Origin of the sequence: Prevotella amnii DSM 23384 = JCM 14753 (genome assembly GCF_000378745.1) — a bacterium.
GTDB classification, from domain to species: domain Bacteria; phylum Bacteroidota; class Bacteroidia; order Bacteroidales; family Bacteroidaceae; genus Prevotella; species Prevotella amnii.
In genome coordinates this window covers 57,672-115,342 of record NZ_KB905269.1, presented here as the reverse complement: position 1 = coordinate 115,342, position 57,671 = coordinate 57,672, and the positions used below count along the sequence as shown (strand labels likewise).

The following is a 57,671-nucleotide window of genomic DNA, read 5'->3' as shown; positions in this document are numbered from 1 at the left end:
TAAAGGTGTCCCACCAATCCATTTATAATATCATTCATAATGATACGGGAACTTGCCAAACACACAAGGCATAAGATGAAATATAGGCATCGTCCCAAGGTGTGGACATCTTCCAATTAAAGACAGGTTGAGTATCCATGAAAGAAGTAAGGAAGTTGACGGGAAGATATTCAGAGATTTTGAGATGGACTTAATCGTAGACCCTGACCAACATGCTATACTCACACTGGTAGAGAAATCCACCAATATGCTGCTTATGCAGAAACTGCCATTTGGGAAGCAGTCAAAGCCTCTGGCAAAGGCGGTCAGGAAACTGTTGCTGCCATACAAGGACATTTTGAAGACCATTACAACAGACAACGGACCTGGATTTGCGGCACATAAGGACATTACCAAGTTCTTAGGCGTGCCCGTATACTTCGCCGATCCATATTGCTCATGGCAAAAGGGAGCTATTGAGAATTATTACTGTCCGCTAAACTTTTGGGTAAGATACAAATTCAGGGCTGACACTTCTCACGAGGTATCAGCCCTTTTTGTTATCTTTGCTTTTGTTCCCAAACTTAGATAACATGGGCTAAAGTACACATTTCTTCGGACAGTAATGCTTTTTTTAGCATATAAAAAAATAGCAAGCCTCTAAAGAGACCTGCTATAATGAATTTTAAACAGTAACTAAGTATATATCCCCTACTTATGGAAGGCTAATAGCCTCACTTGGGCAAACACTAGCGCATGTGCCACACTCTGTGCAAGCATCAGCGTCTATTACATACTTCTCACCTTCAGAAATTGCCTCTACTGGGCACTCATCAATACATGTACCACATGCAATACAATCGTCACCAATAACGTAAGCCATAATTAATTTATTTAAATTGTTTTATATTCATATCTCGAATAGGTCTGTTATACCTACTTTTGATGATGCAAAGATACGAATAAAAAACTAAATACCTAAAAATGATGATTAAATTAAATGAATTTAGACACCATAAAAATAAAGCTCTATCATAAAAGAGTGCATAAAAAAGGCTTAAACTCTAATCTTTTCTTACATATACTCATGTTAATCACTCTCAAAAAGTATATTAAGATTAAAGTTTAAGCCTTAAATATTTAACTTCAATAACTACTTATTAGCCTTTTTCATATCTACCTCTATTCTTCCTATATATATACCCGACTTTCCGTTTTGGTCAGCACCTACCATCTTGCCGCTAAGGTCCTTAACATATTCCATTTTCTTAAGAAAAGTATGCGAATGACCTCCCAAGACAATGTCAATACCTTTTGTTGCCCCTATCAACTTCATTTCATTATCTCCTTCTATATTCCAGCCTAAATGAGATAAACAGATAATAAGGTCGCATTTCTTTGCTTTAAGCTCATCTATAGCTTTTTGTGCAGCCTTAACAGGATCTATATATTTAAGTGTACCATAATTTTTTTCTGATATAAGACCTTCCATCTTCGGACTTAACCCAAACACTCCTATCTTTAAGCCCTTCCGTTTTATTATAACATATGGCTTAACTATCTTTTCGAGCTCTGTACCTGTAAAATCGTAATTAGCACAAACAAAGGGGAATTTAGCTTTCTTAAATAGTCGGATCATGTTGTCCATACCGAAATCGAACTCGTGATTACCTATCACAGCTGCATCATAACGCATGAGATTCATTAGTCCTATCTCAACATCTCCTTTAAACATTGTGTAATAAGACGAACCTTGTGAGAAATCTCCACTATCAAACAATAGTAAATCTGGATTTTTCATACGCTCTTCCTTTACTAAATTAACACGACGTACAAAGCCTCCGCGACCAGCACGCAGAGTATCTGACATGTTAGGATTAAATGGATAAATCTGACTATGTGTGTCGTTAGTATGAAGTATTACCAACTTCTTATTCTGTCCAAAAGCAAAAGCTGCCACAAATAGCATGCTAAGCAATAATATTCTACCTTTCATTATAATCTCAATTTATTATTTACAACACCTATCAAACCTCTATACCTTTATAAAGAAGTCTGTATAGACCTTATTATATAACGATCTTTTAAAAAAATACTTTCCGTTTTATTCCACTATGATTCTACCCTCCAGCTTAGCATCTACTATCTTATGCTGAGCTGTAGCAGCCTTAAAATAATCCATTATAATAAAGCGAGTATTATTACTTACTGCCGAAGGTGCATTAACATTAGTTTTAGCCTTAAATGCCTCTAATTTGTCATTACCTTCTGCAAGATAATCTAAAGTTGCTATACGATAAGAAGCCTTAGGATCTATTGCCTTACCATGCAGCATAGCACTCTTCAACTTGTGATCTTTTGTGAAAACCAATTCTACCCCACGACTAACAGCTTCACCTCCAGTATGAGCCATCTCACGAAAAAGCTGTAACACCTTTTCTCCCGTCAAGGTTAAAAAGCATATCTTATTCTCAAAAGGAGCAATATCCAGAACATCTCCATAAGTAACCTTACCGCGTATTAACGCCGCACGAATGCCACCCATGTTGTAAACTCCAAAGTCTACCTTTTCATTATATTTCTGTGCGCCCCATACCATAATATCAGCAAGCAAGTTAGACAAATCGCTCTCTGGACGATGAGCAGTCATGTCGTGAGCTACCTCGCCTACTACAGGCCCCATGATGCTATCTACCTGATGCTTATACTTTGCCATAAAGAGCTGTGCCCCTTTATCAGGATTAACATCATAACGACTATCTACAAGAAGCCTTGTCCTTTTAAGACCTGCCAGCTCGTAATGAGTACTAACACAACCAGTACCTATAAACAGTACTGATAACGCTAAAAAACAGCTATGCTTTAACTTATTCATATTATTTATTTTAGTTATACTGCAAAGATAACAAATTTAAGTAAAAACTAACAATCCCTACCATTATAATTAACAGCACACAGCATAAAAAAGGAATAAGACTTGTAAGGTCCAAAAAAAAGCTATAACTTTGCAACGATTTTAACGTAACCGCTGATTATGGACGAGTCATGTATTATGTTGCGTTATACAACAAACGATTAAACATTCAATAAAAATGGATTTAATTAAAGTTGCTGAAGAAGCATTTGCTACTGGCAAACAGTTTCCTGAGTTTAAGAGCGGTGACACTATCACTGTAGCTTACAAAATCATTGAGGGTAACAAACAACGTATTCAGCTTTATAGAGGCGTTGTAATAAAGATTTCCGGGCATGGTGAAAAGAAGCGTTTCACTGTCCGCAAAATGTCTGGAACTGTAGGTGTAGAACGTATCTTCCCTATAGAATCGCCTAATATCGATTCTATCGAGGTAAACAAACGTGGTAAGGTACGTCGTGCTAAGCTTTACTACCTTCGTAAGCTTACAGGTAAAGCTGCTCGTATCAAGGAAAAGAGAACTGTTACAACAGAGTAATCCTTCTATACTAAAAAAAATAAAAAGGCTGGAAAATTTACATTCCCAGCCTTTTTTATATTTCTAATATAACTAATCGTTATAATTCAAATCGCCATCATTATCACCATGCAAGGCTTTTTTGAGATCGGTCCAGCTTTGGAAACCTGCTAACAAAGCAAGCCTATCAAGAGTTTTTGCAGAAGGACGCTCTAATATAAAGCTCTTATCCCATATCCTACGAAGCGACTTTATACTTAAATTTATACCCAACTTATCAAACTTAGCTGAAAGCTCATTAAGCTCACGCCTCATATGCAAACTATGCGAAGCAAACTTTTCTATCCTATTTGTAATAGCTCGAAAACCTTTTTTCATATTTTTTACTTAGCAAAACAATATTATTGATAAGCACAAAGATAAACAAAACCAATAAAGATAAGCTTTTCTTAATACATATTTACCTCTTTTTAAAGTATTTGCCTCCTATCTTACAGCTATACATTCTACCTCTACCATAGCATTTTTAGGCAAGGTCTTAACTGCTATTGCCGACCGTGCGGGAAACGGCTCTTTAAAGAACTGTGCATATACCTCATTCATATCAGCAAAATAGCTCATGTCTGAAAGATAAACGGTAGTCTTAACTACTTTAGATAAATCTAACCCTGCTGCACACAACACAGCTTTTGCATTAGTTATCGACTGACAGGTCTGCTCTTTTATGCCACCTTCCACAAAAACTCCTGTGGCTGGATCAATAGGCAACTGACCACTACAAAAAACCAATCCATTTGCTTCAATAGCCTGACTGTAAGGCCCCACTGCTGCAGGAGCCTCATCTGTATGTAATACTTTCATATTAAAAAAAATAACAATTTATACTAAAGCAAAGTTACAAAACATTTTTTAATATACACAATATTCTATTTCCTTTAATGAGAAATAAGATAATTAATTAGAAAAATAGTAACTTTGTAAGCAGTTATAAACATATTCCATACATAAGCGATATGAAAGAATTAGCACTCAAATACGGATGCAATCCTAATCAGAAGCCTTCACGTATATATATTGAGGAAGGCAATCTCCCTATTGAAGTTCTTAATGGCAAGCCTGGCTATATCAATTTGCTTGATGCGCTTAACAGCTGGCAGCTGGTAAAAGAACTAAAAGCCGCGACAGGAATGCCGGCAGCAGCATCATTCAAACATGTTAGTCCTGCAGGAGCTGCTATAGGAATGCCTCTTAGCGATATTCTTAAAAAGATTTATTTCGTTAATGATATCGACTTTGAGCTTACTCCTTTAGCAAATGCCTATGCACGAGCACGTGGAGCAGACAGAATGTGCTCTTATGGCGATTTCTGTGCACTTAGCGACACCTGTGATGAAGCTACAGCATTGCTCATAAAAAGAGAAGTAAGCGATGGAGTTATTGCTCCAGGCTACACACCTGAAGCATTAAAGATACTTAAAAACAAACGTAAAGGCACCTATAATATTATAAAAATAGACCCAAGTTACAAGCCTGCACCCATCGAACACAAACAAGTTTTTGGCATTACTTTCGAGCAAGGTAGGAACGAAATAAGGTTAGACGACCCTACTCTATTTGAAAAAATACCTACTAAAGCAAAACATTTCACACCCGAAGCTATCAGAGATCTTACCATAGCACTAATAACACTTAAATATACACAAAGCAACTCTGTATGTTATGTTAAGGACGGGCAAGCTATAGGTATAGGAGCAGGGCAACAAAGTCGTATACACTGCACACGATTAGCTGGTAACAAAGCCGATGAATGGTGGCTAAGACAATGTCAAAAGGTTTTAAACCTACCTTTTAAAGATAATATTCGCAGAGCCGATCGCGACAACACTATCAATGTATATATATCTGATGAATATGAAGACATACTACAAGAAGGTGTTTGGCAAAAATTCTTCACAAAGAAGCCAGAGCCTTTAACTCGTGAAGAGCGTAAGGAATGGATAGCCAAAAACACAGGAGTATCACTCGGATCAGACGCTTTCTTCCCATTTGGAGACAATATAGAACGAGCACATAAAAGTGGAGTAGAATTTATTGCACAAGCAGGAGGAAGCGTGCGCGATGACAACGTTATTGATACTTGTGATAAATATGGTATCACAATGGCATTTACAGGAGTAAGGTTATTTCATCATTAATAAAAAAACACTTTAATTGCAACAAATGGAAGATATAGATAAGATAATAGAAGGAGGTATTACCTTTAAAAAAACTTATAAAAACAAGCAAGATGACAATAAAATAAAGACAAAAGCAAAGAAAAAGAAATATATTACAGGGGCACATGGCTCTGGTAGTGCTAAACAAAAAGCAAAATATCGGCAAGCAAGAGCCAATAGACACAAATAAGAAAACACACTTATTTTTCTGCTACAACTTAATTAAAGAAGTAGGCTTTTCAGATAAAAACCCTACTTCTTTAATATAATACCGGTATAAATCGTGCCGAAATTTTCTTTTATACGTCTTGCCGAAAAATAATCTTCATAGTTATCATAAGTACATATTCCCGACTGGAATATATTATTAGGTTTCACCCCCAAGGAAAGAAGCTCATACTCATTAGCTAAAGGCAGGTTAATATGCCACTTTTCATAAAACTTACTAACCTTATCCATATCGAAATTAGCCTCAGCAAACTGGTTATACACTTCCTGACCAACCTCAAAATTCTTTAAAGATATACATGGTCCAATAACAGCCTTTAAGTATTTAGGGGCAGTATTATAAACATTCATCATAGAGTAGATAGTCTTCCTTACTATATGCTTTACTGTTCCTCGCCAACCTGCATGTATAGCAGCAGCTGCATGATGAACAGTATCATATAACAACACAGGTACACAATCGGCAGTATGCACACCTATACAAACACCTTGTACATCAGTTAGCAAAGCATCTGATCCTTCAAGAATCTGCTTTTTTACCTCTGTAGGCAATAAGAAAAACTCTTCTGCTATCATTCTGCTATCGGTACCATGCACCTGATGCTGACGAATAATTCTTTCTTTAGGCACATTTACCTCTTTGGCAACAGCCTCTAAATTAGCCTCTACAGCTATTGGGTCGTCTCCACGATAAGCATTTATATTAAGAGTGCCAAAGGTTCCTTTACTTTTTCCGCCATGCCGTGTAGTGGAAAAAGCAACAACTTCCGAAGATATATTATAATAATGTAATAAAGGTTTACTCATCTGTATACTCAAAATCGTCTAACTCGTCTATTTCTTCAGTATCTTCTCTATCTTCCGTTTCATCAAAATCGGCTCCTTCTGCCTGTAACTCTTCAACAAAACACATCATGTCTTTATCACGATGCACAAGAGTATCTTCTGAAGTAATCTCACGCAACTTATTACTTTCAGAGTTTAATTCTTTCCATAGAATATCTTTTAATTCTTCTATTCCTTGTCCTGTTACAGCTGAAATAAACACTACAGGAAGATCTTTTGGCAACGTTTCTTGAAGCATTTCGATAAGCTCTTCATCTAACAAGTCGCTCTTTGTTATCGCAAGAACTCTATGCTTATCTATCATTTCCGGATTAAACTGCTTTAACTCATTAAGTAAAACCTCATACTCTTTTTTTATATCATCAGTATCACCAGGTACCATAAAAAGCAAAAGAGAATTACGTTCTATATGCCGGAGGAAACGAAGACCTAAGCCACGCCCTTCACTTGCCCCCTCTATAATTCCAGGTATATCTGCCATTACAAAACTATGATGATCTCGATAGCTAACAATTCCTAATGAAGGCTCCATGGTTGTAAATGGATAATTAGCTATCTTTGGCTTAGCAGAAGACAGAGAAGACAGTAATGTCGATTTCCCTGCGTTAGGAAAACCCACCAAACCAACATCAGCTAAGAGCTTCAATTCCATTATAACCGTCATCTCCTGCATAGGTTCTCCTGGCTGAGCGTAACGCGGAGCTTGATTAGTAGAAGTGCGAAACTGGAAATTACCTAATCCTCCACGACCACCTTTTAATAACAATACTGTTTGCCCATCGTATGTAACATCACAAACAAACTTACCCGTTTCGGCGTCATATACTACTGTGCCACATGGCACATCAATATATACATCTTTACCATCTGTGCCATGACACTTATCCCTGCCACCATTACCTCCATGCTCAGCATAGATATGACGCTGAAACTTTAAATGAAGCAAGGTCCAATAATTATGATTACCACGTAGGTAAACACTGCCACCTTTACCACCATCGCCACCATCAGGGCCGCCATTGGGATTATACTTCACATGACGCAAATGCATCGAACCTCTACCACCCTTGCCAGAACGACAATATATTTTAACGTAATCTACAAAGTTTGAGTCCGCCATAAAAAAGGAAATAAAAAAAGAATAAATAAAAAATATATTCTTATATAATAAAAAAAAATGAGAGGATAGAGCGTTCTGGAATATAATCCTTTACTCTCACCTCTCAATATCTATCCAGTATTATTTTTATAGTGAGTCTATAACTGCTTTAACTCTTTCGAAAATATCATCAATAGAACCTAACCCTTCTACATGATGATGAATATTTTCACCTTCATACCAATCTATAAGAGGAGATGTTTGTGTGTTATAAACTTTTAAACGCTTCTTTATAGTTTCTTCATTATCATCAGAACGACCACTCTGCTCGCCACGAAGTAATAAACGCTTCATAAGCTCCTCCTCGGGAACAAATAGCTCTATCATTGCAGCTATCTTATGACCACGCTCTGCAAGCATTGCTTTTAACGACTCTGCCTGTGATATAGTACGTGGGAAACCATCAAAGATGACACCCTTATGATCTTTGCCAAATGTATCATAAACACTTGCAAGAATGTCTACCATAAGCTCATCAGGTATTAACTGGCCGTTATCTATATACCCTTTAGCCGTCTTGCCTAATTCTGTACCTTTCTTAATCTCACTACGAAGCACATCTCCTGTAGAGATATGACCAAACCCATACTCCTCAATCATCTTGTCGCTCTGAGTACCTTTACCAGCACCGGGAGCACCAAAAATTACAATATTTTTCATTATTCTTGTACTAATGTATATATATCTCTTAAATTCCTACCTTGCTGATCATAATCCAAACCATACCCCACTATAAAGTCGTTAGGTATTTCCATAGCAACATACTCCACATTCAATGGCACTGACAGCTTACCGGGCTTAAGAAGCAATGTACAGATATGCAAACTACGAGGATTACGTGTGCCCAACGTTTCTAACATACGCTTCATTGTAGAGCCTGTGTCTACAATATCTTCCACTATAATAACATCACGGCCACTAATATCTTCGTTCAAACCTATCACTTCCTTTATCTTTCCTGTAGAAACAGTCCCTTCATAAGATGCTAACTTCACGAAAGAAATCTCACTCGGTATGGTTATGAAGCGAAATAAATCAGCTGCAAACACAAACGAACCGTTTAACACTGCAAGAAAAAGCGGATTTTTGCCATTCATATCTTTATTTATCTGTTCCGCAACACGCTTTACCTGTTTTAAAATCTCTGCTTCTGGAATAGATATATCAAATGTTTTATCTAAAATAGTTACTCGGCTCATTCTACTTAAATATTTATTTTTTGCAAAATTACGAAAATAATGACAAACTATCCTATTAGAAAACATTATTTTAGTAATTTTGCGATTATATGAAGATATTTACAAGTACTCAAATACATCAGTTAGATAGATATACCATAGAAAGGGAAAATATCAAATCTATAAATCTTATGGAGCGCGCTGCTAAAGCTGTTACTAACACCATTACAGAGCGTTGGAGTAATATAACACCTATAGTAGTCTTTGCAGGCCCTGGAAATAATGGCGGAGATGCCTTAGCCGTGGCTCGTATGCTTGCTACACTTGGATATAAGGTTAATACCTTTCTCTTCAATATTAGCGAAAAGCTTTCAGAAGACTGTCAAGCTAACAAGCTACAACTACTTAATAGCAAGGCGGCTAAAGACTTTGTAGAAGTAACAACGCAGTTCGACCCTCCCGAACTGACTGAAAACACTTTAGTAATAGATGGCTTGTTTGGTATAGGACTTAACAAACCTTTAGCTGGAGGCTTTGCTTCTTTAATAAAATATATCAACCAAAGTCCTGCAAAAATTGTAAGTATCGACATACCCTCAGGCTTATTGGCTGAAGACAACTCATATAGTGTGAGAGCTAATATTATCCATGCACACCTCACATTAACCTTTCATCAGCCTAAACTATCATTCTTATTTGGTGATAATCAAACTTTTTTAGGAGAAGTAAAGATACTTGATATACGTCTTAATAAGGATTTTATCAAAACAAAAGATGCAAGATTTTCCATTATAGAAGAAAATGAGATTAGGCCACTATTACTTTCGCGAGACGATTTTGCCCATAAAGGCACTATGGGCAATGCCCTTATAATAGCAGGAAGCTATGGTATGGCAGGAGCAGCTATCCTTGCATCACGTGCTTGCCTAAGAGCAGGCGTGGGTAAAGCCACGGTACATTCGCCAAAAGCTAACTATGCTATAATGCAAACAGCAGTGCCAGAGGCCATTGTACACCTTGACCACGAGGAAACTGTCTTCTCAGAACCTATCGATACTGATGGTTTTGATGCTTTAGCTATAGGTCCTGGAATAGGAGTTTTAGAAAACACTGCCATTGCCTTAATATCTCAAATAAGAAAAGCACAATGTCCGATTATTGTTGATGCTGATGCTCTAAACTTATTAGCAAACCACCGTACATGGATGCAGCAACTTCCAAAAGGCATTATCATGACTCCTCACCCAAAAGAGTTCGACCGCCTATCAGGAGTACCTACTAACAACGACTATGAACGGTTAATGCGAGCATCCGATCTTGCTAAATCTCTTCAGGGATACATCATATTAAAGGGCCATCACAGTGCGTTATGCTTACCTAATGGTAAGGTAATATTTAATAGTACTGGTAATAGCGGTATGGCTACAGCAGGCAGTGGAGATGTATTAACAGGTATCATCACAGCCCTCTTAGCACGCGGATATTCTCAAAAGAGCGCATCTTTGGTAGGTATGTACTTGCACGGATTAGCAGGCGACTTAGCAGCTAAAGAGATAGGGAAAGAAAGCCTTATAGCAAGCGATATTATTAATTACCTGCCTAAGGCTTTTAAACGTTTAGAAGAGTAAGAATACTAAGCTATGTAGTAGCTTCCTCTTAGGTGTAATATACCATTATCCCTATATAACACATATATAGGGAACACTATCTATTCAAATATACCTGTTACACCATTTTTTATCTTATTAAAGAAGTCTGTCCACGACTTACTTGCTCCTTCTTTCGAAGAACTTTTCATTGTTTCTTGCTGCTGATACCGTCTAAACGCCTTGTTTTTATTATAGCTTACAGCAGCCTTCCGTGATAAGCCTTTAGTATTCACCTTACGCTCCACCTCTTCAGGCTTATCGTCTTTAGCCTTTTCCCATTCTGGAATAAACTCATAACATACTCCTGCTAAGCCATATTCCACCTCTGGCACCTCTATAGTCTTATCTATATCCGGACTTGGATAAGGTATCTCTGTCTTATTTCGCATCACCTCGATACGCACATATCCTACACCACTCGATATTATACCCAAAGCCCGAGCTGCTGCATAAGAAAGATCTATTATACGCCCACGCACAAAAGGACCACGGTCGGCAACACGCACAGTAATGGTTTTACCACTTCTGGGATTTGTTACCTTTAAACGAGTACCAAAAGGGAGCGTTCTATGAGCACAAGTAAAATCATTCTTATTATAAACCTGCCCATTACTCATCCTTCTGCCATGAAGGTTATTACTATAATAAGAGGCTTTACCACTTGTTTGCCCTTTGCAATGGGTAGAAGTGATAAAGCCTATAAATAACATTATTAATATTAAGAGAGATCTGATTTTTTTCATAACATATTATTTCCCATTCTCTCCTTAAATAAATGCCCCCTCATACTTTTAAGAGAGGGGGACAGGAGAGAACTTTTTATATAACACCTTGCTCAAGCATTGCCTCAGCCACCTTCATAAAGCCTGCTATATTAGCACCCTTTACATAGTCTACAGTACCATCAGGCTGTGTACCAAACCTAACACACTGCTCATGAATGCTCTCCATTATCCAGTGTAGCTTAGCATCTACCTCTGCAGGAGCCCAGTTTAAATGAGCTGCATTCTGTGTCATTTCAAGGCCAGAAGTGGCTACTCCACCTGCATTTACTGCTTTACCGGGAGCAAATAGCACACCATTCTTTTGGAAGAAATGAATGGCACCAGGCTGACAGCCCATGTTAGAAACCTCGCAGCAGCACCAGCAACCATTTGCTTTAAGCTCCTTTGCATCGTCTTCACTTAACTCATTTTGGAAAGCACATGGCAAAGCAATATCACAAGGCACGCTCCAAGACTTCTTACCTGCAGTAAACTTAACCTTGTCTGGGAACTTAGTAGCCATATCCTCTACCTTATTACGATTAGAAGCACGCATTTCAAGCATATAGTCTATCATCTCTGTTGTAATACCCTCTGGGAATTCGCAAACACCATCAGGACCAGAAATAGCTACAACCTTACCACCTAACTCCAAAGTCTTTAAAGCAGCACCCCATGCTACATTACCAAAACCAGAAAGAGCAATCTTCTTTCCCTTTATCTCCTTACCAGCTTTCTTTAACATGTGCTGAGCAAAATAAAGAGCACCGTAACCAGTAGCCTCAGGACGGAAGAAAGATCCTCCCCACGTAATACCCTTACCTGTTAATACTCCTGTGTGATATCTACGCGTAAGCTTCTGATACATACCGTTAAGGTAACCTATCTCACGACCACCTACACCAACATCGCCTGCAGGAATATCCTGATCTGGACCTATATTATGGCGCAACTCTAACATGAAGGCTTGGCAAAAACGCATAATTTCTGCATCTGATTTGCCTACAGGATCAAAGTCGGAACCACCCTTACCGCCACCCATTGGTAACGTTGTTAGAGCATTCTTAAAGGTTTGCTCAAAACCTAAGAACTTAAGCATAGAAGGAGTTACTGCCTTATGGAAGCGCAAACCACCCTTATAAGGACCTATCGCACTATTAAACTGAACCCTATAACCAAGATTTGTCTGCACTTTACCTGCATCGTCTATCCATGTTACACGGAATGTAAATATACGATCCGGCTCCACCATTCTCTCTATAATCTTAGCTTTTTCAAACTCTGGGTGCTGGTTATAAACCTCTTCTATCGATTCTAAGACCTCTTGTACTGCTTGTAAGTACTCTGACTCGCCTGGATGCTTTTGTTCCAAGCCTTGCATAATTTTTTTGACTTCCATAGTAGCTTATATTTTTATTGTTTATGTTAGTTATATCACTATGTCAAAATGATGCAACAAATGTATCTAATAAAAATTGAACCACCAAGAATTTTATCAAAAAAAAACATGCCCTTACCTTTACAAAAAACACTTATTAGTATTCATAAAAAAGATAATTATGACGCAAAATAACAAAAAAAATATCACTAATGCAACCTAAGCAGGATAATACAAACCTTTATTTTATATTTTTGTTGAAATTTAAAGAAACTATGACAGATAAGAAAACTATAAGTTTTAACGCTTTTTTCACCTAACCTTGATGCTCTAAAACCTGTTCACTCGTCTTTTACATAAACAAACCATACTAAGCGAAAAGGGAGGGGCTTATATAGAAAACCTTTAAGCTATCAGCAATAGAAATGATTATATACTAAAACAATATTAGCTTATTATGAAGAAAAAATTGCTTATCTTTGCAAGAAAACCTTAAAGGGATATTACAAAACTACAAAGGCAAGATATATGCCGATAAGAAAACAGAAAAGAAAACAAAGCCATAACCTCATTTAGGCTATAAAAATCTTTTAAACTCATTAAAATTATGAACAAAACATTAAATGCTTACTATAAAGAGCAAATACTTAAGCTAAAAGAAAACATAACGAGCTTAAAAGCAAAAAACACCTCTTACATCATTTGCGAGATAACTACATTTATCGGCATAATAGCTTTTATAGTATTATACATATTATATACCAACAGCTTATGGAACTTATTAGGAAGTGGGATATGCTTGGCTCTATATATATTAACACGCTATTATGACGGGAAAAACTCTGAAAATATAGAAAACCTTACCTCTCTAAAAAAGACATATCAGCAAGAAGTGGATTATTTTAACGGAGACTTCTCATGCTTTGACCAAGGTAACAAATATATAGATGCCAACCACCCCTTTACGCTTAACATAGACATCTTTGGAAATCAATCACTCTTCCAACGCATAAACAGATGTATTACTACCACAGGAGCCGATTATTTAGCAGCATGCCTTGCTGAAGAAAACACCGAAAGTAACAAAATATCAAAAATAAAACAAATAAAACAACGAACACTAAGCATAAAAACACTATCTGCCGATGAGCCTCTTATCACACAGTTTAAAGCCATAGGAGCATCAAAAACCATAGATACTAACGCTATAAAGATGATGTTAGAAAAAATAAGCCAGATAAACGTACCACGCCTCTTTTCTTTTACACCCTTTACATGGCTAAGACGCATTAGCTTAGTGGGCTTCTACATCGCTATACTATGCTCATTCATGGGATATTGCTCTTTTTCCATACCTATTACTTGGGCGGTAACTAACTTTTGTGTGTCCTTTTTCGCTTCCTACCGCTATATAAAGCTCGTCAACAACGCCTTACAAGGCATACTAAACAACACAAACAGCTACCTTAGGATAATACGCCTCATAGAAAATGTTAATACAGACAAAGCTGAAGAACTAAAACAAATAAAAACACACCTTATCGGGGCTTTGAAGGCTTTTGAATGTATACAGAGACTTTTACAAAAGATAGATGGTAGAAGTAATGAGTTTGGAGTGGTACTACTAAACACACTAAAGCTAACAGACCTTTCTATATTATGCTCCTTTGCTAACTTACAAGCTAACATTAAGCTAAACACTGAAAGCTGGATAAATGACGTCAGCACCTTTGACGCTTTGATAAGTATGGCAAACTTCAGACTAAATGAAGACAAAGCCACCGATGCCAACATCGTACAGAGCAAAGAAGTAGTGTTTAAAGCTGATAACATATATCACCCTTTCTTAGGAGAAAATGCTGTAAAAAACAATTTTTACATAGAGCCACTATCATATTACATAATAACAGGAGCTAACATGGCAGGCAAAAGCACCTTCCTACGCACTATAGGCATTAACTATATACTGGCTATGAACGGACTACCGGTCTTTGCAGATAGCCTAACAGTATCTATTTTCCACCTCTTTACAAGTATGCGCACTACAGATGACCTTGCTAAAGGAATATCATACTTTAACGCTGAGCTACTCCGACTAAAACTTCTCATATCATCTCTACAGCCAACAATGCCAAACCTCATCATTTTAGACGAAATACTTAAAGGCACTAACTCGCTTGACAAACTTAACGGCTCACGACTATTCTTAGAATATGTAGCTAAAAGAAATGTTACAGGCATCATTGCTACACACGACTTAGAACTATCTAAAATGGAAACAGATAAACGCTTTCACAACTACTGCTTCGAAATAGAATTAGGAAATAACATTACTTACTCATACAAAATAACAAAAGGAGTGGCACGAAACCAAAACGCAACCTATCTACTTAAAGACATACTAAAAGGATAATAACATCACTATAAAACAAAAAAAGGTGGTAAACCCTAAAAAAGAGCTTACCACCCAAACTAATTATTAAAATGAATAAAAAAATTATTAATCTATATTAGTCAACTTGTAGTCTGAACCTAAAACATCTTTTATCTTCTCTTTGTATAGTTCTTCCATATACTCACGAGCCTTACCACAATACTGACGAGGATCGAAATACTCTGGGTGCTCATCAAATGTCTCACGAACACCAGCGGTAAATGCTAAACGAGAGTCGGAATCGATATTGATCTTACATACTGCACTCTTAGCTGCACGACGTAGCTGCTCCTCTGGAATACCTACAGCGTTTGGCAACTTACCACCATGAGCATTAATAATATCAACATACTTCTGAGGAACAGAAGATGAACCATGAAGAACGATAGGGAAGCCTGGGAGCTTCTTCTCAATAGCTGCCAACACATCGAATGCCAATGGAGGAGGTACTAAACGGCCTGTCTTAGGATCGCGTGTACACTGCTCTGGGGTAAACTTGTAAGCACCATGTGATGTACCTATAGAGATAGCCAACGAATCGCAACCTGTACGGGTAGCAAAATCTACAACCTCCTCTGGCTTTGTATAGTGAGAAACCTCTGCTACTACATCGTCCTCTACACCTGCAAGAACACCAAGCTCACCTTCTACAGTTACATCAAACTGATGAGCATAGTCTACCACCTTCTTTGTTAAAGCGACATTCTCCTCATAAGGAAGAGCAGAGCCATCAATCATTACTGAAGAAAAACCAGAGTCGATACAACTTTTACATGTCTCAAAGCTATCGCCATGGTCAAGGTGAACTACAATCTCAGGATGCTTGCAACCAAGCTCCTTAGCGTATGCCACTGCACCCTCTGCCATATAGCGAAGCAATGTAGCATTTGCATATTTACGAGCACCCTTAGATACCTGAATGATAACTGGGGATCTTAATTCTGAAGAAGCCTTAACGATAGCCTGAAGCTGCTCAAGATTGTTGAAGTTGAACGCTGGAATAGCATAACCACCAACTACAGCCTTTTTAAACATCTCGCGTGTGTTTACAAGACCTAATTTTTTGTAATCTACTACCATAACTTTTATTATATGTTTAAATTAAACGAATTATTCCGTTTGGTCGATACAAAAGTAATATTTTATTTTGGCTTAACCAAAGCAACAGGCACACAAAAAACTATCATAAACGTTAAATATAGCTTTTTTATAACTTTAACACACATTTCATATACATATTTTTACATAACAAAAAACACAGACACACCTTTATACAATACAAAAAGATTACCTTTGCAAAATATTTTAACACACAAAAAAATATTTCCAAAAAACAAAATGAAGAAAAAATATAAAATGATAGTGCTCGACTTAGACGGCACACTAACAAATAACAAAAAGGTAATAACCCCTAAAACTAAAAACGCACTTATACGCGCACAAGAACAAGGCATACGCATCGTTTTAGCTTCTGGCAGACCTACATACGGCATAGCACCCTTAGCACAAGAGCTACAACTAAAACAATACCACGGATACATTCTTGCCTTTAACGGAGCAAAGATTATAGACTGTGCCTCTGGCAACACACTCTTCGAGCAAACACTACCCTTAGAGCTTGTTCCTACGCTATATGAAAAAGCCATAGAACACCACATGAACATACTTACATATCAGGGAGAAGAAATAGCTGCTACTTCTACACAAGATAAATATGTGAAAGAAGAAGCACGTATCAACAAGCTACCCATAACCCTATATCCCAACTTTCTAAAACAGATAGTCTACCCCATTAACAAATGTCTTATCGTGGGAGACCCTACACCGCTACACCTATTAGAAACAGAACTATCAAAGACGCTCGAAGGGAAGATGAGCATATACAGGTCGGCTGATTATTTCCTTGAATGCGTACCACTAAATGTAGATAAGGCTCTCTCTATAGCCAAACTGCTAAAGCTCACAAACATTAAAAGAGAAGAAATAATAGCTTGTGGCGATGGATATAACGACCTTAGCATGATAAAATACGCAGGGCTGGGAGTAGCTATGGCGAATGCTAACGAAGATATTCGCCTTAAAGCGGACTATGTTACACTATCTAACGAGGAAGACGGAGTGGCTAAAGTAATAGACACTTTTATCTTATAAAAACCTCTATAAAAAACATACCACAACCATACATTTATAAAAGGTGATGTTTTACCCTCTAAAACATCACCTTTTAACCCTTAAAACATCATCTTTTCTGCTATAAAACATCACCTTTTACAAAAGCACTCCTTTCATAAAGATAACTATTTGATAACAAGCCTTTTACGCGAACGCTTATCAAAGCGTCATCTACACTATTATAATGTTATCTTGTCAAGGAGGAAAAGCACTAACCTTTATTTATAATATTCCTCGTTGTGCGCCCCTGTAATGCGTTGCTGACGTGGCGCTATAGAGTCTTTTTCGCTAAGAGACCAGTTAGCAAAACAACGGATAGAACCTCTAACTGCATATCCTTTTGTCATATTACCTCGATAAAAACCATTGGGGTGAAAATAGCGACAATAATAAACTTTATTAGGATCTCCGTCGTCGTATAAGTCACCTTCTCGTTTTTTCGTTGCCGAAAAGTAGCAAGCGTCATCAATTATTTTCAATCCTTTACTGTCACCGTCATCGTTAAGTATGCGAACAACGTCATTGCTGTTGTTTTTATTCCAATATTCAGGATTTGATATCTCGTCAATGGTTATAGGAAGGTTACCTATCCACCGTGCAGTAATGGCAAGTCTGCGTCCACGCCCATCTACATTACACCCGTTTTTGTCTTCTGTGTGTATTACGAAGCGATAAGCACAGCGATAGCGATTGCCCGTGAGGTCTTTGTTATCTTTGCTACGGACATGCTCAAAGCGTATGCCATATATCACCTTACTATTTCCGTCTATTACTGTCTTATATATGCTGTTGTAGAGCGATGGTGCGGAGAATCCTTGCAAGTCTTTAAGCTGAAGCCACTCCTTGAAATAGCCATCAAGCTGAGGACCTTCAGGGCTTTTGCTATCAGTAAAGCCAAGGTTTCTGCCCTCAAGATCTTTTTTCATTACCTGCCAATCGGCATAACATTTTTCTGTCACATAGGGCAATGCCGCTCCAAGCTCCTGTATAGATGGTATATGATACCCCTTAGGTGCTTTCCCTGCTTCTACTAATATTTGAAGATGCTTCTGATCAAACTTTCCTTTTCCGCTGTGTGGCTCTATGTCGTTAGTAAATACTAAATCTTTTTCATCTATCTCTGTAAAAACTCTCTCAGGCACAGCCAAGTTCGATTTTGCCATACGTGCCAACGGCACACGCCACTTATAGCGGTTATCTCCCGGAAACATCTCCTTTAAGTTTACCTCTATCACCTTTCCTTTATAACCTTCCCAGCTATCTACGCGTTGGTATTCGTTAGTATGCGGTGTGCCACAGAGAAACTCTCCCCGTACTTTGCCTTGACCATTGAGCCAGCCCAGCATGAAACCACCATGAGCAGATGTAATGGCAGTAGTATTATCTAAAGAGATCTTTGCCTTAGAATAGTCGCACTCAGCTTTATCCTTATTACCCTTCCCTTTATATGAGAAGATGTCTACATACTCGCCCCCGTTTATAGGCATTCCCCACACATAAAACTCGTCATAGTCTTTACCTGTTACTTCAGCAGAGGAGTAAGTATATCTATAACGCAGCTCCGAAACTTTTGAGAACTGATATTCTTTTAAGCTTGCCATAATACGATTGTTCATCTGTGTTTCAGGTCCTTCACCTAAATAGCGATCATCTGTCGGGTGGTGCCACACCCAATAGTCTTTTACATTATTCTTGTGCGACACTCTGACAGAGTTTTTCTGTAGCGGATCTTTTTCTTTATCATAGTTTACAAAACAGAAAAAACCATTTGGTGACAGCCCAGTACTGGAAAACATATACTGGTGTTCTTCTGGCTTTAACAGCTTATCGCTACGCTTAACCTTCACCTTAAACACTACACCTTGCGGCTCAAAGCGCATGTTATGGAAATCTATTTTGTTCTTACCCTTAATATCCACCTTTACCCAGTTGGCTACAAAGGGCACATTAAACTCATGTTTTGTGCTACTACCTGCAACAGATCCGTTTAGCACCTTTGGCTTTTTACCATCTTGCCCATAAAACTCTACAGTGTTGGGAATGCCTTTTTCTCTTTCCATATCTCCGCCTACAATGCCAGCAATATACCAGTTTTCGCCAGGGTTAATGTCTACACTTTTTTTGTTAATCCACTCTAAGGTTATCTTAGGGCAGTAAGTGCTCAAGTGCCAGCCGTTTAAGGTTTTACTCTTACTTGTCCAGCGAATATGCAGATATGCCAACTTGCGATTATTGTTGTCGTCTTCCTCATCGTCTTCCTTGATAAGGTAAGCGTCTGTCTCAAAACTGTTATCCTCTGTAAGCTCAAACATCTCGTTCATGACAACAGTGGCACGCGAAGAAGGCTGTTGCGATAAGAACATATCCCTCTGTGGTAAAACTACCCCTGCACTACCACTCTCAATGGTAATAACAGATGTGGCACATTTCTTACTTGCTTCTTTTCCTTTTATATTAGGCTCGGGAAGTATTTCGTCCGAACAGCTAACACTAATGGTAAAAAGCACCATTAGAAAGAAAAATATTTTTATACTTTTCATTTGCTCTCTATTGATAATTTTCTTATATATACCTAAAATGAACTACTTTTTTATAACTATCTTAAAACCATAACATAACCTCACTATGGCTCATACTCGCTGTAATCCTGATTATCAGAAGCGTTTGGGTCTTCAGACTTTTCCGGATCTAACTTTCCAGGAGAATAATTAGAAATGCCACTATCATGACCACTCACCTCTACAAGCACACTTTCAGCCTCCACTGAAATAATACTACAAACAGGAACAATATATTTCCGTTTCATCACTATCTAAAAAAAAGAATGTTTACCTTATCTATATTTGATAAATAAATAAAAAAATATTTTTTACTACACACATTCACCTTATCACAAGGTATGTGTCTTGCTAACTAAAATGTATCATTAAAAATAAGAAAAACACCATTTAGGGAAAGCCACACGTATGCAAACGCAACAAAGTAACCAAATGGTCATCACTCGCCAACCTACTAAAACAATCTGGGGGGGGGTAAAAATTCATGGGAAATATGCAAATAAAATACGTTAAAAAACAAAAATATTACTCTTCATATATTCTTTCTTAAATTATTACTTATTATTAATTTTATTAAGATTATTGCGCTGCAAAAGTAAGAAAAAAAAGTTTAAATATCCACTTTCTTGTGCTTTTTTTAACCTAATATCACAAGGAAAAGCTAATTTTCTATAAAAATTTTTTATTTTATGCTGTTCCTTTTATACTTTTGCACTCATGTTACTGACAAAACAAACAGACGAGAAAATTATGAGAAAAACTATTTCTATCTTATCGAAGAGTTTTATTTTATTCTTCTTCCTTTCCTTGTTTAGCTGTTCTTCAAAGATAAAGGACACTCCAGCATTAGTAAAAACACTCCAAGACGGCGATCTTCTTTTTATTGCAAAAGGAAAGCCTAACGCCATAACCGACGTCACTTCAGGTGTAGATGGGCTTAAAATAGACCATGTAGGCATATATGTAAACATAAGTTCTTGTGGGTACGTCTTAGAGGCATGTCCTCCGAAGGTTAGGCTTACCACAATGGCAGACTTTCAAGAGCGCGCTAAGAAGAGCGACAAAAGCGCACGCATCATCGTAGGAAGAATAACCTCAGATATAGACGTACATGCTTCTATAAAGAAAGCCATGTCTTACATTGGGCGCAAGTACGACTATCTTTACCTTCCTGACGACAACGAGTTATATTGCAGCGAACTGGTACAAAAGTCGTTCGTAGACAGTAAGGGACACTTAGTGTTCACCCCTATACCTATGACCTTCCGCGACAAGAACGGCAAAATACCCGATGTTTTTGTCAATATGTATAAAAGCCATAACATTCCCGTGCCAGAAGGCAAGCCCGGTTCTAACCCCGGAGACCTTTCCCGACGCCCACAGTTAAGAATATGGTATTACCAATAATAGCTTAAAAAACAACGTTTTACAAGCCTTTAACGCTTAAAGACATATACATTCTATATAAAAAGAGCTATAAGCCCATTGTGGAGTAACGACCACTTTGGGCTTTATTATGGTATGTTAATTTAAGTCTTCTTATAAATATTTTTCATTCAGTTTGTTGTATCTTTAAACTATTATACCTACTTTTGTATTTTATTTTTTGTTTAAAAGCATATTTCTAATTGTTTTTAACGGACAGGATACATCTTAATAAATAAAACATTATATAACCCATAACAGAAAATAGAGAATAAGATGCAAAAAAGTATTTTTTTTAAACACACATGGATAGTTCTATTATTGAATATCCTTTTCTGTGTATTACCTTGTCTTCAAATCTCTGCTCAGAATGTAAATGAGATGAATGTTACGCTTAATATGAAGCGTGCATCATTAAAACAATTCCTTGACGAGATAGGCAAGCAGACCAGTTTAGAGTTCGTCTACGATGCAGAGCAGATAGACAAGATTAACGATGTTACCATCAATGCTCAGGACAAGCCCGTAAGAAGCGTGTTAGGGCAGGTGTTAGGGCAGGTATCATGTAGCTATTCCATAAGTGGAAACGTAGTTACTATTACTCAAAAGAGTGAGCCCAACCGCAGCAAAGGCATTTCTGGACAGATAACCGATGCCCAAGGCATTCCTCTTCCCGGTGTTACCATTCGTATGGAGGGCTTTAATGGTGGATACATCACAGACATAGACGGTCGCTACTCTATAGAAACCACTCAAAAGGAAGCCAAACTTAGCTTTACATACATAGGATATAAAACCCTACACAAAACAGTTAAGAACGGCACTGCAGGCAACTTTGTCTTAGAAGAAGATGCCGAGATGCTTGGCGAGGTGGTAGTAACAGGCTATGGAACGAAAAACAAAAACAGCTTTACAGGAGCTCAAACCTCTATAAAGCGAGACCAGCTTATCTCTGTAGGTACAAAGAGCGTTTTAGAAAGTCTTTCGGCTTTTGTACCGGGCATGATGGTGTTAGAAAACAACACAGCAGGCTCTGACCCTAACAAGCTCGCCGATATTAACATTCGTGGTAGAGCTACCTTCGACGGAACAGCAAACATGCCAGTATTTGTTGTTGATGGGTCGCAGGTTAATGTGCAATATGTTTATGATATGGACGTTAACGATATAGAGAGCGTTACCGTGCTAAAAGATGCTTCTGCATCTGCTCTATATGGTGCTAAAGCCTCTGCAGGAGTTATAGTAATAAAGACTAAAGCTATGACGGGTGGCAGACTAAAGCTAAACTATAATGGTACAGTGCGCCTTTCTACCCCTGACCTTAGCGACTACAACCTTCTTGGGGCAGCCGAAAAGCTTGAATATGAACGCTTAGCCGGGCTATATAGCAGCACTAACCCTCAGGAGCAATATGCCCTTGAGCAGCAATATGCCGACATCTATCGTAAGGTGAAAGACGGTGTGTACACTAACTGGATAGCTAAGCCTCTACGCAACGCCATAAGTCATCAACATAGTCTAAGCATAGACGGTGGTGATGAGCGCGCCCGTTATAGTTTAGGCGTAAGATATGGCAACGATGCTGGTGTTATGAAGGGTTCTAACCGTGAGCGTTTGTCTACAAACTTCCGCTTATCTTATGGTATAGATGGTAAGTTTTTTATTTCAAACACCTCTACCCTAAGCTCTATAAAGACAAACAATTCTCCTTACGGCGACTTCTCTTACTGGGTAAAACAAAATCCATACGAAAACCCATACGATGAGAATGGCGAATACAGGCAGTTGTTACATTATAACCTTGCAAACCCTCTTTATCAAGCATCTTTGGGGAGCTATAGCAAGTCTGACAATCTCGACTTTCTTAACACTACCTCTTTACAGGTATGGATAAACAAGGTATTCCGTATAGATGGCGACTTCTCTATCCAAACCTCAAAACTTAACTCTCGTAACTTTACATCACCTTTCTCAGCTCTTGAAATAAAAAACAAAGCTGATGTTTCTCGACGTGGTACGTTAAGAGATGGCAATAGCAAGACTGCTAACTATCAAGGTAAGATAATGTTATCTTATAATGCTTACGTTCTGCCTAAGCTCTTCTTAACAGCAATGGGAGGTAGCAGCATAGAATCGTCTACAGTAGACGGTGCCGATTACACCACTATAGGTTTTTACACCGACAAGCTGGGACACCCCTCTTTTGCTACATCTTACGCTAATAATAAGCCTTCAGGCACAGATATACGATATAACGGTGTAGGCTTCTTCGTAAATGCTAACACGATATACGACAACAGATATTTCCTCGACCTTATATATCGTTATGAAGGGTCATCAAAGTTTGGTAAAAACTCTCGCTTCGCTCCTTTCTGGAGTATTGGTACGGGGTGGAACATTCACAACGAGAAGTTTATGAAAGGCTCTCCTTTCCAGCTATTAAAGCTACGCGCCAGCATGGGATATTTAGGTAACATCTCCTTTGAGCCTTATCAGGCTTTGACTACTTATACCTATGCTAATGGGTATAACTATGTTAAAGGTATAGGTGCTGTGCCTCTTACAATAGGAAACACAAACCTAAAGTGGGAACGTACACTAAGCAATAACATAGGTTTAGACATTACCATGTTTAAAGGACGCTTCGATTTTTCTGCCGACTATTATATAAAAAACACTGACAACCTGCTGCTCGACATCACCAAAGCTCCCTCTATAGGTGTTGCTACCTCTCGCGAAAATGTTGGTGAGGTACAAAATACAGGTTTCGAGCTACAGGCTCGCGTCTTACCTATAAAGACAAAAGACTGGCAATGGTCAGTAGGCGTAAACTACTCATACAACAAAAACAAGATAAAAAAGATAAGTAACGCCCTAAAGGCACAAAACGAAAAGAACCAAAAGCAAGGAGGCGTTACCCCTCTTCCTATATATGAAGAAGGGCAATCGCTCACAGCTCTAAAGGTAGTACCTTCGGCAGGTATCGATCCTTCCACAGGTAACGAGATATACATCAAACGCGATGGCTCTTACACCATGACTTACGACCCTAATGATAAGGTTATTTTTGGCGACACAACACCATTTGGTATAGGTGCTATGACATCGTATCTTACATATAAGTCGTTGTCTTTTGGTGCTTCTTTCAGATATTCTTTCGGTGGAGCGGTATATAACCAAACTCTCGCAAGCAAAGTGGAAGGTGCCGATCCACGTTATAATGCCGATGCACGTGTGTTTAACAGTCGCTGGAAACAGACAGGCGACAATGCTAAATATAAGCGCATCGATGATACCTCTGTACCTATGCAAACATCACGCTTTGTAGAGGTAAACAATTTTCTCACTCTTAGCAGCCTATCCTTAGGTTATGACGTACCTACAACGGTAAGTAAGCGTTTAGGACTTAACCGCCTACGCTTCGAGCTTATTGCCAACGACCTGTTCTATTGGTCTACCGTAAAACGCGAGCGAGGCTTGTCTTACCCTTATGATAGAAGTATAGAATTGTCAGTAAGATTGTCATTGTAAAAACACAAAAAATAGTTATGAATAAAATATATTTATATATCACCCTACTTATAGCCCTCGTAGGATTATCTTCTTGTAGCGATTTCTTAGATGTTCAGCCCGCAGGACAGTTAGAACAAGAAAAACAGTTTAGCGATATGCGTGGCTTCAGAGACGCTATGTATGGAGCTTATGGCAAATTGGCTACAACAGATTTATATGGAGGCAATCTCTCTTATGCCTTTGTAGACCAAATAGGACAGATGTCGGGCTATGCTGCTTCTTCCGTGCCTGCTTATTTTGCTGGAGCATACGACTATAAAAAGAAAGAAGTAAGAAGTATTATTAATAGTATATGGTTCGGTCAATATCAGGCTATATCATATATAAACAACATCTTAAAACATATTAATACTACTGAGATTACCCACCCCGAGCTATCTATAATGCGCGGAGAATGCTTAGGGCTTAGAGCTTTCCTACACTTCGACCTTGCCCGGTTATTTGCCGAAGACTATCTGCAAAGCACTAAGACTTCGCGAGGGCTACCTTACTCTACGTCCTTCGACCTAAATAACCGCAAGCTATATTCGTTACACGATACATATCAGCTCATACTTAACGACCTTGATGAGGCTGAAAAGCTGCTTGCTAACGACAATGTTGTAAACGTAGAAAAGAACCCTACTAACGATTATATGAAGGGCAGAGCCGTATTCTTTAACAAATATGCCGTAGCTGCTACTAAAGCACGAGTATATTACAGTATGGGAAAATACGACTTAGCTGCTAAATATGCCAAGATAGTAGTAGATAGTAAAGACAATTTTAGCTTGAAAAAACTTACATCTATGGATGGAGTGAAAAGATTTCCTGCTACTAACGAACTTATCTTTGGACTCTACAACACAAGCCTTTCTAAAGAGATTGCACAAATGTTCCTATCACAAACAGCAAGAGGAACATTCTACGAAGGACGACGCGACCTCGAAAAGCTTTACGAAACCTCGTCCTTTACCGCAACAAGCTCGGATATAAGATACCCCTCTTTCTACAAGCTCAACACTCCCGGAAGCACACAGACATTCTCTTTTATACGATTATTAGAGAGCGAAGCACAAATAGCTACACTTCCTCTTCAGGGATTTACACTTATCCGCCTACCTGAAATGTATTATATACTCAGCGAAAGCCTCTTCGATACTAATAAAGAAGAAGCTATCAGCTATCTTAATAAGGTAAGAGCAAGCAGAGGATTAGACCCTGTAAGTAGCGATAAGACCGTCAACCGTGAGGCTTTTGAAAAAGAAATGCTACATGAACGTATGAGAGAAATGCCCGGAGAAGGACAAATATTCTATGCTTTAAAACATTATAATAAAAGCTTTACCGACTTTACTGGCACCAAGACCATTACACCTTCTACCGAAATTTTTGTATTACCTTGGCCAGAGAATGAAACAGAATTTGGTAACAAATAAAAAAAATATAGAATATGAAAATGAAAAAGACATATATTTTTGCTCTTGTTGCAACAGCACTCATCACTGCTTTGAGTGCATGCAGCAATATAGACTACAATGGAGAATACAGCAAAGACGGATATTATAACACAAATAACCAAGTATATTTCTATTATAAAACTGCTGCCGACTCTATTATAAACTATTCCTTTAGTGGTAAACCTGACGACACATTAACACACACCGTTTATGTGCCGGTGAGGTTAGCAGGAAAACTTATAGACAAAGCGCAAACATTCAAGGTTGCTGTTAATGGCGCAAGTACGGCTAAAAGCGGAGAACATTATAGCGCATTAGCTCCTGAATATAGTATCCCTGCAGGTGCTATGCAAGCCTATTTACCCATTAAGCTCATAAGAAAAAACCTCTCTGAAGAGAAGAACGACTCTATAAAGCTAATACTAAACCTTATACCTACCAACGACTTAGGTACAAGATTTAGCAAAAGCAACAAGGTTACCATTACCTTCGATAACGTGCTTATGAGACCCGACTATTGGGACGTTTTAGAGCTTTGGGGTATTGGAACATATAGCCGTGCAAAGCATAAAATGCTATTGGGCTTTTATAACGGCGATGTAAAAGGTATATACGATGGGGTTACCAATAACCCACCTGAAGCTCTTTACAAGCTATATGGTTATGTAGTAAAAATAAAAGAATACTTTGACGCGCATCCAGAAAAACAATAAAAACAAAAAACTTATGAAGAAAGCATACTTACTATTGATATTCGCTATAAGTTTGTCGTTATGCTCTTGCATAAACGACAACTCTACCGAAGCCGCTAACTCATCTTCGCTGTTAAGTCTTACTAAACCTTTAGATAAAACTTACAGCCTCAACAGGTGGGAAACACTTACCATAACACCACAAGTAGCACAAACTAATAAGCAAAAAGATATAAGCTATGAGTGGGAAATAAACTATAAGGTGGTATCTAAAGAGAAAGATCTCAAATATGTATGTGCTGACTTTGGAAAATTTCCAGCACGATTAAAAATAACAAACGGTGATGATATACGCTACTACGAATTTAATATCGACGTACAATACTCATACGGACAAGGCGTTTACGCACTGGCACAACACGAAGGAAAAGCCATTCTTTCATATATACCAGATGGAGCAGAAGGGAAAACTTTTGCATTAGATGTGCTTAAAAAGAACAATCCTAACACAGACTTTACAGGGACTGCAAATGCTATCGACTACACTGTAGCCTCTGGAGGAAAGCCTCTAATGTACATAGCCGTAGGCAATCCCTCTAAGATATACGAGCTAAACCCTAACCTTATGACAATAGGATTCTCGATAGCTGCCACTGGCAACGTGTCATGGTTAAAGCGAGACCCACGCGGATACCCTGCCTTAATGTTAGTAAAAGAAGACGATAAGCTCAAAACACTACGCATGCTAAGTCCGTCGGCTACACTCGTACCTTACTCAAGCAACTGGGAAAAGAAAGTTAATGACAACACTCTCAATTTTGCTAATGCTGCTACACTATGGAAGAGTGAAGACCTACGTTACACACATGCCATAGCCTATTACGACAACACTGCAGGGCATCTCTTCGTACAAGCATCTCAATATCCTAAATCGCCTGATGAAATACTTAAAGGCAAGTTCTCTAAACAGACGCTAATAGGCATAGGAGGGATTAATCAAGAACGAAAGATAGCCTTAATAACATATAATAAGGACACTCATAAATATGTTTTCTATCATATTTTCCCGGGATTCTTCTCTTCAAAGAAAGAAAAGCAACAAGAGCCTAATATAATATATCAAAAGGAAATGCCTGCTAACACTGGAATAAACGAAAACTCTATAGTATGCACTACACCTACCAAGAACCTCGTTTACTACTCTTCAGCAAACAAGATATATGGGTACAACGTGCTATCAAATGGGTCTTTCCCTACAGAGCCTCTTTTCTCTGTTGGCGAAGAGTCTGAAAACATCGTAGACCTATACATATCTCCTGATGACAGCAAGCTATATATAGCTACCAACAACACTAAAGGGAGCCTTGTAGGAAGCATTTACTGCTACAACTTAGTGGACAACAAGATGATATGGCAGAAGAGAAACATTACAGGGAAAATAGTAAAAATAACCTATCGTAATCCAGAAACGAAATAAAAGAAATGAAACTAACATCATTAAGAACATACACTACAGCAATAATCTTATTGCTGTCGTGTGTCTTTATTACCACTGCTAATGCAGATGATAATAAAAAGAAAGAAGAGAAAAAAGAAAAGAAAGAGAAAAAAGAGACAAAATTCGATAAACTTTTCAAAAACAAACTGGTAGACAAAGCTACCAGCAAATTTATTACAATATATAAAACAGACGGTAAACTTTACTTTGAGCTGCCTCTTAAATATCTGAAAAAAGAAATGCTACTCGGAGGAACCATTTCTTCTGTTACTGACCCTACATACATCACTGTAGGCATGAAAAACTTCAATCCCATTGACTTCTACTTTGAAAAGCAAGACAGTAGCATAGTAATGAAAACTCCTAACACCATCGTATACCAAGATAAAAACACTTCATTGCAAATGAAAGAGGCTCTCGCACTAAGCTACCGAGATCCTATTTTTACAGGTTTTAAAATAGAAGCCTACAACAATGACAGCACGGCGGTAGTTTTTGACGTAACTTCGCTATTAGGCAAACCAAGTACATTGCTACCTATAATACCTAAGAAAAATGGCGATTTTACTATTAATGGAACACCTAAATCGGAAATGTCGTACACAAAAGCCATTAAAAGTTTCGACGACAACCTTACCATTACTAATGATTTCAATTATAATATCACTGCCTCCATATTGTCAATACCTCTATCAAGCGATATTCCAAACACAATAGGGGTAACTTACAGCTTAATGCTATTACCAAAAAGCAATATGCGCCCTCGAATAATAGACTCACGCATAGGTGTTGCATCGACAAGGAAAATATTTTTCAAAAATGATATGTCAAAGAGCGATGTCGTCTTTTTAGCACATCGTTGGAAGCTCATACCAAGAAACAAACACGCCTATGCCAAAGGGAAACTATCACTGCCCGAAAAGCCTATACGATTCTATATTGATGATACCTTTCCACAAGCATGGAAAGAACCTATAAAGAAAGGAGTCTTAGCATGGAACAAAGCCTTTGAAAAAGCAGGATTTAAAAATGCTATCGAAGTAGCTGATTTCCCACAAAACGATAAAAACTTTGACCCTGACGACCTCGCTTTCTCTTGCATAAGATATGTGCCTAACAAAGCCGAAAACCCCTTTAGCGCCTCATGGGTAAATCCTGCCACAGGAGAAATAATAAATGCGTCTGTGTTCATCAATAGCAACATCAGATACTTACTACACAAATGGCGCTTCGTAGAAACAGCTGCCACCGACCCTGAAGCACGCTCAGGAAAACTCTCTGACAAGCTATTCGCTGAAGGGCTCACCATGGTTGTAGCACAAGAAATAGGAAAAACACTCGGACTACTTCCTAACCCTGGAGCCTCATCTACTTATTCTGTAGAAAACTTACGCCGAGCTCAATTCACTAAAGCTAATGGGCTTACACCCTCTATCATGGACGACGTACATTACAACTACATCGCACAGCCTACCGACCACAATGCTACATTATGCAGCTACTCACCTGGCATGTACGATTGTCATACCATAGAGTGGGATTATAGATACTTCGACACAGAAAAAATCTCTGCGTCTAAAGAAGCAAAAATATTAGAAGACCTTACAGATAAACGAGTAAAAGACCCAAGATATCGCTATTATCGCGAAAAAACAATATTATGGGACCCTCGTGTGCAACCGGGCGCACTTGGAGACGACCCTATAAAAAGAGCAAAACTTGGCATACAAAACCTAAATACCATTCAGAAAAATATACTCTCATGGGTGAAAAACGATGAAGATAGCCGTATAAAAGAAAAATTATACCTAAGCATAGCACAGCAATATTATGCTTTCTTTAAACAAGTAATGAGCTTAGTAGGAGGAATATATCTCAATGATATGAAAGAGTCGTCGGGAGTTCCACGCTACCAAGTAGTGCCTAAAAGCAAACAACGAGAAGCTTTGCTTTGGGCTTTATCAGAAGCATGCCACTTTAAGCACCATGCTAACACTACGTTAGAGAAACGTGGCTTTATAGCCATTAGCTACTACGACCAGCTACTTGAGTTTATTGGTTACGAACTAATGGGAGCTCGTACACGCGTAGCTGTGGCATCTCACCTCGATAACAAAGCATATACACAGAAAGAGTTTTTCGATGATCTCTTTAATGGCATCTTTAAAAGCGTATACGTAGGTAAAGCACCATCACAAGAAGAACGTATCTTGCAACAAACCTTCCTTACCTACTCACGATCGGTTATAGCTAAATCTTCTGGGAAAAGCTCTATAGGAAGCAAATCGCTTAAAGACAGCAACAACATTATACCCACAACAGTAGGATATGGCAACCCAACATCGTCTTTAGCTCCAACTATAACTCCTGCTATGGTAGATAGATCGGATATATACTTTTATAGTAGTCTTCTTAAACTGAAGCCTATGTTAGAAAAATGCTTGAAAAAGAACTTACCTAACGATGCTAAAGCACATTATCAAATGCTACTTTTTAAGGTAAATAAAGAATTGGAGGATAAATAATGAGAAAACTTTTTTCATTTACAAATAATATCAAAACATTCTTCTTCTTTCTTATTTTTACTATAGGAACTAATGCTGTTGCAGGAAATTTCAACTTCCTCAAAAAGAAGAAAAAAGATGAAAACAAAACCGTAGAAGTAAAGAAAACACCATACGAACACGCACTAACCGATAAGCTTATAATGGGTAGTAAAGGGACTTTCATATCGCTTTACAAAACCGATGGCAAGCTGCTTATAGACCTACCACGCACATCTATAGGGAAAGATATGCTCATCGGGGCCACGATAACATCAGTATCTAATCCGAAGTTAGGAGAACTGGGATTTAAAAATTCTAACCTTGTACATATACGCTTCATAGAAAAAGATAGTGCTGTTGTAATGCAAATAGTCAATACTGACCTCTTCTACGACCATAACAATGCACAAGCAGCTAAAAGCTCTACTAAAAATTATAATAATCTCGACTTCTGTACTTTCCCAGTTAAAGGACGTAGCAAAGATAATAAATCGGTACTTTTCGATGCGTCCTCGTTCTTTTTAAAAGAAAATCGTTTCTTCCCAATTATAGAAACATCAACGGGGTCGCTAAAGGTAAGCTCCTCTCTAAAAGAAAATCTATCACGTATAACTGCGCTTAAAACTTTCGATACCAACGCATGTATAAAGATGGAACGTAGCTACCTTGCCACTATCTCTGGATCAAGTAAGGCAAACACCATTTACAACTATCCTGTAAGCATTGGGGTAAACTTTACCATAGCATTACTTCCTGAAACACCTATGACACCACGGCTTGCTGATACAAGGATAGGAGTATTCCAAATAGAAAAAGACGTAGAAGACAATGGAGCCATAGAAAAAGCTTATTTCGTAAAAAGATGGAGAATAGAGCCTAAAGATACTGCGGCTTATTTTGCAGGGAAGCTATCTGAAGCTGTAAAACCTATAGTGTTCTATATAGAAAACACCTTCCCTGATGGTTGGAAAGATGCTATAAAAGCAGGTATATTAAGGTGGAACAAGGCATTTGAAAAGATAGGTTTTAAGAACGTAATGCAAGTGCGCGACTTCCCTAAAGACGACCCAAACTTCGATCCCGACAACTTTAAATACTCATGCATACGCTATCTACCTACAACAGTAGAAAACGCCATGGGTCCTTCTTGGGTAGATCCTCGCACAGGCGAGATAATAAATGCTACAGTATTAGTGTACAACGATGTTATAAACACTATAGACAACTGGCGCTTCGTACAAACAGCACAATGCGATCCGCAAGCTCGAGTAGCACACATGCCTAAGCATATCTTACAAGAATCGCTCGAATATGTCATAGCACACGAGATAGGACATACCTTAGGTTTTATGCATAACATGGCTGCATCTGATGCTTTTCCTACCGACTCTCTACGATCGGCAACCTTCACAAATACCTATGGTACTACACCTTCGATAATGGATTATGCCAGATTTAATTACATAGCACAGCCTGAAGATAAAGGAGTAAAGATGACACCACCTAACTTAGGAGTGTACGACTATTATATTGTAGACTGGACTTATCGACTCTTTCCTCACTCTAAGGGATATAAAGACGATGAAAGCAAGCTAAACGCTTTAATAGAGAAACACGCTAAAGACCCTATGTACCGCTACGGACTACAACAGGGAAGCACGCGCTACGACCCATCTTCAATTGAAGAAGACCTCAGTAACGATCCTGTTAAAGCTGGCACTTACGGACTGAAAAACCTTAAATTCATCATTGATAATATGGACAAATGGCTTAATAATGATGATGATGGCACACGACGTAACGAGCTTTATCACGAAATACTTAATCAGGCTTACGGCTATATATATAACGTATATGCATATATTCCTGGCATTAAGCTATATCAAACGAGCGAATCGTCTAAACTTCCACGATACACTGTTATACCTAAAGCCAAGCAACGTGCTGCTGCACTCTGGCTATTAAAGCAAGGTAAAGTGTTCGCTGATATGGGAAATGACAACTTAGAAAAAAAGCTACCATACGCTGGAAACAGACCTTTCAAACTTATGGCACATGACGTACAAGCTCTATCTATGATGGCTGCTTCAAAGCTAAACTTGTCTTTCTATCTCGATTCCACATCATATTCACCTTTAGAATATTTAGAAGATGTATACCAATATGTATTTCAGAAAACTATAAAAGCATCTGAAAAACTCGATCAATACGATATTGATATGCAAAGCATGTTCGTCCGATTACTCAAATCGGGCATAGAACAAGTAAAACAGGTAGCTAATGTTTACAACATACATACAGAGAACTATGCAACTACATCACTAAACTTTGGTAAAGGAAATGGAGAGCCTGAACCTTTATGGGGAGTTACCGTAGGAAGAAACAACGAGTTTATGCTCTTCTATGCGCAAAAGCTGAGAAAACTACTGCAAGAACGAATAAAAACAACCTCTAACACATATATAAAAGCTCACTATATGATGCTACTTCGTAACATCAATTCCTATCTAAAATAAAAAGTAAAATATAAAATAACTTTGATTATTCAATTAATAACCGTACCTTAGTGGGCAAACAAAATAAAAACAAACAATATGGAAAAGATACAAACTTTAATCCTTGGCAGTGGACCTGCAGGATATACAGCAGCAATTTATACTGGTAGAGCTAATCATAAGCCTGTACTTTATGAAGGGTTACAGCCAGGAGGACAGCTCACCACTACCACTGTAATAGAAAACTTTCCTGGTTTCCATGAAGGCATTGATGCTAATAAGCTAATGTCTGAAATGAAACAACAAGCACAACATTTTGGTGCAGATGTACGCCCAGGGTCTATAGTAGAAGTAGACCTCAGTAAACGCCCGTTTATAGCTAAAGATGAACGAGGTAAAGAAATAGAAGCACAAACAATAATTATTGCCACTGGTGCATCTGCTAAATATCTTGGCCTGCCTGATGAAGAGAAATATCGCGGACAAGGCGTAAGTGCGTGTGCTACTTGCGATGGCTTTTTCTATCGTAAACGTACCGTAGCTGTTGTAGGTGGAGGAGACACCGCTTGCGAAGAAGCTATGTACTTATCTGGATTAGCCAAAAAAGTATACATGATTGTACGCAAAGACTATCTTCGTGCCTCAAACATTATGCGTCGTCGGGTGGAAAAACAAGATAACATAGAGATACTTTATAACACCAATACCGTAGGACTATTTGGGCAAAACGGGGTAGAAGGAGCACATCTCGTTCGCTTCAAAGGACAGATAAATGAAGAAAAATTCGATTTGCCTATAGACGGCTTCTTCCTCGCCATTGGACATAGTCCTAACACAAGCCTCTTCAAAGGTCAAATAGATATGGACGAACATGGATTTATCCTAACAAAAGGCTTCTCTACAGCTACATCTATAGATGGTGTATATGCCGCAGGAGATGTAGCCGACCCTATATATAGGCAGGGGGTTGTAGCTGCAGCCACAGGAGCTATGGCAGCTATTGAGGCTGATAAATTTTTACAATCGCTTAAAAACAAATAACCTTTTATTATTTGTTATGAAATTTTTACTACTACTTTTCTTAATAAGTTTCACCTTATCAAGTGCATGTCAAAGCACTACTAAGAAAGGTAAAAATATTAATACCGTTATGACTACTGGCACTATTAAGCCTCAGAAGACTACTTTCAGAAAAGCCACCAATGCCGAACTCAAGGCTCGCCTTACTGCAGAACAGTATGCTGTTACGCAGAAAGCTGCTACCGAAAAACCCTTTACCAACAAATACGATAAAGAGTTTAGACCCGGCATCTATGTCGATATTACTACAGGAGAACCCTTATTTCTATCTACAGACAAATATGATTCAGGCTGCGGATGGCCAGCCTTTAGCAAGCCTATAGACAAGAAACTCCTCGTAGAAAATACCGATAAATCGTTTGGAATGACAAGAACTGAGGTAAAAAGCCGGACTGGCAATGCTCACCTTGGCCATGTCTTCGATGATGGACCTATGGAAAAAGGAGGCTTAAGATATTGTATTAACAGTGCATCACTTCGCTTCATACCCCTTAAGGATATGAAACGCGAAGGGTATGGTGCATACATAAAATTATTAAAACCTATGAAAGAAATATATGTAGCAGGTGGATGTTTCTGGGGAACAGAGCATTACTTACAACTTATAGACGGAGTAGTGGCTACAGAAGTGGGCTATGCCAATGGTAACACTCCTAACCCTACTTACGAAGACGTATGTACCGATCGCTCTGGCTATGCTGAAGCAGTACATATAACATACGACCCTAAGAAAATAAGTTTGGAATTTTTAATAAAACTATTCTTTAAAGCCATAGATCCTACAAGCATCAATAAGCAAGGAAACGACCATGGCACACAATATCGCACAGGAGTATATTATACCGACAATGCGGATAAAGCCATAATAGACAAGGTCTTTAGCTTTGAGGAAAAAGCCATTGGTAAGCCTCTTGCCGTAGAACGATTACCTTTAAAAAACTTCTACAAAGCTGAAGAATATCATCAGGACTATCTTTTGAAAAACCCTAATGGATATTGTCATCTGCCACAATCCTTATTTGAATATGCCAAAAAGGCAAAAGAAAAGAAATAAGAAATAACAAAAATTAAAGAAGAAAGCACCTATACCCTACTATCTAATATAGGAGCTATATAAAAACAAAATAAAAAAAAGAGGGATCATCACAAGGAATAATATCCTTTGAGATAATCCTTCTATAATTAAATCAATATGCTGTTATTAACTTGCTTTGCCGCTTTTTATCTATCATCTCACGGCGAGCCTGCCTCATCATCTCTATACGAGCACTAACATTACTTTCACTTTCCTTGTTTGCTGAAATCAACTTACTCATTTCTATTGTCTTTATTATTAAACTTAAAAACATAGCTTTGCTTTCATTACAAAACTGTTTCCTTTCGGAAATGCTGCAAAGTTACACTTAAAGGATATTATAACTCAAAGTTTGCTCCATAATATTATAGCTGCACACTGTTTTCTTGACTTACGGCAATATCATTGATATGTATCAACAAAGCCATCTTTATCTTCTTTTACTTACTATAAACAAGAGATATTAGGGCTTTTTTTTCGTATCTTTGTACATGTAATATTATCGAGTAATTAATAACCCGTAAGATCAAAGGGATCTTACACAAAAGAAGAAAGGAAAATTATGATGACTATTTTTGGTATTTTTACCATTGTTGCAGCAACAGTTGCTGAAATTTTAATTGTTTCGAGAAAGATTAATCTCGACTAACAATCCTCCCTATTGATATTTATTTCCAATAGCACATTCACCTCTTTGGCGAATGAATACAAGTTAAGGCGATGCTTATTAAAACAATAAGTATCGTTTTTTTTTGTATAAATAAGCCCTTAAAATGCTATTTAGCTTAAAAACATACCACAGTAACACATATTATATACATATAAAACCGCTACACATAATATTCATGTTAATATGATATGTTAAAACATTTCCATTTTCTAAATAGGCTTTTCTCCATCTTTTCCACCTAAGTTTAGCAATATGGTATTCGTTGTTTATACTTTATCTTAGTACCTTTGCAGGCGACAAATTTTAATTTATGCTGCCTCTCATAGATAGAGATTTAATCCGCTTTGATAGTGCAGTTAATGTATAAAAGAAGAAAATGAAAAGATTATCAAAAGAACGGAGCAGCATGCTTCAAGGTGTACTATTTATGGCACTCTTTGCTTGTGCATCATTTTATTTTGGCGATATGAGCTGGGCTAAGGCTATATCCTTCTCACCTATGATCATAGGTATTATCCTTGGTATGATCTATGCTAACACCTTACATTGTAACTTACCTTCTACATGGATACCTGGTATAGTATTCACCTCTAAACGCATACTTCGTTTTGGCATTATACTATATGGCTTTAAGCTTACCTTTCAGGACATCACTGCAGTAGGGTTACCTGCCATAATAATAGATGCCATTATAGTAGTAGTAACCATTTGTGGTGGTATGTTTATAGGTAAATTGCTGAAAATGGATAAGGACATTGCTCTTCTCACCTCTGTAGGCTCTGGTATCTGTGGAGCAGCAGCAGTGTTAGGAGCTGAGTCGGCTATACGCACAAAGCCTTACAAGACAGCAGTAGCTGTGGCAACCGTAGTTATCTTCGGTACGCTATCTATGTTTTTATATCCTATCCTTTATCGTGCTGGAATATGTAATCTGCCTGCTGGCGAAATGGGTATCTTTACAGGTAGCACGGTACACGAAGTAGCTCATGTGGTAGGTGCTGGTAATGCCATGGGTGCAGATGTAGCAAGTAGTGCTATCATAGTAAAGATGATCCGTGTTATGATGCTTGTTCCTGTAGTGCTTGTATTAAGCTGGATGGCAGCAAGAACAAATAAAACAAACAGTGAAGGTGGTAAAGGTAAGGTAAACATTCCTTGGTTTGCAATATTGTTTTTATTAGTAATCTGCTTTAATAGTCTTAACTTATTACCCAAAGGCTTAGTAGAATTTATACAGACCATTGATGTCTTCCTTCTTACTATGGCAATGACGGCTCTTGGTGCCGAGACAAGTATTGACAAATTTAAAAAAGCAGGATTTAAGCCTTTCCTTTTAGCAGCTATCCTTTACTGCTGGTTATTGGTAGGTGGATACTTTTTAGTAAAGTTCATAGTACCCACGCTTATATAATGACATTATAATATAGAGTAATATTTTTTCAAACGGGGAATAATATTTATTTCTACTGAAAAATATCTTTTCCCCTTTTAGATATTAGGCAGACTTTCTCTTAGCTACGCCTTTGCGTGCTTTCATAAAGTCTGCCTTTACTATGTTATTAACACTGTTTTTAGAATATACTAAAAACTATGACTTATATACCACTAAAACATATTAACTAAGCTCATGTAGATAAGGCGTATAAGGTTATATATCTATAAAAGTTCCTGCGCTTTATATGTGCTATTGTCTTATAAGGTTTCGCCCTGCATCTATACGTAAAAATATAAATAAAAGTATGGTAAAACCCCATAACGAAGACCCGCCATAGCTAAAGAAAGGCAGAGGAATGCCTATGACGGGAGTTAGTCCGAGTACCATTCCTACATTTATAAATAGGTGAAAAAAGAATATTCCTGCCACACAATATCCATAAATACGCCCAAACTTAAATGTTTGCCGCTCCGCAACATGCATTATACGCAATATAAGGCAGCAAAACAATACCAATACAGATGCCGAACCAAGGAAGCCTTCTTCTTCTCCTACTGTACAAAAGATAAAGTCGGTATCTTGTTCGGGTACAAATTTAAGCTTTGTTTGTGTGCCATTCAGAAATCCTTTACCTCGCAAACCTCCTGACCCTATAGCTATCTCACTTTGATGCACATTATATCCTGCCCCCGCCAAGTCTTCATCTAAGCCCAAAAGCACATTTATACGAACACGCTGATGAGGCTGCATAACATTGTTAAGAACATAATCAGCCGAATAAAAAAACACTATTGACCCTATAGCAAAAAGCGATATATAAAAATAATGTGGGAAACGGGAATTAAGACCATTATAAATAAAATATCCTATAATAAAGGCTGAAAAGATAAGTTGCACCCAAACAACATCGAATGGTATGACGAACTCTGAGAACAACACCGCTATTAAGGTAATAGAAAACATATATATCAACAAACGTTTCGTCTTCTTTTTATCGCCTAAATATACCCATATCATAGAAATAGAGAAGAGTTGTACAAGAAACAACACTACAAACTTACCAACCGAAGTAGGCATATCCCATAACATCACGTTTTCATATTTTATACCTACCACAAAATATATTATCATAGATAGACCTGTGAAGAGAAAAGCACCGGGCATACCTTCACGATAAAACATAAAAAAGAAAGAGAGATACACTAAGGCAGAGCCTGTCTCACGCTGTCCTATGATGCAAAGCATTGGAAGGAAAACAAGTCCACAAGCTATCATAAGATGTTTCCTGTTACTCATAGTAAAGCCATAGACAGACATAAATTTTGCTATTGCTAATGCCGTAGCAAACTTAGCAAACTCAGCTGGCTGCAGTCGTAATGGTCCTAATACAAGCCACGATCGTGAGCCTTTTATGCTATGAGGATTAAAGATAGTGGCAAAAAGCAATAATACTAATAGCCCATAGACAATATAAGCAAAGGTGTCAAAGAAGCGATCGTTCATCATAAGAAGAACGAAGCCAAGACAAATGGAAGTACCTATCCAAATAACCTGCATTCCAGAACGCGTAGAAAGCGAAAATATTTCGGTATCACCATAAGTGTAGCTCGCACCACACACACTTATCCAGCCAAATATAAGGAGGGCAATATATATACATATTGTCCACCAATCTAAGGAGCGAAGTACTCCAGGCTGTTTGTCGGCAGAATAATTACTTGGCACTATATATTTATTTTTTATATTTTTCTTCATCAGAAGGATTCTTATCCTTCTTGTCGTTATCATTATCTTTTTCGCTCTTCCCTCTACCTACATTATCATCTGTCTCTGGACGAATAATAGGATCGTTAGGGAGCTGTGGCTTATTCTTTTCTTTTTTCTGAGCATCAAGGCGAGCCTTTTCAGCTTTTGCCTGCTGTATCTCTTCTATCATTTTCATTTCATTAATATGCCTGATAGAATCTTTTATTTGTGTAACCCGCTTAATAGAGTCTATACGAAGCGAATCTGCCTTTGTAAGCGGTCGTTTAAAGGAATAAGATATATGTCTCTTTTGTATCTGGTCTGCCTTAGCCATATCGCCAGGAGTGAGTTTCCCATTAAGATATTGCTCTATCATTAATGACCCTATAGGCACACCATAGACAGCTCCAAAACCACCATTTTCCACATATACCGCAATAGCTATTTTAGGTTTCTCCACAGGAGCAAAACCCATAAAGACAGAATGGTCCTTACCACGGTTCTGAGCAGTACCCGTTTTTCCTGCTAAGGAATAACCCGGATGGGGGGCTCCTGCACAAGTACCATCATACACCGAGCGCACCATACCAGCTACTACCCTCTCATAAGACCTCACACTGCCCATTGTGCGATGATGCTTAATATATTTTTTATCTATCTTCCTACCCTGTATCTTTCTAACTACATGCGGCGTAATAAAGTAACCACGATTAGCTATCGTCGCACCAAGGTTAGCTATCTGAAGAGGGGTAAGATTAACCTCGCCCTGACCGATAGATATTGATATTACCGATAAGGGGTTCCACCTGCCTAAAGCATGGTCGTAAAACTGTGCATTTGGTATCATTCCACGCTTTTCGCCCGGTAAATCTATTCCCAGCTTATACCCAAAGCCCATTGACACCATATAGTTTCGCCATACCGTCATAGCCTCGTCAAGACTTTTATATCGCCTACGGTTAGAGAGCATGTGATATAAGCCCCAACAAAAATAAGCATTACATGATGTTCCTATTGCTGGTACTAAAGATAAAGGTGAGGCATGAGCATGACAGCCAAGATGAAGACCCTTAAAATAAAAGCCATGATGGCACGCATAACGTGTAGAATCGGAAATGATACCTTCGGTATAAAAGGTTACTGCTTGCCCTGTCTTAAAAGTAGACCCCGGAGGATACTGCCCCATAATGGCACGATTGAGCAAAGGCTTTGCAGGGTCAAGCATTAGCTCATGCTGTGTTTTACCACGCATCTTTCCTATCATCTGACGCGGATCAAAGGTTGGCGATGACACCATAGCAAGCACCTGTCCCGTCTTAGGCTCTATAGCTACAATAGCTCCTAACTTGCCTTCCATCAAACGTTCTCCAAGCTGCTGAAGAGAAGCATCTAAACCCAACTGTATATCTCTACCGGGCTTAGGCTTTTGATCGAATTTGCCATTCTGATAACGACCTTGTATCTGGCCGTGGGCATCGCGCAATAATATCTGCACACCCTTCTGACCACGCAAATCTTTTTCATATTCACGCTCTACACCCATCTTTCCTATATAATCGCCAGGCTGATAATAACTATCTTTCTCTATATCCGCCTGACTTACCTCTGCCACATCGCCCAGCACATGTGCTCCTATAGGCTGTTGATACTCACGCACACTACGCTTCTGGACATAAAAACCAGGGAAACGATATAAACGCTCTTGAAAAGCACTAAACTCTTTATCTTTTAATTGACCCATAAAAAGCTGTTGAGTAAAGCGTGAATAGCCCGGATTTTTGCTGCGATCCTTAATATCTTTCATACGCTGAATGAAAAAATCCTTTGTGATATTAAGCGATTTACAAAAGTCGAGAGTGTCTATATGTCCCTTCTCTTCGTTCATTACCACCATAACATCGTAAGCAGGCTGATTATAAACGAGCAGCTTACCATTACGGTCTGTTATAATGCCTCGTGAGGGATATTCTATCTTTTTTAGAAAAGCATTAGAGTCGGCACTCTTCCTATAGTCATCACTGGCTATCTGAAGAGTAAAAAGGCGCATTATGAAAGCTACCACAACACCTATAGCTACCGCGCTTAATACTAATCTGCGCTTTTCAAAATCATAATTTTTCATCTACTGCCTTCTTACATTCTCTATTACAAGAATTAACACCGTAGTAAGCAGCGTGCTACTTAATATATATGCTCCCCACGCCAAAAAATTAAAGAAAGAAAACATATCAAGCGAGAAGAATACTACGTTATAAACAAGACTCATAAAGAAAGCAAACAAAGCATAGTTGCCCAGTCCTAACGTATCCATGCCGGGTAGCAACGCTTCAGAGCTTTCACGAGGAAGAAAAGGCATCAAGACAAAAGGCTGAATGGCACTCATCAAGGTAAGCGAAAAGGAAGATATACCCGGAGTATTAGAAAAAACATCTATAAACAACCCCATGAAAAACGACCATAACATCATGCCCCAACGAGGATAATTACGACGAAACTGTATTATAAAGTAAACGTATAATAATGGTGTAGCTATACCAAAGAGGTGAACGTGATTAAGCACAAACACCTGTAAAAGGATTAGTAAAACAAACCAACCTAACTTTTTAAAAAACTCTACATCCATTATCCTTAGTTTGTCTTTTGTGTAGTACCTTGTCTTTCGAGAGGCTTTATAGAGTCTATAGCAGCCTGCATCACCTCTAACCTCTCTTTTATAGAAGCATCATCAAGCACACAGACATCACGCAGGTTACCAAAGTCGGTAGATAGCTTTATAGCTAACCTATAAGATAAGCCATCTTCTGAATTGTATACATGCTTTATCTTACCTACCAAAATGCCAGCAGGGAAGATAGAAGAATAACCACTTGTAACCACTCTGTCGCCAAGATTAAACTTAGCATGGCGTGGCACATCGTCAAGATAAGCTATATCGCTCGCACCACCTCGCCAATGTAGATAGCCAAAGTAATTACGACCCTGAATGGAACAACTTATATTCGACTTTGAGTTTAGCACTGGTATCAATACCGAATAATGGCTTCCTGCAAGATATACAACACCTACCACACCATTACCACAAGCCACACCCATATCTTTGTGTACACCATCTGAAGTACCTTTGTTGATAGTAATGAAATTGTCGGTCTTGGTAAGAGAATTGTCTACTACCTTAGCAAGTATCATCTTATACTTTGTAAGAAACCGATACTGCCCACGTTTAAGATAGGCAGTATCTTTTGTTTTATCGTATAGCTTAGCATACAATTCCTTATTCTCCTGCTCAAGCAAGAGGTTACGACGCGTAAGACCTTCGTTTACCTTTGTTAATGTAAAGAAAGAGCTTATCTTTGAGCTTACGTCATACACTGTTCCGCTAATATAATTTGCCGTAGTAAACCATACACTGCCCTGATAATCGTTAAAACGAAACAGTAGTATTAGGCTAAACACCTCTAACACTACAAACAAAAACCAATGCCTATACTTAGCAAGAAACTCTATGAGGTTGTGCATCTATGCTACAATAGCTTATCTCATAAGAAATGAGAAACGATCTACATTCTTTAATGCTATACCTGCTCCCTTTGCCACACTGTGTAAAGGATCTTCAGCTATATGGAAAGGAATATTTATCTTCTCTGTAAGACGACTATCAATGCCACGCAATAAAGCACCACCACCACTTAAATAAATGCCGTTCTTTACTATGTCGGCATAAAGCTCTGGGGGAGTACTTTCTAAAGCAGAAAGCACGGCGTTCTCTATCTTTGCTACCGTCTTATCTAAGCAATGAGCTATCTCCTGATAACATACAGGTACCTCCATAGGCAAGGCAGTAATACGATTAGGACCATGAACAACATAATCCTCAGGAGCCTCTTCGCCAAGATCGGTCAAAGCAGAGCCTACATGCAGCTTTATACGCTCTGCCATACGCTCAGAAACCTTTACATTATGCTGCCTGCTCATATACTCCTGAATGTCTGCTGTCAGCTCATCGCCTGCCACACGGATAGAATTGTTACAAACTATACCACCTAAAGAAATAACAGCTATCTCGGTACTACCACCGCCAATATCTACTATCATGTTACCCTCTGGAGCCTCTACATCAAGACCCATACCTAAAGCGGCTGCCATAGGCTCAAAAATCAGATAAACATCACGCCCATCGGCACGCTCGGCAGAATCGCGAACGGCACGAAGCTCCACCTCAGTAGAGCCTGAAGGTACACCTATAACCATACGCAATGATGGCGAAAAGAAACGGTTACCACTATGCACCATCTTTATAAGCCCACGTATCATCTTCTCGCAAGCAGAAAAATCGGCTATAACACCATCACGAAGCGGACGAATGGTACGAATGTTCGGATGCTCCTTTTCATACATCATCTTAGCATCGCCACCCACTGCTATCATCTTATCAGTGCGACGATCAAGAGCTACTACAGATGGCTCATCAACAACTATTTTATCATCACTAATAATGATGGTATTTGCTGTTCCAAGATCCATCGCTATTTCTTGGATAAATGAAAACAATCCCATTAATTTTTTTATTTTATTTTTATATTAATATCGTTTTTTCTTATTTCGCAAACCATTCATGAATGGCTGTGTCATAACTGCTACTAACGGCAAAAGCACGCTCGGCAAAGGTCTTACGATCGTCTAAATCGGTCTGCGCGCCCTTTGTGTTAAGTATCTGCAACAATACCGGATATTCTGCCTTACTGGGCACTATCACAACATCTTTAAAATTCTTAGCACCTGCACGGATTAAAGAAATACCGCCAATATCTATCTTCTCGATAATATCTTGCTCAGAAGCACCACTTAACACCGTTTGCTCAAAAGGGTAAAGATCTACTATCACCAAGTCGATAGCAGGTATTTCATACTCCTTCATTTGGGCAAGGTCGCTCTCATTTTCACGACGAGCCAATATACCTCCAAAAATACGTGGGTGAAGAGTTTTCACCCTACCTCCTAAGATAGAAGGATAAGAGGTTACCTCCTCCACCTTCTGACACTTATAGCCTAACCCTTCTATGAAAGAATGAGTGCCTCCTGTACTAAGAAACTTAACACCTTTTTCGTTCAACTTAGCAAGCACATCTTCAAGGCCATCTTTGTGATAAACCGAAACTAAAGCGGTTTTAATCTCCTTTGTTCCAGACATTATATAAATTCTTTTATGGATTTAATATGCAAAGTTAATAATTCACATGAGGAAACAAGCATTTTTTCATATAAAAAAAAGCAGAATACTAAGATATTATTCTATTTTTACCTTCTTTGCTATTAAGAAAGGAAACAGACACGACACCATTACCAATACAAAAAAGACCTTATACCCTAAAGCCTCTGCTAAAGCACCTGCAAAAAGACCTGGAAGCATCATAGACAACGCCATAAAACCCGTACAAAGAGCATAATGGCTCGTCTTATGCTCACCCTGGCTAAAATATAACATAAAGAGCATATAAGCACTAAAACCAAAGCCATAACCCGCATTTTCTATAAACACTGCAAGCGAGATAAGAAAAATACTCTTAGGCATAGCAAAGCCCAGATAAACGTAAGCCATATTAGGTAAGGTGATAGCAAGTGTCATAGGCCATAACCACTTACGAAGACCATCTCTGCTTGCTGCCAAACCTCCTAAGATGCCACCGCCCAACAAGCCAACCACACCCACTATACCATTTACCAATCCAAAGGATTCTAAAGACAAAGCCAAGCCACCTTTAGATATATCTGCGCGCAAAAACAATGGTCCTATAGGGTTAAGTAATGCCTCTGGAAGGCGAAAAAGTAGCATAAAAGCTATTGCCATTAATATTTGCTTCTTCTTGAAAAAGCTAACAAAAGTGGACACAAACTCGCTAAACAAGTAAGATACTGACAAGCTCTTATGCTCTGCCTTTCTCTCTACATTAGGCAATACTAACTTATGGTAAACACTAAGCCCTATAAAAAGACCTGCCAAACCATAAAACACTAACGACCACGAGAGCTGTACCTTCATATATGCTTGCAAGAAGCCAGCCAATGCCACTAAGCCCCCTTTGCCTATGATGAGGGAAATGCGGTAAAAGGTAGAACGAATACCTACAAAATAAGCCTGCTGCTGCTCTGTAAGCCCAAGCATATAAAAGCCATCAGCACCCACATCGTGTGTAGCACTGGTAAAGGTTAGAAGCCAAAAGAAACATATCGTACCCTGTAACCAATAAGAAGTGTTTATGGTAAAGGCAACGCCTGCAAATGCTGCTCCTAACAACATCTGCATGGCAAGTACCCACCAACGCTTAGTCTTAATAAGATCTAAAAAAGGACTCCATAAAGGTTTTACTACCCAAGGAAGATAAAACCAAGATGTATAAAAAGTAGTTTCCGCATCGCTCAGACCCATCTGCTGATAAAATACTAACGAAACGAGAGTAACAGCAGCATAAGGCAAGCCCTCTGCAAAATATAAAGATGATACCCACGACCAAGGGGTTATTTCCTTATTTGTTTTCAATGGTTATACAATTTTAAATAAATACAGATAATAACATCTTGCTAAAGATATTATTATATTTATATCACCATATAAGACATTTATCCCTTACTAAGAGTAAAAACTCATTAATCTATAACTACCCTTGTCCAGCCATGCTTATCGGCTACAGTGCCATACTGTATGCCACGAAGAGTCTCGTATAGCTTTGTAGACCAAGCTCCCGGCTTATCACCATAGCTATACACCTTACCCGTTTCTATATCGTCTAAATGGGATATAGGCGAGATGACTGCAGCCGTTCCACAAGCTCCTGCCTCTTCGAAAGTATCGAGCTCCTCTTCCAAGATAGGACGACACTCCACCTTCATACCAAGATCTTCTGCTATCTGCATCAAGCTCTTATTAGTAATAGATGGAAGGATAGAGCTCGACTTTGGTGTAACGTAAGTATTATTCTTAATACCAAAAAAATTAGCTGCACCACACTCATCGACATATTTCTTCTCCTTAGAATCTAAATAAAACTCAGAAACATAACCCTTCTCGTGAGCCAGCTTATTTGCTTTAAGCGAAGCGGCATAGTTACCACCCACCTTATATTTACCTGTGCCGAGAGGAGCTGCACGGTCGAACCTACGCTCTATAACATACGGATTAGACACAAAGCCTCCCTTAAAATAAGGACCCACTGGGGTTGCAAAAATAAGAAACAAATACTCCTTTGAAGGCTTGACACCTACATTAGCACTTGTACCTATGAGCAAAGGACGAAGATAAAGCGATGCACCACTCTCGTATGGCGGGATATATGCTTGATTAAGCCTAACGACCTTCTCTGCCATCTCTATAAAAAGATCTGTAGGAACCTCTGGCATAACAATACCTCTACACGTTTGCTGCAAACGAGCGGCATTCTCTTCTGCACGAAACAGACGCACTTTACCGTCAGGACAACGATAAGCCTTCAAACCCTCAAAAGCCTCTTGCCCATAATGCAAGCACGTTGCTGCCATATGAAGCTTTAAATATTCATCTGAACTTATTTCTATTTCGCCCCACTTGCCATTGCGATAATAGCAGCGGACATTATAGTCTGTTGGAACATAACCAAATGACAAACCAGACCAATCCAAATTTTTCATAAAAAAATCGCGTTTTAATACCTTTTAAATAGTTTAAGACAAAGTTAAACAAAATACCTATAGTAAGCAACCTTTTAGGACTAAAAGTAAACTTATTTATGTAATATATTTTTTAATTATACAATTTACACAAATACTTGCACGCTTTGCTTAAATGTGTGCAAAATGAAAGTTTCATATACCTCACGGCAGAATTAAAACACTAAGAAAAAACTATAAAAAACCCCTTGATAATCTTTACTATTACTAAACATCAACTTTTGCTATAAAAAACATCACCTTTTCACAAGGAAAAGATGATGTTTTACTCACCAAAAGATGACCTTTTATAACTCTTTGTATAGCAAATAGTTATAAGGCTATTCAAACCATCACGCTTAAAGAATGCGAGTAGTTACGCCCAACTTTAAAACTGGATAAAACTTTAACTTATCTACTATATTAGATACCTCCTTAGTATCTTTTGACAAATCGTCAATATTAAGCTCAGAGCCGTTCTGGTAAACCTTTAGCTTGCCCATAAACTGGCAGCCTAATTCAAAGCGAACACCTACTCTGTGCTTTGGAATGGCACGCCCAAAACCTAAACCTAAATAAGGACGGAAGCTATTTACACGCAATTCGCCTTTAACATCGCCATTATTATCAATACTTATCTTGTTTTTCCCAAGCTCTATACCTACCTTGCCTTCTAACTCTGGGTGGCTTGCTATTTGCTCTTTCACCTCGTCGCTATGCCCGGTGAACTCTGCTATAGTAGCACCACCAAAAGAGAAACCTGCTGCAACAAAAAACAAGCTATTTCCACCAAAAGGATAATAATTGGCTTTAAGATCGAAGGTAGTACGCTTAAAATCTATCTTTCCCTCTACCCCTTTGCTAAAGGTATATTTCTTATCATTTACTGAAACAGTATTATCAACATCAAAATTATTACTTATTTTTATACCCGGTATTATGTTTACTCCAAGACTAAGCTCTAAGACGCTCTTATAATTACTTGCTACAGAAAAGCCTATACCCTCTGTACCTGCACTTACCTGCACTCCTACTCTATCAAAAACGCCACGTTTAAAATCCTCGCCTTGAGCCTTTAACCCTGTATAGCATAATAAGCTCATAGCAAAAAATAAAAATAATCTTTTTTTCATAATAATCTTTTTCTTGTAATTTTATAAATATATAATTCCTATTCTCTGCTGCAAAGATATATATTTTTTCTTATATAAAACTTTTTTATATATTTTTTATCTTCGTAAAAGCAAATCTTCTTATATAAGAACATATATATCCTCAAGCAGAAAGTGGCTAATATTTCTTAGGCGGATTTCTACGTTCTTTCTCTGCAATGAAGCCTGTACGATAAGCGTACAATAGCTCTTTTAAGGCGTTTATCTGCATACGAAGTTCTGCTCCCTTATCGGTATCAGCTACACGGATACGCCGCTGATTCATTTCCACTATCTGTGTGGTACTCACAATGTCGGTACCTCGCTTAATAGCATCTTCTGCCGAGGTAAAAGGCTCGTGCTGCACTAACTGAAACCCCCTCGAATGGAACACAAGGGTATATCCTGCAATGCCCGTTTCCTTATGATAAGCCTCAGACAATCCTCCGTCTATAACCATGAGCTTTCCTCCTGCCTTAATAGGATTTTCGCCTTTTGCTACATGCACAGGCACATGACCGTTTATAATATGTCTGTTTGGCTTAGGCACATCAAATTCGTCTAAGATCATATCGGCTATTTCCTCTTTATCGCGCATTGTGAAATAAGCTCCTTTAGGCTCTTTATGCGTGGCCTTATCTTCTATAAAATAACGCTCAAAGGTAGCCATCTTTGCCTTATCGAAAAGCGGGCTATCGGCTCCACACCATAGGTACAGAAAAAAGTCGATAGCATATTGTGGGTCTATACCTTCATCGTTTTCTGTCCCTTTCTGAAAAGCGCGACGCACTATAACCCCTATATGATGAAGAAGCTCTCTGCCTTTAGCTTTTAGTCCGGGATAGATCTCTACCTCTTTAAGCTCTCCTTCTTTTGTCAGTGGTATAGAAGCATGATAGAGAAGGTTGTTGTTAATAATGCGATACATACGCCCATGTAATAACAGCTGGCGTATATGTTCTTGCAATCTCTCACTCGTTGTAAAAGACTGCTGCAACTTATCTATAAGAGCTTGTTCCTCTGAGGTTAACGCATTCGGTTTTTTAGGGTCTATAGTAGGGAAGTGGCATGAGCGCATATCATATACATGCCCCTCTATGGTGATAGTGCCTTTTTTATAATCTATATGCTTTAAAAGTTCTCTATCTTGCATTTTCCATAAGGGGTAACGCTCAAAGAGCTGCGATTCTATCTTAAATTGCAATATACTAATAGCCTTATGCATTTGTGCCAACAACGTTTTATTACGCTCATCTATCTTATCCTCTACAAGGATTTTCGGATAAAATTCCTTACAAGGGTCGTCGCTATATGTGTCCATAGCGAAGGTAGCTAAATGTATTAAGTTAATGCCATACCCATCTTCTATGGTGCTCATGTTAGCATAGCGCAGAGCTATACGTATTACATTACATATACAGGCAGCGTTACCTGCTGCTGCCCCCATCCATAAGACATCGTGATTACCCCATGTAATGTCCCAGTTATGATAATTCTTTAATGTATCCATTACAATATGTGCCCCTGGTCCACGGTCGTAAACATCTCCCAATATATGTAGCTGGTCTATTACTAAACGCTGTATAACCTTACAGATGGCAGTAATGAAATCGTCAGCACGCCCCGTAGTAATAATAGTAGAGATAATGGCACTGATATAATCGGTCTTATCCTTATCATCGGAGTTTTCATGAAGCAGTTCCTGTATGATGTAAGCAAAATCTATGGGCAGTGTTTTACGCACTTTAGACCTTGTATACTTACTTGATACATCACGACAAACTTCCACTAAGCGGTATATAGTAATGTGATACCAGTCGTTAATATCCTTTTCCTCTTTTTTAACAAGCTCTAATTTCTGCTCTGGGTAATAGATAAGCGTACACAAATCTTTCTTCTCAGATGTGCGCAAAGTATCTCCAAAAAGCTCATTTACCTTTCTTTTAACATTACCAGAGGCGTTTTTCAATACATGCTGAAAAGCCTCATATTCGCCATGAATATCTGCAAGGAAATGTTCGGTACCCTTAGGCAAATTCATAATAGCCTCTAAATTGATTATCTCTGTTGCAGCATCGGCAATAGTAGGAAAGGTTTGAGAGAGAAGTTGCAAATACTTCTCATCTTTTTGTAAATCGTATAATTTATTTGTCATAATAATCGTTATTATATAATTATATTTATTTTCGCTTATTAAATATTTTATCTATCTGCCTTGTTGTCCTATTATCGAGTGTAGGTAAAGGCATAAATCCTTCTTCAAGCTGGGTAAACTGCTGTAAAACTTTAATCATGCAGCACGTAAACTTATACAGATGTGCTTTTTTAAGTAGTTCTTTTAAGCGGTCCTCATCATAATCGTTATATTTTAAAAGGATATGTAAGTCGCACAAATGCTTTAAGCTCATAGTCTTTTTCTTATAAAGCAGCTTCATATAATAACAAGCTATAACAATGTCTTTTAACATAGTATCACAAGATAAGTCTTCTTCTTTAAAGAGCTTTTTATATAACTTCTTACTATGTTTGCCTCTATATTCTTCTATGGTTAGTGTGCTTTTTGGCTTTAACAGTGGAAACCTTGTTATGCTTTGCGTATCTATAACAGGGGCAGCTATTTGCAAACGTTGTATGCTATAGTCTATAATATCTCTAACGCCCTCATCGTCTGCATAAAGAAAAATACGTTTCCACTGCTCGTTATTAAGACTTCGCAAATTAAGAGTTTGATTAACGGGTAACGGGTTGTTATAATGCTCTTTATATAATCCTGCTGTCAATAAGCTTTTTACGGCGTCCTTTTCCTGCTCTGACATTGCAAACTGGTATACAGAGTCGATTATTTTCTTATAAAAAACAATAGTCGCTTCTGCCGTCTCCTCTGCTTTTATATCGCTATTTAGTATGCTCGACTTAATGACCCCTATCCTCTTGCTCCAACCTTTTCTTATAATAGCTTCCTTTTCCTGCTCATCATCAATAACAAAAGTATCTATCTTCTTTATTAAAGGAACAAGATATAAATACGATTTTAACAGTTTTGCTTTTGGCTGCTCTTTCTTTCTTTCAAAAGAGTTTAGGCTCCAATAAGAAGATAAGGCAATAGGGATATTTTTCTTTGACGCTATTTTAGCACAACGACAGGTGGTTTTATCCCAACAAGAATGTATATGAACAATGTCAGGGCTTAGCTCTGCTAATATTTTTACAAACTCTGTATAATCCTTTGCCAGAGCTATATCGACATATTCCTTCTCACCTTCTATCAATGTTTTTATACAGTCCGACCTAAGGTCTAACTGTTTCATATTCTCAACGTAATGTAAAACTTTCATCATAGCTTATGTGAGATGAAATCATATTTATTAGCACGGCGATACATAATGATAACTTTTAGCTTGTGCCATACCATTATTATTTCATAAGGAATAACCTTCCACACAGGTATTATTACCCCTAACGACTTACTTCTTTTATTAAATATCACACAGCGCAAGATAATTGTTATAAGAAGTGATAAGAAAACAGCTCCTAAGATTATCTTACTGTTTGTAAGCCAACCTAATATTCCAGCAGCTATAATAGCTATATAATTAAGGTATAATGCCCATTGGTCTATATTAAACCATATCCTATGGCTTATACTTCTTGCTAAATGCTTTCTATCTTCTATATAGAAAAGGTGCTTATCACGATAGCTCTTCTCTGTTGGTGTAGGCTCTGTTAAGGTGCCTTCCTCACTGTTTACAAAAGAAAGGTTGCCTTTTATAGCAAATTTATTAACCAGAAAATCGAACTCTCCACGAAGATATTTCAAGTTTCCTCTAAAGCCTTCATTCCTCAAAAACATATCTTTCTTAAACAACAAAGCACTATCTTCACAGCGATAAGGTGTAGAAAAAGCATATTCACGTTGGAGATATTGGGCTGTATAAAGCCGTTCAAAACGTAAAAAGTCGGCTGTACTTTCTTCATACTCAGTATTGCCCACCACAAGGTCTGTAGCATCTGTAATGCCGCCTGCAAGCTCCCTTAACCACTCTTCAGACATAGGCTTACAAGAAACATCTACCATAGCTATCCAGTTATGCTTTGCTGCCTTAACACCTAAGGTGATAGCAAGTTTTTTCCTGCTCATATAGCGTGAAGAATTAGGGACAAAAGTAATATAAAGATTTTCACAAGCAAACTGCTTTAAGACATCTTCTGTCTCTTTATCTTTCTCTTGCACAACAACGACAACTTGAAACTTGCCCGGATAATCCTGATTAAGATACAAAGGAAGATTACGTAATAGCACCTCTGCATTATCCGTAGGGGTAAGTAAAACAGAAATAGGGGGTAAAAGCTCTTGAGCTTCTAAAGCTAAGCCCTTAGCTTTATTCTCGTCTTTAGATAACCTTTTATTACTAACTCTCCTAAAAAATGGGTTTATAAAAGGTGTCAGCAAGGCTAAAAAAAGAACAACCACAGACACTATAATAGTTAGAATATCTACATTCAACATCTTTTATAAAATATCGTTCAAATAACCAAACTCTTATATATACTTAATGACAAGCAAAGGTAAACTTTATTTACACCAACTCTTTCATTATCTTAACACACATTCTTTCTACCACATCAACATCAGCCACAAAGCCCCTGCCTTATCATTTTAGCTTATGCTTGAGGAATAAAACAACTCGTCTGAAAGAGATTGTAAAGCCTTCTTCTTATCTTCCTCCTTAATAAGGAAAGATATATTATAATTGCTTCCGCCATAACTTATCATTCTTACAGGAATGTTTTTTAAAGCTGCTGTGGCTAAAGCCTTAAAGCTAAGATTATTACAATTAAGATCGCCTACCACACAAACTATACACATATCATGATCTAAAGTAACAGTGCCATACTTCTTCAGCTCATCTACTATTTCCGATAGATGAGCATTATTCTCTATTGTCATAGACAAGCCCACTTCACTGGTAGCTAACATATCTATAGGAGTTTGATAGCTTTCAAAGATTTCGAACACTTTACGTAAAAAGCCTGATGCTCCTAACATTCTGCTCGACTTTATCTTAATGGCTATGATATTATCTTTTGCAGCAATGGCTTTTATCTTATCCCTTACCAAAGTGTTATTAATAATAGTTCCTTCAGCCTCTGGCTCCATAGTGTTTTTTAAACGAACAGGGATATTTGCCTGCTTAGCTGGCTGTATACAAGTGGGGTGTAAGATCTTAGCACCAAAGTAAGCAAGCTCTGAGGCTTCCTCAAAATATAGCTGGCGCACAGCATCTGTATGCTCTACCACTCGAGGATCGTTATTATGCATACCGTCTATATCTGTCCATATCTGCACCTCGTCGGCATAAATAGCTGCTCCCACAAGCGACGCAGTATAGTCAGACCCTCCACGTTGTAGATTATCTATTTCGTTATACGCATTCTTACACACAAAGCCCTGTGTTATATAAATCTGCTGACCTTTATGCTTTTCTAATATAGATGTCAGATGTTCCCTGATAAAATGAATGTCAGGCTCATCGTTCTTATCTGTACGCATAAAGTCTAAAGCATTTAAAAGTGTAGCTTCTATGCCCTGCTCCTTAAGATAGTTTACCACCATATTGGTAGAAAGATATTCTCCTTGTGCTACAATAGCCTTTTGCTCAAAAGAGGTAAACAAGTCTTTTGTAAAAGATCGTATATAGTTAAACTCATCTATGATAAGCTCTTTAGTCTTCGATTTATACTTTTCTGTGGAATAAAGCTCATCAAGATGGTCTATATATTTTCTTTCTAAGCTGTTAATAATTTCATTTGCTGCCTCTGGATTTTTCTTATATAAATAGTCAGCTATCTCTATAAGAGTATTTGTAGTACCACTCATGGCAGAAAGCACTACAAAAGTAGGTTCACCAGATTTAGTTATTAAAGTGGCTACATTTTTCATTCTCTCAGGTGTTCCCACTGAGGTACCACCAAACTTCATTACCTTCATACGCTTCTTCTATTTATACTCGTTCTACTATAAAGGTTTCCCTTCTATTGGTTCCATATCTACATCTGCCTCTACCTTTGCTTTATCTTCTCTTATAAAAGCCCCATCTACACATCTGTATGTAATGCCCGGGAAACGTTCTATAAGCTGAATATTATGAGTAGACATGATTACAGTGGTATTATTCTTACAAGTATCTCGCAAAAGCTGCACTATGTTTTTTGCTGTTTCCGGATCTAAATTGCCTGTAGGCTCATCGGCAATAATTATTTTAGGATTGTTTAAAAGTGCTCTTGCTATGGCTATACGCTGCTGCTCACCACCAGATAGCTCACTGGGCATCTTGTTCTTCTTATCCAACATACCCACTTGAGCAAGCACCTCTTCTATTCGCCTATTTATCTTATCCTTGTCTACCCAGCCTGTAGCACCTAAGACAAACCTAAGATTCTTTGCTACTGTACGATCATGGAGCAACTGGAAATCCTGAAAGATTATGCCCATCTGCTTTCTTAATGCCGGTATATGGCTGCGCTTTATATCGGCTATGTCCACACCTAATACAAATGACTTTTCTACATCTTCATGCCCAAGGTCAAGCTCGCAATATATTGTCTTTAGCAAAGAACTTTTACCTGAGCCTACCTTACCTATAATATAAATAAACTCACCTTCGTTTACTTGTAAATCTACATCTTTAAGGATAAGATGCTCATCTTGATATATATTAACCTTACGATAATCTACTAACATTGCTATCTTTTGTTTCTTTTAAACACAAATATATTCTTTTTGTTATTACCTATATGATTTGCTATTATTAAAAAATTTAGGTATCACATTAAAAGTTCTATATCTGCAAAGATAATAAAAATACTTTTGATGTTCCTATCTTTACTTAAAATAATGATGTTTTAAGTATAAATAAAAAAATGCCTTACCTTACCTTTAAGCTAATAAAACTATATAAAAAGAAAAGTACCAAGCTCAAAGATTACAAAAACTATTGTAAAATAAAATACCTTTCTTTAATGCTAAACATGCTGAATAACACCCATAAAAACACTATAAGCAAACGCTTACTCTGCTTGTCTTTCGGGAGATTGTAATATAACGCTTGTAGCACCAATGGTAAACAAAGTCCCATACTCTATGACACGCTTCTCTCTATCGCCAAGAATATCATTACCAACAAAAGTCCCTGTATAAGAAGGACCATCTTGAAGAACATACTTTAAAGCACCCTGCTTTGTGCGAGATATTGTTATACTGCAATGGGTTAAGTCTACACTTGGGTCTACAGTTTCTATCGGACAATTAATATCGTTACCCTTTTGATAACGTCCTAAAATATTTTTACCCATGTGTAAAGGAATTATCTGCTTATAATGAAAATCATTTTCTATGACAAGAAGAGAGCCACACTCGCTAATATCCTCATCTACACTTGGCTTTTGGGCTTCTTCCTTTTGAGTTTTACGCAGCTTAGATATTCCTATACGAATGCCAAACTCCTTTCCACATTCAGGACATTGGAACACAAGCCGCTGACCTGATGTATATTTTCTTTCATCAAAAGTAATAAAATTGTCGCACTTAGGACACCTTACACGCTTCATAAATATATCTATACGTTATAAAGACTCGTTTTACTTGCCTACCTCTATAACCCAAGCCTCCTTAAAAAACTCATTATCCTTTAAGCTATTAAGCTGCTTAAAAGCCTCTTGCTCTGAAACAAAATTACCATACAGCACCTTAATACTTCCCTTGCCGTCATACACCTTAGCACCTTTAAAACCTGCATCATTAATATCTTTCACAAAGGCTACAGCATTACTCTCTGTTATATGGCTTGCTAAAACCAAAGACCAATAATGATTATTGCTTTGCTTTTTAGCAGTAACACGCACTAAAGGCTTAGATTCTACCACTTGCTCTGGCTTGCTTTGATCAAACAAACTATAAAGAACACCACTCTTTACGGGCTCCTCTGTTATCCTTAACTTATTGTGTAAAGGAAACATAGACATCATAACAACTCCACAAAACACTGCTGCCACGCCAACATTACGCACAGCCTTCAGGCTAACACTTATACGCTTATCCTTAGGATTTTTACAATCCATATAGATAATCTTACTTTTCTTAGACGAAACAACAGCCGTAACTGGCTTATCTTTTACCTGAGACACAGACTTTTCTCTAAGCATAAAGTTATAACCATCTAAAGCATAGTAGAGCGGAGTGAGTATACCACTCTCCAAAGGCTCAAACTCTATCTTATTATTACCTGTCAAGCGCAACTTGCCAAGATCATTTAGCTCTATAACACCATCGGCTTCTAAAGCACTATACATTGCTTGCACCTCTTCTTCTATCTGGCACATAGCCTCAGGAAAGGATATATCATACGCCTCTACAAAGGATTGTGCTAAAAGAGAATCGTTTACCTTTAGCTGTGGATTAAAACCAAGCGTCCTATAAGGAGGCAGGAACAAGCCCTCTTGCTCATCATACCGGGCTGTGATATGATGAGCTACAAAGCCTCCAAGACCCGGAACAATAACACAATCGTTCTCGAGCAAGAGTATTTCTATATGACGTTCTATTCTACTCACGTTTGCAAATTTATATAATTTATTCCAAAAAAACGAACCACTTGTGCTAAATTCTTAAAGAAAAGAATTAATTCTTTCCTATGTATGTGTTTTATAACTATTTATATTTATCTTTGTAGAGAAACTAAAAAACAGATATATAAAAATGGATTTCAAGCAAAGTAATATTAAAGGAGTTTGGCTCATTAAACCAAAAGTATTTAAAGATGACAGAGGATATTTCTTCGAATCGTTTCGCCAAGACGAATTTGATAAAAACATAGGACATCATGTAGAGTTTATACAAGACAATGAGTCGAAATCAGGTTATGGTGTGCTTAGAGGGTTACATTATCAAAAAGGTGAGTTTTCACAAGCTAAACTGGTGCGCATCATAACAGGTAAGGTTATAGATGTAGCTGTAGACCTACGCCGATCTTCTACCACTTACGGAAAGTATGTAGCCGTAGAGCTGTCGGAAGAGAACAAATGTCAGCTTTTTATTCCACGTGGCTTTGCTCATGGCTTCCTCGTATTATCAAAAGAAGCTGTCTTCTCATATAAAGTAGATAACATCTATGCCCCACA

The 57,671-nt window shown here is 38.0% G+C and carries 48 protein-coding genes and 1 pseudogene (2 of these 49 cut by a window edge); 18 read left to right on the top strand and 31 right to left on the bottom strand.

Annotation, left to right across the window (positions count from 1 at the left end):
- Positions 1 to 463, top strand: a pseudogene (locus F596_RS12270) (IS30 family transposase); its annotated part reaches 316 nt to the left of the window's first position; the annotation flags it as partial.
- Positions 464 to 694: 231 nt separating this feature from the next.
- Here the strand turns inward: F596_RS12270 and F596_RS11415 are convergent.
- From F596_RS11415 to F596_RS0102955, 3 genes are all read right to left on the bottom strand, one after another.
- Positions 695 to 862, bottom strand: coding sequence for a 4Fe-4S binding protein (locus F596_RS11415; protein ID WP_019035809.1), 168 nt, complete (start codon positions 860 to 862; stop codon positions 695 to 697).
- A 270-nt stretch (positions 863 to 1,132) separates the two neighbouring features.
- Complete coding sequence (locus F596_RS0102960) at positions 1,133 to 1,975, bottom strand: bifunctional metallophosphatase/5'-nucleotidase (protein WP_019035808.1); 843 nt, start codon at positions 1,973 to 1,975, stop codon at positions 1,133 to 1,135.
- A 108-nt stretch (positions 1,976 to 2,083) separates the two neighbouring features.
- Positions 2,084 to 2,854, bottom strand: coding sequence for a 5'-nucleotidase C-terminal domain-containing protein (locus tag F596_RS0102955; protein ID WP_019035807.1), 771 nt, complete (start codon positions 2,852 to 2,854; stop codon positions 2,084 to 2,086).
- 217 nt (positions 2,855 to 3,071) lie between these two features.
- Between F596_RS0102955 and rplS the strand changes: the two genes are divergently transcribed.
- Positions 3,072 to 3,431 carry a 50S ribosomal protein L19 gene (rplS, locus tag F596_RS0102950; protein ID WP_008446613.1) on the top strand — a complete coding sequence of 120 codons (360 nt, stop codon included), beginning with the start codon at positions 3,072 to 3,074 and terminating at the stop codon, positions 3,429 to 3,431.
- 72 nt (positions 3,432 to 3,503) lie between these two features.
- Here rplS and F596_RS0102945 read toward each other — a convergent pair whose 3' ends face one another.
- Entirely contained in the window at positions 3,504 to 3,788 is a 285-nt protein-coding gene (locus F596_RS0102945) for a hypothetical protein (RefSeq protein WP_008446513.1), read from the bottom strand.
- Between the two features lie 108 nt (positions 3,789 to 3,896).
- On the bottom strand, positions 3,897 to 4,271 hold the full coding sequence (locus F596_RS0102940) for a RidA family protein (RefSeq protein WP_008446611.1): 375 nt from the start codon (positions 4,269 to 4,271) through the stop codon (positions 3,897 to 3,899).
- A 152-nt stretch (positions 4,272 to 4,423) separates the two neighbouring features.
- Between F596_RS0102940 and F596_RS0102935 the strand changes: the two genes are divergently transcribed.
- Positions 4,424 to 5,605, top strand: a complete 1,182-nt coding sequence (locus F596_RS0102935; RefSeq protein ID WP_008446598.1) for a phosphoribosylaminoimidazolecarboxamide formyltransferase — start codon at positions 4,424 to 4,426, stop codon at positions 5,603 to 5,605.
- A 25-nt stretch (positions 5,606 to 5,630) separates the two neighbouring features.
- On the top strand, positions 5,631 to 5,816 hold the full coding sequence (locus tag F596_RS0102930) for a hypothetical protein (protein ID WP_019035806.1): 186 nt from the start codon (positions 5,631 to 5,633) through the stop codon (positions 5,814 to 5,816).
- 62 nt (positions 5,817 to 5,878) lie between these two features.
- On the opposite strand, the gene pgeF is transcribed toward F596_RS0102930, so the two are convergent.
- The 4 genes from pgeF to hpt form a co-directional block, all read right to left on the bottom strand.
- The gene (pgeF, locus tag F596_RS0102925) at positions 5,879 to 6,661 is read right to left on the bottom strand and encodes a peptidoglycan editing factor PgeF (RefSeq protein WP_019035805.1); all 783 of its coding nucleotides are present in this window, start codon (positions 6,659 to 6,661) and stop codon (positions 5,879 to 5,881) included.
- Entirely contained in the window at positions 6,654 to 7,820 is a 1,167-nt protein-coding gene (gene obgE, locus F596_RS0102920) for a GTPase ObgE (protein ID WP_019035804.1), read from the bottom strand. Before obgE ends, pgeF begins: the two co-directional genes overlap by 8 nt.
- A gap of 126 nt (positions 7,821 to 7,946) precedes the next feature.
- Positions 7,947 to 8,519 (bottom strand): adenylate kinase, encoded by a 573-nt coding sequence (locus tag F596_RS0102915; RefSeq protein WP_008446593.1) that lies wholly within the window; start codon positions 8,517 to 8,519, stop codon positions 7,947 to 7,949.
- A complete protein-coding gene (gene hpt, locus F596_RS0102910) occupies positions 8,519 to 9,058 on the bottom strand; it encodes a hypoxanthine phosphoribosyltransferase (protein ID WP_019035803.1) in 540 nt (179 codons plus the stop codon). The genes F596_RS0102915 and hpt overlap by 1 nt, the downstream gene beginning before the upstream one ends.
- Before the next feature lie 89 nt (positions 9,059 to 9,147).
- On the opposite strand from hpt, the gene F596_RS0102905 reads away from it, so the two are divergent.
- Positions 9,148 to 10,665, top strand: a complete 1,518-nt coding sequence (locus tag F596_RS0102905; RefSeq protein WP_019035802.1) for a bifunctional ADP-dependent NAD(P)H-hydrate dehydratase/NAD(P)H-hydrate epimerase — start codon at positions 9,148 to 9,150, stop codon at positions 10,663 to 10,665.
- 80 nt (positions 10,666 to 10,745) lie between these two features.
- Here F596_RS0102905 and F596_RS0102900 read toward each other — a convergent pair whose 3' ends face one another.
- Positions 10,746 to 11,429, bottom strand: a complete 684-nt coding sequence (locus F596_RS0102900; RefSeq protein ID WP_024992607.1) for a septal ring lytic transglycosylase RlpA family protein — start codon at positions 11,427 to 11,429, stop codon at positions 10,746 to 10,748.
- A gap of 76 nt (positions 11,430 to 11,505) precedes the next feature.
- Positions 11,506 to 12,849, bottom strand: coding sequence for an NADP-specific glutamate dehydrogenase (gene gdhA / locus F596_RS0102895; protein WP_008446709.1), 1,344 nt, complete (start codon positions 12,847 to 12,849; stop codon positions 11,506 to 11,508).
- A 586-nt stretch (positions 12,850 to 13,435) separates the two neighbouring features.
- On the opposite strand from gdhA, the gene F596_RS0102880 reads away from it, so the two are divergent.
- Positions 13,436 to 15,241 (top strand): MutS-related protein, encoded by a 1,806-nt coding sequence (locus F596_RS0102880; protein ID WP_019035799.1) that lies wholly within the window; start codon positions 13,436 to 13,438, stop codon positions 15,239 to 15,241.
- Positions 15,242 to 15,328: 87 nt separating this feature from the next.
- Here F596_RS0102880 and F596_RS0102875 read toward each other — a convergent pair whose 3' ends face one another.
- Positions 15,329 to 16,342 carry a class II fructose-bisphosphate aldolase gene (locus tag F596_RS0102875; RefSeq protein WP_008446732.1) on the bottom strand — a complete coding sequence of 338 codons (1,014 nt, stop codon included), beginning with the start codon at positions 16,340 to 16,342 and terminating at the stop codon, positions 15,329 to 15,331.
- 258 nt (positions 16,343 to 16,600) lie between these two features.
- On the opposite strand from F596_RS0102875, the gene F596_RS0102870 reads away from it, so the two are divergent.
- Complete coding sequence (locus tag F596_RS0102870) at positions 16,601 to 17,413, top strand: Cof-type HAD-IIB family hydrolase (protein ID WP_154648165.1); 813 nt, start codon at positions 16,601 to 16,603, stop codon at positions 17,411 to 17,413.
- A 239-nt stretch (positions 17,414 to 17,652) separates the two neighbouring features.
- On the opposite strand, the gene F596_RS0102865 is transcribed toward F596_RS0102870, so the two are convergent.
- Positions 17,653 to 19,974, bottom strand: coding sequence for a hypothetical protein (locus tag F596_RS0102865; RefSeq protein WP_019035797.1), 2,322 nt, complete (start codon positions 19,972 to 19,974; stop codon positions 17,653 to 17,655).
- An 83-nt stretch (positions 19,975 to 20,057) separates the two neighbouring features.
- Complete coding sequence (locus tag F596_RS0102860; RefSeq protein WP_019035796.1) at positions 20,058 to 20,240, bottom strand: hypothetical protein; 183 nt, start codon at positions 20,238 to 20,240, stop codon at positions 20,058 to 20,060.
- A 502-nt stretch (positions 20,241 to 20,742) separates the two neighbouring features.
- Here F596_RS0102860 and F596_RS0102855 point away from each other — a divergent pair.
- The 9 genes from F596_RS0102855 to F596_RS0102815 all read left to right on the top strand — a co-directional run bounded on the left by F596_RS0102855 (position 20,743) and on the right by F596_RS0102815 (position 35,794).
- A complete protein-coding gene (locus F596_RS0102855) occupies positions 20,743 to 21,399 on the top strand; it encodes a YiiX/YebB-like N1pC/P60 family cysteine hydrolase (protein WP_024992606.1) in 657 nt (218 codons plus the stop codon).
- A gap of 294 nt (positions 21,400 to 21,693) precedes the next feature.
- Positions 21,694 to 24,948 carry a SusC/RagA family TonB-linked outer membrane protein gene (locus tag F596_RS0102850; RefSeq protein ID WP_019035794.1) on the top strand — a complete coding sequence of 1,085 codons (3,255 nt, stop codon included), beginning with the start codon at positions 21,694 to 21,696 and terminating at the stop codon, positions 24,946 to 24,948.
- A gap of 17 nt (positions 24,949 to 24,965) precedes the next feature.
- On the top strand, positions 24,966 to 26,408 hold the full coding sequence (locus F596_RS0102845; RefSeq protein WP_008446718.1) for a RagB/SusD family nutrient uptake outer membrane protein: 1,443 nt from the start codon (positions 24,966 to 24,968) through the stop codon (positions 26,406 to 26,408).
- 14 nt (positions 26,409 to 26,422) lie between these two features.
- Entirely contained in the window at positions 26,423 to 27,142 is a 720-nt protein-coding gene (locus tag F596_RS0102840; protein WP_019035793.1) for a DUF4843 domain-containing protein, read from the top strand.
- A 13-nt stretch (positions 27,143 to 27,155) separates the two neighbouring features.
- Positions 27,156 to 28,598: a hypothetical protein gene (locus tag F596_RS0102835; protein WP_024992605.1), complete on the top strand. Its 1,443-nt coding sequence runs from the start codon at positions 27,156 to 27,158 to the stop codon at positions 28,596 to 28,598.
- Positions 28,599 to 28,603: 5 nt separating this feature from the next.
- Entirely contained in the window at positions 28,604 to 31,144 is a 2,541-nt protein-coding gene (locus F596_RS0102830) for a zinc-dependent metalloprotease (protein ID WP_019035791.1), read from the top strand.
- Entirely contained in the window at positions 31,144 to 33,681 is a 2,538-nt protein-coding gene (locus F596_RS12070; RefSeq protein WP_019035790.1) for a zinc-dependent metalloprotease, read from the top strand. Before F596_RS0102830 ends, F596_RS12070 begins: the two co-directional genes overlap by 1 nt.
- A gap of 78 nt (positions 33,682 to 33,759) precedes the next feature.
- Entirely contained in the window at positions 33,760 to 34,701 is a 942-nt protein-coding gene (gene trxB / locus F596_RS0102820) for a thioredoxin-disulfide reductase (protein ID WP_019035789.1), read from the top strand.
- A gap of 109 nt (positions 34,702 to 34,810) precedes the next feature.
- Complete coding sequence (locus F596_RS0102815) at positions 34,811 to 35,794, top strand: bifunctional methionine sulfoxide reductase B/A protein (protein WP_202899234.1); 984 nt, start codon at positions 34,811 to 34,813, stop codon at positions 35,792 to 35,794.
- 133 nt (positions 35,795 to 35,927) lie between these two features.
- Here F596_RS0102815 and F596_RS12215 read toward each other — a convergent pair whose 3' ends face one another.
- Positions 35,928 to 36,056: a hypothetical protein gene (locus F596_RS12215; RefSeq protein ID WP_262498003.1), complete on the bottom strand. Its 129-nt coding sequence runs from the start codon at positions 36,054 to 36,056 to the stop codon at positions 35,928 to 35,930.
- Positions 36,057 to 36,861: 805 nt separating this feature from the next.
- Here F596_RS12215 and F596_RS0102805 point away from each other — a divergent pair.
- Positions 36,862 to 37,896: a YeiH family protein gene (locus F596_RS0102805; protein WP_008446432.1), complete on the top strand. Its 1,035-nt coding sequence runs from the start codon at positions 36,862 to 36,864 to the stop codon at positions 37,894 to 37,896.
- Positions 37,897 to 38,169: 273 nt separating this feature from the next.
- Here F596_RS0102805 and rodA read toward each other — a convergent pair whose 3' ends face one another.
- From rodA to F596_RS0102720, 16 genes are all read right to left on the bottom strand, one after another.
- Positions 38,170 to 39,645: a rod shape-determining protein RodA gene (gene rodA, locus F596_RS0102800; protein WP_024992604.1), complete on the bottom strand. Its 1,476-nt coding sequence runs from the start codon at positions 39,643 to 39,645 to the stop codon at positions 38,170 to 38,172.
- A gap of 7 nt (positions 39,646 to 39,652) precedes the next feature.
- Positions 39,653 to 41,788, bottom strand: a complete 2,136-nt coding sequence (locus tag F596_RS0102795) for a penicillin-binding transpeptidase domain-containing protein (protein WP_019035784.1) — start codon at positions 41,786 to 41,788, stop codon at positions 39,653 to 39,655.
- Complete coding sequence (gene mreD, locus F596_RS0102790; RefSeq protein ID WP_019035783.1) at positions 41,789 to 42,289, bottom strand: rod shape-determining protein MreD; 501 nt, start codon at positions 42,287 to 42,289, stop codon at positions 41,789 to 41,791.
- Positions 42,290 to 42,294: 5 nt separating this feature from the next.
- Positions 42,295 to 43,182 carry a rod shape-determining protein MreC gene (gene mreC / locus F596_RS0102785; RefSeq protein ID WP_019035782.1) on the bottom strand — a complete coding sequence of 296 codons (888 nt, stop codon included), beginning with the start codon at positions 43,180 to 43,182 and terminating at the stop codon, positions 42,295 to 42,297.
- 15 nt (positions 43,183 to 43,197) lie between these two features.
- Positions 43,198 to 44,220 (bottom strand): rod shape-determining protein, encoded by a 1,023-nt coding sequence (locus F596_RS0102780; RefSeq protein ID WP_008446511.1) that lies wholly within the window; start codon positions 44,218 to 44,220, stop codon positions 43,198 to 43,200.
- A gap of 40 nt (positions 44,221 to 44,260) precedes the next feature.
- Complete coding sequence (locus F596_RS0102775; protein WP_008446693.1) at positions 44,261 to 44,854, bottom strand: MGS-like domain protein; 594 nt, start codon at positions 44,852 to 44,854, stop codon at positions 44,261 to 44,263.
- 96 nt (positions 44,855 to 44,950) lie between these two features.
- On the bottom strand, positions 44,951 to 46,201 hold the full coding sequence (locus tag F596_RS0102770) for an MFS transporter (RefSeq protein WP_019035780.1): 1,251 nt from the start codon (positions 46,199 to 46,201) through the stop codon (positions 44,951 to 44,953).
- Positions 46,202 to 46,308: 107 nt separating this feature from the next.
- Positions 46,309 to 47,325 carry a branched-chain amino acid aminotransferase gene (locus F596_RS0102765; protein ID WP_008446560.1) on the bottom strand — a complete coding sequence of 339 codons (1,017 nt, stop codon included), beginning with the start codon at positions 47,323 to 47,325 and terminating at the stop codon, positions 46,309 to 46,311.
- 377 nt (positions 47,326 to 47,702) lie between these two features.
- Positions 47,703 to 48,476, bottom strand: a complete 774-nt coding sequence (locus F596_RS0102760; protein ID WP_008446728.1) for a hypothetical protein — start codon at positions 48,474 to 48,476, stop codon at positions 47,703 to 47,705.
- Positions 48,477 to 48,633: 157 nt separating this feature from the next.
- Positions 48,634 to 50,649, bottom strand: coding sequence for a fructose-bisphosphatase class III (locus tag F596_RS0102750; protein WP_019035779.1), 2,016 nt, complete (start codon positions 50,647 to 50,649; stop codon positions 48,634 to 48,636).
- Between the two features lie 25 nt (positions 50,650 to 50,674).
- Entirely contained in the window at positions 50,675 to 51,832 is a 1,158-nt protein-coding gene (locus F596_RS0102745) for a hypothetical protein (RefSeq protein ID WP_238292618.1), read from the bottom strand.
- A complete protein-coding gene (locus F596_RS0102740) occupies positions 51,829 to 53,001 on the bottom strand; it encodes a glycosyltransferase (RefSeq protein WP_019035777.1) in 1,173 nt (390 codons plus the stop codon). The genes F596_RS0102745 and F596_RS0102740 overlap by 4 nt, the downstream gene beginning before the upstream one ends.
- A gap of 150 nt (positions 53,002 to 53,151) precedes the next feature.
- Positions 53,152 to 54,483, bottom strand: a complete 1,332-nt coding sequence (locus F596_RS0102735) for an aspartate kinase (protein ID WP_019035776.1) — start codon at positions 54,481 to 54,483, stop codon at positions 53,152 to 53,154.
- A gap of 27 nt (positions 54,484 to 54,510) precedes the next feature.
- Positions 54,511 to 55,236: a cell division ATP-binding protein FtsE gene (locus F596_RS0102730; protein WP_008446474.1), complete on the bottom strand. Its 726-nt coding sequence runs from the start codon at positions 55,234 to 55,236 to the stop codon at positions 54,511 to 54,513.
- A gap of 326 nt (positions 55,237 to 55,562) precedes the next feature.
- On the bottom strand, positions 55,563 to 56,102 hold the full coding sequence (locus F596_RS0102725; protein ID WP_008446523.1) for an FHA domain-containing protein: 540 nt from the start codon (positions 56,100 to 56,102) through the stop codon (positions 55,563 to 55,565).
- Positions 56,103 to 56,132: 30 nt separating this feature from the next.
- A complete protein-coding gene (locus F596_RS0102720) occupies positions 56,133 to 57,104 on the bottom strand; it encodes an HU domain-containing protein (RefSeq protein ID WP_019035775.1) in 972 nt (323 codons plus the stop codon).
- A gap of 145 nt (positions 57,105 to 57,249) precedes the next feature.
- Between F596_RS0102720 and rfbC the strand changes: the two genes are divergently transcribed.
- Positions 57,250 to 57,671: the 5' portion of a dTDP-4-dehydrorhamnose 3,5-epimerase gene (rfbC, locus tag F596_RS0102715; protein WP_019035774.1), read on the top strand. It continues 133 nt past the right edge of the window; the window shows 422 of its 555 coding nt (coding positions 1-422); it begins with the start codon at positions 57,250 to 57,252; the stop codon falls past the right edge of the window.

Coding starts and splice junctions, on each gene's coding strand:
- F596_RS11415 (WP_019035809.1), bottom strand. CDS start 862: ATGGCTTACGTTATTGGTGACGATTGTATTGCATGTGGTACATGTATT.
- F596_RS0102960 (WP_019035808.1), bottom strand. CDS start 1,975: ATGAAAGGTAGAATATTATTGCTTAGCATGCTATTTGTGGCAGCTTTT.
- F596_RS0102955 (WP_019035807.1), bottom strand. CDS start 2,854: ATGAATAAGTTAAAGCATAGCTGTTTTTTAGCGTTATCAGTACTGTTT.
- rplS (WP_008446613.1), top strand. CDS start 3,072: ATGGATTTAATTAAAGTTGCTGAAGAAGCATTTGCTACTGGCAAACAG.
- F596_RS0102945 (WP_008446513.1), bottom strand. CDS start 3,788: ATGAAAAAAGGTTTTCGAGCTATTACAAATAGGATAGAAAAGTTTGCT.
- F596_RS0102940 (WP_008446611.1), bottom strand. CDS start 4,271: ATGAAAGTATTACATACAGATGAGGCTCCTGCAGCAGTGGGGCCTTAC.
- F596_RS0102935 (WP_008446598.1), top strand. CDS start 4,424: ATGAAAGAATTAGCACTCAAATACGGATGCAATCCTAATCAGAAGCCT.
- F596_RS0102930 (WP_019035806.1), top strand. CDS start 5,631: ATGGAAGATATAGATAAGATAATAGAAGGAGGTATTACCTTTAAAAAA.
- pgeF (WP_019035805.1), bottom strand. CDS start 6,661: ATGAGTAAACCTTTATTACATTATTATAATATATCTTCGGAAGTTGTT.
- obgE (WP_019035804.1), bottom strand. CDS start 7,820: ATGGCGGACTCAAACTTTGTAGATTACGTTAAAATATATTGTCGTTCT.
- F596_RS0102915 (WP_008446593.1), bottom strand. CDS start 8,519: ATGAAAAATATTGTAATTTTTGGTGCTCCCGGTGCTGGTAAAGGTACT.
- hpt (WP_019035803.1), bottom strand. CDS start 9,058: ATGAGCCGAGTAACTATTTTAGATAAAACATTTGATATATCTATTCCA.
- F596_RS0102905 (WP_019035802.1), top strand. CDS start 9,148: ATGAAGATATTTACAAGTACTCAAATACATCAGTTAGATAGATATACC.
- F596_RS0102900 (WP_024992607.1), bottom strand. CDS start 11,429: ATGAAAAAAATCAGATCTCTCTTAATATTAATAATGTTATTTATAGGC.
- gdhA (WP_008446709.1), bottom strand. CDS start 12,849: ATGGAAGTCAAAAAAATTATGCAAGGCTTGGAACAAAAGCATCCAGGC.
- F596_RS0102880 (WP_019035799.1), top strand. CDS start 13,436: ATGAACAAAACATTAAATGCTTACTATAAAGAGCAAATACTTAAGCTA.
- F596_RS0102875 (WP_008446732.1), bottom strand. CDS start 16,342: ATGGTAGTAGATTACAAAAAATTAGGTCTTGTAAACACACGCGAGATG.
- F596_RS0102870 (WP_154648165.1), top strand. CDS start 16,601: ATGAAGAAAAAATATAAAATGATAGTGCTCGACTTAGACGGCACACTA.
- F596_RS0102865 (WP_019035797.1), bottom strand. CDS start 19,974: ATGAAAAGTATAAAAATATTTTTCTTTCTAATGGTGCTTTTTACCATT.
- F596_RS0102860 (WP_019035796.1), bottom strand. CDS start 20,240: ATGAAACGGAAATATATTGTTCCTGTTTGTAGTATTATTTCAGTGGAG.
- F596_RS0102855 (WP_024992606.1), top strand. CDS start 20,743: ATGAGAAAAACTATTTCTATCTTATCGAAGAGTTTTATTTTATTCTTC.
- F596_RS0102850 (WP_019035794.1), top strand. CDS start 21,694: ATGCAAAAAAGTATTTTTTTTAAACACACATGGATAGTTCTATTATTG.
- F596_RS0102845 (WP_008446718.1), top strand. CDS start 24,966: ATGAATAAAATATATTTATATATCACCCTACTTATAGCCCTCGTAGGA.
- F596_RS0102840 (WP_019035793.1), top strand. CDS start 26,423: ATGAAAATGAAAAAGACATATATTTTTGCTCTTGTTGCAACAGCACTC.
- F596_RS0102835 (WP_024992605.1), top strand. CDS start 27,156: ATGAAGAAAGCATACTTACTATTGATATTCGCTATAAGTTTGTCGTTA.
- F596_RS0102830 (WP_019035791.1), top strand. CDS start 28,604: ATGAAACTAACATCATTAAGAACATACACTACAGCAATAATCTTATTG.
- F596_RS12070 (WP_019035790.1), top strand. CDS start 31,144: ATGAGAAAACTTTTTTCATTTACAAATAATATCAAAACATTCTTCTTC.
- trxB (WP_019035789.1), top strand. CDS start 33,760: ATGGAAAAGATACAAACTTTAATCCTTGGCAGTGGACCTGCAGGATAT.
- F596_RS0102815 (WP_202899234.1), top strand. CDS start 34,811: ATGACTACTGGCACTATTAAGCCTCAGAAGACTACTTTCAGAAAAGCC.
- F596_RS12215 (WP_262498003.1), bottom strand. CDS start 36,056: ATGAGTAAGTTGATTTCAGCAAACAAGGAAAGTGAAAGTAATGTTAGT.
- F596_RS0102805 (WP_008446432.1), top strand. CDS start 36,862: ATGAAAAGATTATCAAAAGAACGGAGCAGCATGCTTCAAGGTGTACTA.
- F596_RS0102795 (WP_019035784.1), bottom strand. CDS start 41,788: ATGAAAAATTATGATTTTGAAAAGCGCAGATTAGTATTAAGCGCGGTA.
- mreD (WP_019035783.1), bottom strand. CDS start 42,289: ATGGATGTAGAGTTTTTTAAAAAGTTAGGTTGGTTTGTTTTACTAATC.
- mreC (WP_019035782.1), bottom strand. CDS start 43,182: ATGCACAACCTCATAGAGTTTCTTGCTAAGTATAGGCATTGGTTTTTG.
- F596_RS0102780 (WP_008446511.1), bottom strand. CDS start 44,220: ATGGGATTGTTTTCATTTATCCAAGAAATAGCGATGGATCTTGGAACA.
- F596_RS0102775 (WP_008446693.1), bottom strand. CDS start 44,854: ATGTCTGGAACAAAGGAGATTAAAACCGCTTTAGTTTCGGTTTATCAC.
- F596_RS0102765 (WP_008446560.1), bottom strand. CDS start 47,325: ATGAAAAATTTGGATTGGTCTGGTTTGTCATTTGGTTATGTTCCAACA.
- F596_RS0102760 (WP_008446728.1), bottom strand. CDS start 48,476: ATGAAAAAAAGATTATTTTTATTTTTTGCTATGAGCTTATTATGCTAT.
- F596_RS0102750 (WP_019035779.1), bottom strand. CDS start 50,649: ATGACAAATAAATTATACGATTTACAAAAAGATGAGAAGTATTTGCAA.
- F596_RS0102745 (WP_238292618.1), bottom strand. CDS start 51,832: ATGATGAAAGTTTTACATTACGTTGAGAATATGAAACAGTTAGACCTT.
- F596_RS0102740 (WP_019035777.1), bottom strand. CDS start 53,001: ATGTTGAATGTAGATATTCTAACTATTATAGTGTCTGTGGTTGTTCTT.
- F596_RS0102735 (WP_019035776.1), bottom strand. CDS start 54,483: ATGAAGGTAATGAAGTTTGGTGGTACCTCAGTGGGAACACCTGAGAGA.
- F596_RS0102730 (WP_008446474.1), bottom strand. CDS start 55,236: ATGTTAGTAGATTATCGTAAGGTTAATATATATCAAGATGAGCATCTT.
- F596_RS0102725 (WP_008446523.1), bottom strand. CDS start 56,102: ATGAAGCGTGTAAGGTGTCCTAAGTGCGACAATTTTATTACTTTTGAT.